Annotated in this window: 44 protein-coding genes; 31 read left to right on the plus strand and 13 right to left on the minus strand. The window is 64.9% G+C overall.

Translation table 11 applies throughout. The features are described 5' to 3' along the window. Nucleotides 1-717 precede the first annotated feature (717 nt). On the minus strand, nt 718-1848 hold the full coding sequence (tgt, locus tag XM53_RS13045; protein ID WP_057793990.1) for a tRNA guanosine(34) transglycosylase Tgt: 1131 nt from the start codon (nt 1846-1848) through the stop codon (nt 718-720). A gap of 148 nt (nt 1849-1996) precedes the next feature. Between tgt and XM53_RS13050 the strand changes: the two genes are divergently transcribed. From XM53_RS13050 to tpiA, 9 genes are all read left to right on the plus strand, one after another. Next, entirely contained in the window at nt 1997-3673 is a 1677-nt protein-coding gene (locus tag XM53_RS13050; RefSeq protein ID WP_236544490.1) for a mechanosensitive ion channel family protein, read from the plus strand. A gap of 87 nt (nt 3674-3760) precedes the next feature. Next, nucleotides 3761-4651, plus strand: a complete 891-nt coding sequence (locus tag XM53_RS13055) for an SPFH domain-containing protein (RefSeq protein ID WP_057793994.1) — start codon at nt 3761-3763, stop codon at nt 4649-4651. Next, the gene (locus tag XM53_RS13060; RefSeq protein ID WP_057793996.1) at nt 4648-4920 is read left to right on the plus strand and encodes an NfeD family protein; all 273 of its coding nucleotides are present in this window, start codon (nt 4648-4650) and stop codon (nt 4918-4920) included. Before XM53_RS13055 ends, XM53_RS13060 begins: the two co-directional genes overlap by 4 nt. Nucleotides 4921-5053: 133 nt before the next feature. After that, a complete protein-coding gene (rimK, locus tag XM53_RS13065) occupies nt 5054-6460 on the plus strand; it encodes a 30S ribosomal protein S6--L-glutamate ligase (protein ID WP_057793998.1) in 1407 nt (468 codons plus the stop codon). Nucleotides 6461-6671: 211 nt separating this feature from the next. Next, on the plus strand, nt 6672-7034 hold the full coding sequence (locus tag XM53_RS13070) for an SUF system Fe-S cluster assembly protein (protein WP_057794000.1): 363 nt from the start codon (nt 6672-6674) through the stop codon (nt 7032-7034). Between the two features lie 44 nt (nt 7035-7078). Then, nucleotides 7079-7693 carry a MarR family transcriptional regulator gene (locus XM53_RS13075; protein ID WP_236544491.1) on the plus strand — a complete coding sequence of 205 codons (615 nt, stop codon included), beginning with the start codon at nt 7079-7081 and terminating at the stop codon, nt 7691-7693. Further along, nucleotides 7690-8409: a DUF3307 domain-containing protein gene (locus XM53_RS13080; RefSeq protein WP_057794003.1), complete on the plus strand. Its 720-nt coding sequence runs from the start codon at nt 7690-7692 to the stop codon at nt 8407-8409. The genes XM53_RS13075 and XM53_RS13080 overlap by 4 nt, the downstream gene beginning before the upstream one ends. A gap of 32 nt (nt 8410-8441) precedes the next feature. Then, the gene (locus tag XM53_RS13085; protein ID WP_057794005.1) at nt 8442-8792 is read left to right on the plus strand and encodes a HesB/IscA family protein; all 351 of its coding nucleotides are present in this window, start codon (nt 8442-8444) and stop codon (nt 8790-8792) included. A 59-nt stretch (nt 8793-8851) separates the two neighbouring features. Further along, nucleotides 8852-9604, plus strand: a complete 753-nt coding sequence (gene tpiA, locus XM53_RS13090; protein WP_057794007.1) for a triose-phosphate isomerase — start codon at nt 8852-8854, stop codon at nt 9602-9604. A 4-nt stretch (nt 9605-9608) separates the two neighbouring features. Here the strand turns inward: tpiA and XM53_RS13095 are convergent, their stop codons facing one another. Next, nucleotides 9609-10070 carry an Lrp/AsnC family transcriptional regulator gene (locus tag XM53_RS13095; RefSeq protein WP_057794009.1) on the minus strand — a complete coding sequence of 154 codons (462 nt, stop codon included), beginning with the start codon at nt 10068-10070 and terminating at the stop codon, nt 9609-9611. A gap of 146 nt (nt 10071-10216) precedes the next feature. On the opposite strand from XM53_RS13095, the gene cysG reads away from it, so the two are divergent. The 6 genes from cysG to XM53_RS13125 all read left to right on the plus strand — a co-directional run bounded on the left by cysG (nt 10217) and on the right by XM53_RS13125 (nt 15658). Continuing rightward, on the plus strand, nt 10217-11611 hold the full coding sequence (gene cysG / locus XM53_RS13100; RefSeq protein ID WP_057794010.1) for a siroheme synthase CysG: 1395 nt from the start codon (nt 10217-10219) through the stop codon (nt 11609-11611). Next, on the plus strand, nt 11611-11913 hold the full coding sequence (locus XM53_RS13105) for a DUF2849 domain-containing protein (RefSeq protein WP_057794013.1): 303 nt from the start codon (nt 11611-11613) through the stop codon (nt 11911-11913). The genes cysG and XM53_RS13105 overlap by 1 nt, the downstream gene beginning before the upstream one ends. Then, the gene (locus XM53_RS13110) at nt 11913-13580 is read left to right on the plus strand and encodes a nitrite/sulfite reductase (RefSeq protein ID WP_057794015.1); all 1668 of its coding nucleotides are present in this window, start codon (nt 11913-11915) and stop codon (nt 13578-13580) included. Before XM53_RS13105 ends, XM53_RS13110 begins: the two co-directional genes overlap by 1 nt. Continuing rightward, on the plus strand, nt 13567-14313 hold the full coding sequence (locus tag XM53_RS13115; RefSeq protein ID WP_057794017.1) for a phosphoadenylyl-sulfate reductase: 747 nt from the start codon (nt 13567-13569) through the stop codon (nt 14311-14313). The genes XM53_RS13110 and XM53_RS13115 overlap by 14 nt, the downstream gene beginning before the upstream one ends. Then, nucleotides 14310-14741 (plus strand): DUF934 domain-containing protein, encoded by a 432-nt coding sequence (locus XM53_RS13120; RefSeq protein ID WP_057794019.1) that lies wholly within the window; start codon nt 14310-14312, stop codon nt 14739-14741. The genes XM53_RS13115 and XM53_RS13120 overlap by 4 nt, the downstream gene beginning before the upstream one ends. A 71-nt stretch (nt 14742-14812) precedes the next feature. After that, entirely contained in the window at nt 14813-15658 is an 846-nt protein-coding gene (locus XM53_RS13125; RefSeq protein ID WP_057794021.1) for a ferredoxin--NADP reductase, read from the plus strand. A gap of 75 nt (nt 15659-15733) precedes the next feature. Here XM53_RS13125 and XM53_RS13130 read toward each other — a convergent pair whose 3' ends face one another. Beyond that, nucleotides 15734-16636, minus strand: a complete 903-nt coding sequence (locus tag XM53_RS13130) for a translation initiation factor 3 (RefSeq protein WP_144435530.1) — start codon at nt 16634-16636, stop codon at nt 15734-15736. A gap of 176 nt (nt 16637-16812) precedes the next feature. Here XM53_RS13130 and infC point away from each other — a divergent pair, with 176 nt between their 5' ends. The 5 genes from infC (at nt 16813) to XM53_RS13155 (ending at nt 21609) form a co-directional block, all read left to right on the plus strand. Beyond that, entirely contained in the window at nt 16813-17385 is a 573-nt protein-coding gene (gene infC / locus XM53_RS13135) for a translation initiation factor IF-3 (protein ID WP_328586674.1), read from the plus strand. A 189-nt stretch (nt 17386-17574) separates the two neighbouring features. Further along, nucleotides 17575-19281, plus strand: a complete 1707-nt coding sequence (locus tag XM53_RS13140) for a peptide ABC transporter substrate-binding protein (protein ID WP_057794025.1) — start codon at nt 17575-17577, stop codon at nt 19279-19281. 42 nt (nt 19282-19323) lie between these two features. Continuing rightward, nucleotides 19324-20331 (plus strand): ABC transporter permease, encoded by a 1008-nt coding sequence (locus tag XM53_RS13145; protein WP_057794027.1) that lies wholly within the window; start codon nt 19324-19326, stop codon nt 20329-20331. After that, nucleotides 20324-21232 carry an ABC transporter permease gene (locus XM53_RS13150; RefSeq protein WP_236544492.1) on the plus strand — a complete coding sequence of 303 codons (909 nt, stop codon included), beginning with the start codon at nt 20324-20326 and terminating at the stop codon, nt 21230-21232. The genes XM53_RS13145 and XM53_RS13150 overlap by 8 nt, the downstream gene beginning before the upstream one ends. 62 nt (nt 21233-21294) lie before the next feature. Further along, nucleotides 21295-21609, plus strand: a complete 315-nt coding sequence (locus XM53_RS13155; protein ID WP_057794031.1) for a TraR/DksA family transcriptional regulator — start codon at nt 21295-21297, stop codon at nt 21607-21609. A 4-nt stretch (nt 21610-21613) separates the two neighbouring features. Here the strand turns inward: XM53_RS13155 and XM53_RS13160 are convergent, their stop codons facing one another. The 3 genes from XM53_RS13160 to XM53_RS13170 form a co-directional block, all read right to left on the minus strand. Continuing rightward, complete coding sequence (locus XM53_RS13160) at nt 21614-22774, minus strand: M20 aminoacylase family protein (protein ID WP_057794033.1); 1161 nt, start codon at nt 22772-22774, stop codon at nt 21614-21616. Nucleotides 22775-22785: 11 nt separating this feature from the next. Beyond that, on the minus strand, nt 22786-24597 hold the full coding sequence (locus XM53_RS13165) for an ABC transporter ATP-binding protein (RefSeq protein WP_057794035.1): 1812 nt from the start codon (nt 24595-24597) through the stop codon (nt 22786-22788). Nucleotides 24598-24833: 236 nt separating this feature from the next. Then, complete coding sequence (locus tag XM53_RS13170) at nt 24834-27308, minus strand: penicillin acylase family protein (protein WP_057794036.1); 2475 nt, start codon at nt 27306-27308, stop codon at nt 24834-24836. 91 nt (nt 27309-27399) lie between these two features. Here XM53_RS13170 and XM53_RS13175 point away from each other — a divergent pair, with 91 nt between their 5' ends. Together XM53_RS13175 and XM53_RS13180 are read left to right on the plus strand one after the other, a co-directional pair. Next, on the plus strand, nt 27400-28287 hold the full coding sequence (locus tag XM53_RS13175; RefSeq protein WP_144435531.1) for an NAD(P)-dependent oxidoreductase: 888 nt from the start codon (nt 27400-27402) through the stop codon (nt 28285-28287). A gap of 177 nt (nt 28288-28464) precedes the next feature. Further along, on the plus strand, nt 28465-29148 hold the full coding sequence (locus XM53_RS13180; RefSeq protein WP_236544493.1) for a Crp/Fnr family transcriptional regulator: 684 nt from the start codon (nt 28465-28467) through the stop codon (nt 29146-29148). A gap of 25 nt (nt 29149-29173) precedes the next feature. Here the strand turns inward: XM53_RS13180 and XM53_RS13185 are convergent, their stop codons facing one another. Next, a complete protein-coding gene (locus tag XM53_RS13185) occupies nt 29174-30004 on the minus strand; it encodes a methyltransferase domain-containing protein (RefSeq protein ID WP_057794040.1) in 831 nt (276 codons plus the stop codon). Between the two features lie 121 nt (nt 30005-30125). Here XM53_RS13185 and XM53_RS13190 point away from each other — a divergent pair, with 121 nt between their 5' ends. The 7 genes from XM53_RS13190 (at nt 30126) to XM53_RS13220 (ending at nt 35566) form a co-directional block, all read left to right on the plus strand. After that, a complete protein-coding gene (locus tag XM53_RS13190) occupies nt 30126-31226 on the plus strand; it encodes a hypothetical protein (RefSeq protein WP_057794042.1) in 1101 nt (366 codons plus the stop codon). 210 nt (nt 31227-31436) lie between these two features. Then, nucleotides 31437-31649, plus strand: coding sequence for a YgaP family membrane protein (locus XM53_RS13195; protein ID WP_057794083.1), 213 nt, complete (start codon nt 31437-31439; stop codon nt 31647-31649). 3 nt (nt 31650-31652) lie between these two features. Next, on the plus strand, nt 31653-32084 hold the full coding sequence (locus tag XM53_RS13200) for a YeeE/YedE family protein (RefSeq protein ID WP_057794085.1): 432 nt from the start codon (nt 31653-31655) through the stop codon (nt 32082-32084). Nucleotides 32085-32087: 3 nt separating this feature from the next. After that, a complete protein-coding gene (locus tag XM53_RS13205) occupies nt 32088-32525 on the plus strand; it encodes a DUF6691 family protein (protein ID WP_057794044.1) in 438 nt (145 codons plus the stop codon). Between the two features lie 13 nt (nt 32526-32538). After that, complete coding sequence (locus XM53_RS13210) at nt 32539-33423, plus strand: MBL fold metallo-hydrolase (RefSeq protein ID WP_082631002.1); 885 nt, start codon at nt 32539-32541, stop codon at nt 33421-33423. A 35-nt stretch (nt 33424-33458) separates the two neighbouring features. Beyond that, on the plus strand, nt 33459-34364 hold the full coding sequence (locus XM53_RS13215; protein ID WP_057794046.1) for an MBL fold metallo-hydrolase: 906 nt from the start codon (nt 33459-33461) through the stop codon (nt 34362-34364). Between the two features lie 149 nt (nt 34365-34513). Further along, nucleotides 34514-35566, plus strand: coding sequence for a phosphatase PAP2 family protein (locus XM53_RS13220; protein WP_057794048.1), 1053 nt, complete (start codon nt 34514-34516; stop codon nt 35564-35566). 170 nt (nt 35567-35736) lie between these two features. Here the strand turns inward: XM53_RS13220 and XM53_RS13225 are convergent, their stop codons facing one another. From XM53_RS13225 to XM53_RS13235, 3 genes are read right to left on the minus strand one after another with little or no spacing between them, the layout of a single operon-like run. After that, on the minus strand, nt 35737-36402 hold the full coding sequence (locus XM53_RS13225; protein WP_057794049.1) for an alpha/beta hydrolase: 666 nt from the start codon (nt 36400-36402) through the stop codon (nt 35737-35739). Then, nucleotides 36399-37028 (minus strand): DNA-3-methyladenine glycosylase family protein, encoded by a 630-nt coding sequence (locus XM53_RS13230; protein ID WP_057794051.1) that lies wholly within the window; start codon nt 37026-37028, stop codon nt 36399-36401. The genes XM53_RS13225 and XM53_RS13230 overlap by 4 nt, the downstream gene beginning before the upstream one ends. Further along, the gene (locus tag XM53_RS13235) at nt 37025-37753 is read right to left on the minus strand and encodes a cobalt-precorrin-6A reductase (protein WP_057794053.1); all 729 of its coding nucleotides are present in this window, start codon (nt 37751-37753) and stop codon (nt 37025-37027) included. Before XM53_RS13235 ends, XM53_RS13230 begins: the two co-directional genes overlap by 4 nt. Before the next feature lie 236 nt (nt 37754-37989). Here XM53_RS13235 and XM53_RS13240 point away from each other — a divergent pair, with 236 nt between their 5' ends. Both XM53_RS13240 and XM53_RS13245 read left to right on the plus strand, forming a co-directional pair. Then, nucleotides 37990-39207 (plus strand): MFS transporter, encoded by a 1218-nt coding sequence (locus XM53_RS13240; RefSeq protein WP_057794055.1) that lies wholly within the window; start codon nt 37990-37992, stop codon nt 39205-39207. 1 nt (nt 39208) lies between these two features. Beyond that, a complete protein-coding gene (locus XM53_RS13245) occupies nt 39209-39742 on the plus strand; it encodes a hypothetical protein (RefSeq protein WP_057794057.1) in 534 nt (177 codons plus the stop codon). A gap of 87 nt (nt 39743-39829) precedes the next feature. Here XM53_RS13245 and XM53_RS13250 read toward each other — a convergent pair whose 3' ends face one another. The 3 genes from XM53_RS13250 to XM53_RS13260 form a co-directional block, all read right to left on the minus strand. After that, nucleotides 39830-40600, minus strand: a complete 771-nt coding sequence (locus tag XM53_RS13250; RefSeq protein WP_057794059.1) for a squalene/phytoene synthase family protein — start codon at nt 40598-40600, stop codon at nt 39830-39832. 5 nt (nt 40601-40605) lie between these two features. Then, nucleotides 40606-41325 (minus strand): class I SAM-dependent methyltransferase, encoded by a 720-nt coding sequence (locus XM53_RS13255; protein ID WP_236544494.1) that lies wholly within the window; start codon nt 41323-41325, stop codon nt 40606-40608. Between the two features lie 3 nt (nt 41326-41328). Further along, nucleotides 41329-41913 (minus strand): alpha-isopropylmalate synthase regulatory domain-containing protein (locus tag XM53_RS13260; RefSeq protein ID WP_328586675.1); only part of this gene is annotated, 585 nt, incomplete at its 5' end.

Below are 41913 nucleotides of genomic sequence, written 5' to 3' on the forward strand. Positions count from 1 at the left end.
ACTTGGCGGCAACCACCGGCCTTCTCCGTTTCGATAAGGTTAATCTGGGCGCTTTCGGCACAGTTTCAACCTCGGCCCCAGGAGGGGTCGCGGCAAGAATGCATTGCGCCACGGATGGGCACAAGCACCAAATATACCCGTTCTTAACGGAAGGACCACGAAGCTTGGCCTGCTTGCGTTCCAACCGGCTGGCCTTGCTGTCTTTGCGCCGTTCGAAAAAACAGCGCGCCAAATCGGGTCCAAAGGGCTGCGTCGACGTCTTTTCCCGGCGTGACGCCACTGTGGGCCGACGCCCCCGGCATCATGCCAAAAGCAGCGCGGCCAGAACCGCCACCGAGGCCCAGCTGAACGTGAATGCGGCATATGTCATCTCATTGCTCCCAGTCTGTCACAGTGTCGTGATGGCTCTGGGTCGCGTTCTACCGCCGATGGGTTCAAATATGGTGTACCGGCCCCATTCGCGGGACCGGTCCTTTTCGTGGAAAGAAGGATGCGCGTCGCGCTTTTCGCGTCACGCGAGCAGTATTGCCGCGAAAAGCGCGACGGACATCCAGCTAAAGGCAAAGGCAGCGTAAGTCATTGTAATATCGTTCACTTTCTAAAATAGTAGAATCATTATAAGCGAAAATCCGCCCATCACCTAGGAAATTCGGATGCCATTTGGGAAACAGTTTGGGGCTGAAAAACAGTGCTCTGGCTAAGCGTCGGTAAAGCCAGTCAAATCGCCGCGATATCGCCCTCTGCCCGCTGCGCATGAAACGCCGCCTCCCAGGCGTCGAACCGGCCGGCGGCAATCGCCGCGCGCATCCCCGCCATGATCTCCTGATAGTAATGCAGGTTGTGCCAGGTCAGCAGCATGGAACTGATGATCTCCTGGCTGCGGAATACGTGATGCAGATACGCGCGCGAATACTTCCGGCACGCCGGGCAGGTGCAGGCCGCGTCCAGCGGGCGCGGGTCGTCCTGGTGCCGCGCGTTCTTGATGTTCAGCACGCCGCGCCGGGTAAAGACCTGCCCCGTCCGCCCCGACCGCGACGGCAGCACGCAGTCCATCATGTCCACGCCGCGCTTCACCGCGCCCACGATGTCGTCGGGCTTGCCCACCCCCATCAGGTAACGCGGCTTGTCCTCGGGCAGATACCCCGTGGCATAGTCCAACACGCCGAACATCGCCGCCTGCCCCTCGCCCACGGCCAGCCCGCCGATGGCGTAGCCGTCAAAGCCGATCTCGACCAGCGCGCTGGCGCTTTCCTCGCGCAATTCCTGCGTCACGCCGCCCTGCATGATCCCGAACAGCGCGTGCCCCGGCCGGTCCCCGAACGCATCCTTCGACCGCGCGGCCCACCGCATCGACAGGCGCATCGCCCGCGCCACCTCGTCATCGCTCGCCGGCAGCGCGGGACATTCGTCGAAACACATCACAATATCACTGCCCAACAGGCGCTGGATCTCCATCGACCGTTCGGGTGTCAGCTCGTGTTTCGACCCGTCGATATGACTTTTGAACGTCACGCCCGCCTCGGTCAGCTTGCGCAACCCCGCCAGGCTCATCACCTGGAACCCGCCACTATCCGTCAAGATCGGCCGCTCCCAGTTCATGAACCGGTGCAAGCCGCCCAGGGCATCGATCCGCTCTGCCGTGGGGCGCAGCATCAGGTGATAGGTGTTGCCCAGAAGGATATCCGCCCCGGTCTCGTGCACGCTTTCAGGCATCATCGCCTTGACCGTGGCAGCGGTCCCCACCGGCATGAAGGCGGGCGTGCGCACGTCGCCGCGCGGCGTGCGGATCACCCCCGTCCGCGCCTGCCCGTCCGTTGCGCCCAGCTCGAAAGCGAAACCCTGCGTCATGTTACCGTCCTCTCATCCTGCGCCCTCCATAACGCCTCTGGCAAAAGCTTCAATCCATCGCGCGCGCCCGTCCCCCGCCTTGACCCCGGATAAGTTTTTGAACCAAAAGCCACCCGGTCGGTTAGACTGCAAATAAAAGACGGGACATGTGACCAGCCATATGACAGCCATCGCCGCCCCGCTGCGCGTTCTTTTCGGCGCGATGCTCTTTGCCATGTGCCTTGCCCTGCCGGGCGCAGCGCAGGAAGAGCCCTATTTCGAGGTCGACTTCCTCAACCCCGGCCTGCCGGACATGCCCGACAGGATCAATCGCGACACGCCCCGCGCCACGATGGAAAGCCTGCTCGCGCTTTTGGCCGAGGACCAGTATGGCGCGGCGGCCCACCTTCTTGACCTGACAGACTTTCCAGTCGAACAGCAGGCCAATCGCGGCGCCGAACTCGCGCGCGAACTCAAGATGGTCATCGACCGGCAGATCCTGATCCCGTGGTCCGACCTCTCGGATCGGCCCGATGGCTGGCTCGAAGGCCCGCAGGAAGATCCAGGAACCGGCCGGACCCGCCGGTCGATCCTGCTCAGCACGCTGGAGCTCGACCAGCGGCCCGTACCGTTGCGGATCAACCGCGTAAGGTCCACCAACGGCGAGGTTGCCTGGGTCATTTCCCGGCAAAGCGTGCGCGACATTCCCCGCCTCTACGACCGGTTCAAGCCGACCGAGCTTGAAATGGCGATGCCCCCGTGGGCGCGCGAGCGCGGTCCCTTCGGGATGTATGTCTGGGAATGGCTGGTGCTGCCCGTCATCACCGTCATCGCATTCCTGCTGGGCTATATCGCTTACCGCATCGTCGGCTGGCTGGGGCAATTCTCCAGCCGCCGCATCGTGCAGGCCTGCGTCCGCGCCTTCCGCCTGCCCGCCACGATCGTCGTCGTCTCCGCGGTCATCGGCTTTGCCACCAACCGCCTGCTGGTGGTCACCGGCCCGATCAGCGTCATTGTCGGGCCCCTGGTCCTTCTGGGCTATGTCACCGGCTTCGCCCTGGCCGCCGTGCGCGTCGCCGACGAGATCTTCGACCGCGTCAGCCTCAACAGCCCCGAGGAACTTGCGATCCCGGGCAACGCGCATTACCGCAATATGGCCACGATGCTGTCGGGCTTTCGCAAGTTCGTCATCATCCTCGCGATCATCGTCGGCGCCGTCACCCTGCTCAGCTCTGTCCAGGTGTTCAATTCGGTGGGCTACACCCTGCTGGCCGGGGCCGGTGCGATCACCATCGTGCTGGGTTTCGCCGCCCGCGAGGTGCTGGGCAACCTCTTGGCCGCCGTGCAGATCGCGCTCAACCGCTCGGCCCGGATCGGCGACCAGATCATCTTCGAGGACCGCTTCTGCACCGTCGAGCGCATCCATTTCACCTATGTCCAGCTGGCGATCTGGACCGGCAACCGCTTCATCGTGCCGGTCAGCCATTTCGTCAAACATCCGTTCGAGAACCTCTCCGCCGGCGACCGCGAAATGACCCGGCCCATCCGCCTGACCTTCGCCCAGACCGCCGATGTGTCGGCCCTGCGCACGGCGTTTTTCCAGATCATGGACGAAATCGACGACGGCACGCTGGGATCGAAGGACGACGCCGGCGTCTGGGTCGAGGATCAGGACGTCTTCGGCAAGAAGGTCCTCTTCGCCCTGCCCACGCCCGACCAGTCCACCTTCTGGGATCTCGAAACCGCCTGCCGTGAGCGCCTGCTGACCCGCGCCGCCGAGCTTGAACAGGAAACCGGCAAGCCCTTCCTGCCGCAAGGCCCGGCGCAGGATTATCCTGACAGCTGATCCCGCGCGCCCGGCACCGCCACCAAAGCCTTGCATTGGCGCGCGTCACGGCCCTATTAAGCCGGGACCTTTTCAACGGGGATCCCGATGACCGAAGACCAGATTATCGACCTGCTCTCGTCCAACCTGTCCTACATCCTGCTCGCGCTCTTGCTGTTCATCGTGATCTTCCAGGGCGTGAAGATCGTGCCGCAATCCGAACAGCACGTGGTCGAACGCTTTGGCCGCCTGCGCTCGGTGCTGGGGCCGGGGATCAACTTCATCGTGCCCTTCCTCGACAAGATCCGGCACCGCGTCTCGATCCTCGAACGCCAGCTGCCCAATGCCAGCCAGGACGCCATCACCCGCGACAACGTGCTGGTCGAGGTCGAAACCTCGGTCTTCTACCGCATCACCAACCCCGAAAAGACCGTCTACCGCATCCGCGATGTGGACGCCGCCATCGCCACCACTGTCGCCGGGATCGTCCGGGCCGAGATCGGCAAGATGGATCTCGACGACGTGCAGGCCAACCGCTCGCAACTGATCGACACGATCAAGCAACATGTCGAGGACGCCGTCGACAACTGGGGGATCGAGGTCACCCGGGCCGAGATCCTCGATGTCAACCTCGACCAGGCCACGCGCGAAGCCATGCTGCAACAGCTCAACGCCGAACGCGCCCGCCGCGCCCAGGTGACCGAGGCCGAGGGCAAGAAACGCGCCGTCGAATTGGCCGCCGACGCCGATCTCTACGCCGCCGAGAAAACCGCCGAGGCCCGCCGCATCCAGGCCGACGCCGAAGCCTATGCCACCGGCGTCGTGGCCCGCGCCATCGCCGATAACGGGCTGGAGGCCGCGCAATACCAAGTCGCCCTGAAACAGGTCGAGGCGCTCAACGCCCTGGGCCAGGGGCCGTCTTCGCAGACCGTGATCGTGCCCGCCCACGCGGTCGAGGCCTTCGCCAACGCCTTCACCATGTTGAAGGGCAAGCCATGATCGACCTGCTGTCGCACTGGTGGGTCTGGCTCTGCGCCGCGCTGGCCATCGCCATTCTCGAACTGCTGATGCCGGGCTATATCTTCCTAGGCATCGCCGCGGGCGCCGCAGTCATGGCGCTTCTGGTGGCCCTGCTCGGCCCTTTCATGCCGCCGACGCTCATCGCGCTCTTCGCGGCGATCTCGCTGGTTGCATGGCTGATACTGCGCCGCGTCTTCCGCGCCTCCGACGACCAGACCCGCTATTTCGACGAAGACATCAACAAGTAATCACGCCGTCCCCGGCAGACATGCCCCGCGCCACGCGGGCGCTGTCATCCTGCCGTGACCTTGTGCCGACATTGATTACGTGGTGAAACTTGCAGTTCCACCGTCGACCGATCCACTACGAAAAGGCCGCCACATGACAAATTCCGCCGACAGCCCCGAGATCCTGAACTTTGGCTGGGAAGAATGGATTTCCCTGCCCGGACTGGGGGTGCCGGCATTGCGAGCCAAGGTCGACACCGGGGCGCGCACCTCGGCGCTTCACGCCTTCGACATCGAAACCTTCGGCCCCTCCTCCAAACCCAAGGTCCGGTTCACGGTCCACCCGATCCCGGGCCGCGACGACCTCGTGATCCCCTGCTCGGCCCCCATCGTCGACCGGCGCGAGGTGGCGTCCTCGAACGGCGAGAAGGAACTGCGCTACGTCATCGAAAGCAAGCTCGAGGTCTCGGGCCAGTCCTGGCCCATCGAGATCACGCTCACGAACCGCTCCACCATGAACAGCCGGATGCTCCTGGGCCGCACCGCGCTCAAGGATCACATCTCGATCGTCGCCACCGACCGCTTCCTTCAGCCCGAGCTCAACTACGACGTCTACCACACCAAGAAGATGCGCGAGGCCCAGCCCAACCGCTCCTTGCGCATTGCGGTGCTGTCGCGCGAAGACAACTATTCGACCCGCCGCCTCGTCGAAGAGGGCGAAAAGCGCGGCCATTCCGTCGAGGTCATCAACACCACCCGCTGTTACATGGCGATCAACACGCTGGCGCCCGAGGTGCATTACGACGGCAAGCGCCTGCCCCGCTACGATGCCGTGATCCCGCGCATCGGCGCCTCGATCACCTCGTACGGTGCCGCCGTCGTGCGCCAGTTCGAAACCATCGGCACCTATTGCGTGAACCCCTCCGCCGGGATCTCGTCCAGCCGCGACAAGCTCTACGCGCATCAGCTCATGGCCCGCGCCAAGGTGGGTATGCCCAACACCGCCTTCGCCGCCTCGCCGCAGGACACCGGCAACCTGATCGGTCTCGTCGGCACCGCGCCCCTGATCGTCAAACTGCTGGAATCGACCCAAGGCAAGGGCGTCGTGCTGGCCGAAACCAAGAAGGCGGCAGAGTCCGTGATCGACGCCTTCCGCGGCCTCAAGGCTAACTTCCTCGTACAGGATTTCGTCAAGGAGGCCGCGGGCGAGGATATCCGCTGCCTCGTGATCGGCGGCAAGGTCGTCGCCTCGATGAAACGCACCGGGGCGGAAGGCGATTTTCGCTCCAACCTGCACCGCGGCGGCTCGGCCAAGTCCGTGCGCATCACCAAGACCGAGCGCGAGACCGCCCTGCGCGCCGCCCGCGCCTTCGGGCTTGGGCTGGCGGGCGTGGATCTTCTGCGGGCCGAAGCCGGGCCCAAGGTGCTCGAGGTCAACTCCTCGCCCGGGATGGAAGGCATCGAGAAGTCCACCGGCAAGAACATCGTCGGGATGCTCTACGACGATATCGAGGCCCGCGTGCGCCCCGAACCCGTGCGGCGGCGGCGCACCAGCAAGTGACCCCTGGGAACGCAACGTCACGCGGCGCGCGTTAACCCTTTTGGGCCGCCCGATGCCGCGCCGCGGCGGTGTACGGGGGGTGCACGCGGGGTGTACGCATGTCACCCCCACCCGATCCGGCCAATATCGGGCGTTAATCCACCGCACCCCCTCTGGACGCGGCGCTCTCATATCCTTATATATTCAGTCGGATAACGGCACAGGACGTGACATGACCCAACAGCCAGAACCCCTCGAAGGCGCGCCGCTGATCGCGCCCTCCAGCACGGATCACCCGCTTTACGACCAGATCGTCGAAGCGTGCCGTTCGGTCTATGACCCTGAAATCCCTGTGAATATCTATGACCTCGGGCTGATCTACACGATCGACATCACCCCCCAGAACGAGGTCAGCGTCATCATGACCCTCACCGCCCCGGGCTGCCCCGTCGCCGGCGAAATGCCCGGCTGGGTCGCCGAGGCGATCGAGCCGTTAGCAGGTGTTAAACAGGTTGATGTTGATCTGACCTGGGAACCGCCCTGGGGCATGGACATGATGAGCGACGAGGCAAGGCTCGAACTTGGATTCATGTAAGGCAAGTAAAATCGCTTGCATTTCTCAAAAGCAAGCAATATTACTTGCATATGATCTGGACCGTCTTCACTGGCGATATCGTCGACTCCTCCGCCCTTTCGGCGGACCGTCTGGACGATGTCATGGCCTGTCTCGACCGGCTGTCAGATGACATCTCCGCCTGGGGCCAAGGCGCCACGGCAGCCTTCGGACGACGTGGCGGGGACGGATGGCAACTGGCGGTCAATCCGGCTGAATACACCCTTAGATCAACGCTTTACCTTCAATCCAGCCTGATGGCGTTGGAGCCGGCAGTGCAAACGCGCATCGCCGTAGCGACAGGCAAAGGCACCCTCTCCGACGCCAACCCCAACAGCGCCCACGGCCCCGCGTTCAGCGCCTCGGGCCGCCTGCTGGAAACGCTCACGGGCAACACGCTTCTCGCCCACGCCGCCGGTGGCCCGCTTGATGCCACCTACCGGCTTGCCGACCATATCGCGCAGGGCTGGACACAGGCCCAGGCCCGCGCCGTGGCCGAGATGCTGCCCCCCGGAACCGGGCCGCGCCGCGTCGCCGCCGACCGCCTTGGCATTTCCCGCCAGGCCATTGATCAGGCCCTGCACGCCGCCGGCTACCCGGCTCTGCACGATGCCCTGACACTGCTGGAGACGTCGGAATGATCGAGACCCTGACCGCCCTCCTCTTTGCTCATGTCCTGGCCGATTTCGTCCTGCAAACCGACTGGATCCACCGCCACAAGCGCCATTTCGGCGTCATGCTCCTACACGGGGCACTGGTACTGGTGGCCTCCATGGCCGCGCTTGGCCATGTGCAAGCGTTGCCGGTTCTGGCACTGGCCGCCCTGCACCTGGCCATCGACTGCGCCAAAACCTACGGTAAATTCAAAGGCCTGACGGCGTTTCTCACCGATCAGGCCCTGCACCTACTGGTGATTGTCGCCGTCGCGTTCTACGCCCCCACCCTCTGGGCCACCGGCGCCTGGGCCGACATGCCCACCCTGTTGCCGCTGATGGCGCTTCTCTCTGGCCTGATCGCGACCCTGGTCGCCGGACAATACGCCATCGGCCTGTTGATGCGCTCACATGGCGTCTTGATCCAGCAACGCGGCCTGCGCAACGGCGGCCGCCAGATCGGGCTGATCGAGCGTGGGCTGATCTTCTTTTTCGTCATGGCAAATCAACCGATTGGCGTCGGCTTTCTGATCACGGCCAAGTCCATCCTGCGTTTCGGCACGGCCGCGCGGGATCAAAAAACGGCGGAATACGTGATCATCGGCACGCTCGCCTCCTTTGCATGGGCTTTCCTGGTGTCCGAGGCCACCCGCGCCTGGATGGAATTGCTGCCCCCGCTTGAGATTGCCGGATGGCTTGCTTAGATTGAGGGCAACGCAGCGAGAAAGGCAGCACCATGTTCGGAATTCCAGGCAAGCAGGCGGTCACCATGACCCCCAAAGCGGCGTCGATGATTGCCCGCCTGATGGACAAGGACGGCCACCAGGGCCTGCGCATCGGCGTCAAGAAAGGCGGCTGCGCGGGCATGGAATACACCATGGACTACGTGACCGAGGTCGATCCCAACGACGAGGTGGTCGAGCAGGACGGCGCCCGCGTCATGATCGCGCCGATGGCGCAGATGTTCCTCTTCGGGACCGAGATCGACTACCAGACCTCGCTTCTGGAATCGGGCTTCGTGTTCAATAACCCCAACGTCACCGAGGCGTGCGGCTGCGGCGAGTCGATCAAGTTCGAAGGCATGTAGCCGTTGCCCCGCCCGGCGCAAGCCGCTACCACTCCGGTCAATTAACCCGGAGGTAAGGAATGGCGCGTAAGCTGGCGGCTGGTAACTGGAAGATGAACGGCACGCGCGGTGCCTTGCAGGAATTGTCCGCTCTCGCACAGGCGCATCCCGATCCGTCCGTGGACATCCTCATCTGTCCGCCCGCCACGCTGATACATCCGGCTGCGGCGCTTATGGCGGACTCGTCCGTTCAGATCGGCGGACAGGATTGTCACGCGCAGGTCAGTGGCGCCCATACCGGCGATATCTCTGCCGAAATGCTGGCCGACGCCGGCGCCAGCAGCGTCATCCTCGGACATTCCGAACGGCGCGAAGATCACGGCGAAAGCAGCGACGCCGTCAACGCCAAGATCCGCGCGGCCCACGCCGCCGGGCTGGTCGCAATCGTCTGCGTGGGCGAGTCGCTGTCTCAGCGCGACGCGGCCAACACGCTTGATATCATCGGCGGGCAGCTCGCCACATCCCTGCCAGATGCCTGCACCGCGGCCAATACGGTGATCGCCTACGAGCCGATCTGGGCCATCGGCACCGGCAAGGTGCCCACGACCGAACAGATCGACGAAGTTCACGATTTCATCCGCACCCACATGATCCGCCGCTTCGGCGAGGCCGAGGGCGGCGCAATGCCCCTGCTCTACGGCGGATCGGTGAAGCCCGACAACGCCGCCGAGATTTTCGCCACCGACAATGTCGACGGCGCCCTCGTCGGCGGCGCAAGCCTCAAGGCCGCGGATTTCTCGCCCATTATCAAGGCATTGGAGCAATCGACCTGATCGTCTAGACCGGCAACATCGTCGTCGACTTGATCTCTTCCATCGACAAGAGCGCGGTGACGTTGTGCACTTTCACCTCTGAAATCAGCGCCTGGTAGAAGGTGTCATAGGCCCGCGCGTTGCTGACCACGACCTTCAGGATATAGTCAATATCACCCGCCAGCCGGTGCGCCTCCATCACCTCCGGCCGGGTTCTCAGAGCATTCAGAAACCTGTCCTGCCACTCCTTATCGTGCTCTGACGTGCGGATCAGGACAAAGAAACAGGCCTCCAGACCCAGGGCCTCGGGATCCAGCAAAAAAGTCTGCTGGCGGATCACCCCGCCTTCCCGCATCTTGCGAATCCGGTTCCATACCGGCGTCTTCGAACTGCCCACGGATTTGGCGATATCGTCCAGCGACTGCCCCCCGTCCTTTTGCAGTTCCAAGAGGATTTTCCGATCCAGTTCGTCAAGGCGAACACTCATTCCACAATTTCCCTTTTCCCGGAACACGCCCTGTCCACTGAATGCATTTTGGAACGCATGTCCTTATTCGCACCGACCAGTGGCGCAATACCGGGAATATTTTCTATATCTAAGGGCAAGTCAATCGCAGCCGGAGGCCAGCCCCCGTGAAACATTTTCCCATCTTCGTCGCGCTCGAGGGCCGTCGCGTCGTACTGTCCGGCGGCGGTGACGCGGCCCTGGCCAAGCTGCGCCTGCTGCTGAAAACCGAAGCGCACCTGACGGTGTTCGCCCCGTCTCCCGCGCAAGAAATCGAAGACTGGCACGCCGCCGGCAAACTGCGCCTCGTGCGTCGCGCGATGGAGCCCGGCGACACGACCTGTGCCGTGCTCTTCTATGCCGCGGACGAGGACGACGCCGAGGATGCCCGCACCTCCGCCATCGCCCGCGCCGATGGCGCGCTCGTGAACATCGTCGACAACCTGCAAGACAGCGCCTTCATCACCCCCGCCATCGTCGATCGTGACCCCGTAACCGTCGCCATCGGCACCGAGGGGGCGGCCCCCGTTCTGGCCCGCGCGATCAAGGCTGACCTCGAAGCGCGCCTGCCGGCCACGCTGGGCACCCTCGCGCGCATCGGCAAGGCGTTCCGCAAGGCGGTCGAGGTGCTGCCCATGGGCCGCAAACGCCGCGACTTCTGGTCGGAGTACTATTTCGGCACCGGCCCGCGTGCGATGGATGAAGGCGGCGAAGAGGCCGTCAACAACGCCCTGCCCGCCCTTCTCGACACACATGTGAAGGCCGAAGAGCGCCAGGGTCACGTCGCGTTCGTCGGCGCCGGCCCCGGTGATCCGGAACTGCTGACCCTCAAGGCCCGCAAGGCGCTCGATGCCGCCGACGTGGTTATCCACGACCGCTTGGTGACGCCCGAAGTCCTTGAGCTTGCCCGCCGCGAAGCGACGCTTATCGACGCCGGCAAGACCGGCTTTGGCCCGTCGATGTCGCAGGAGGAGATCAACGCGCTAATCGTCGAGCACGCCGCCACCGGCGCGCAGGTGGTGCGCCTGAAAGGTGGCGATCCGACCGTCTTCGGCCGCCTCGACGAAGAAATCGACGCGGTCGATGCCGCCGGGATCGGCTGGCACATCGTGCCCGGGATCACCGCCGCCTCGGCCGGTGTGGCCGCCATCGGCCAAAGCCTGACCAAGCGCCAACGCAATGCAGCGGTGCGTTTCGTCACCGGCCATGACATGAAGGGCTATGCCGAGCAGGACTGGGCCGCCCTCGCCCAACCCGGCGAGGTGGCCGCGATCTACATGGGCAAGAAGTCCAGCCGATTTATCCAGGGCCGCCTGCTGATGCACGGCGCCGACCGCGCCACACCTGTTAGCATCGTCGAGAACGCCTCGCGCCCGGAACAGCGCATCGTCGCCACCACCGTGGCCCGCATGGCGCAGGATCTGGAAGCCGCCGATCTCGACGGCCCCGCCCTCACCTTCATCGGCCTGGCACCGCGTGCCGCCGAGGCAAGCCTTTCCCTCTCGACCCAGGAGTTCGCCTGATGCCCAGAGAATTCACGCCCAAGGTCGTCACGGCCAATGCACTGCTGGAAGGCGACGTCGTCTATCAAACCGCCGACGACCGCTGGTCGCGGCACCTGTCCGAGGCCGAGCTGATCACCGACGAAGCGCTCGCCAAGCTGCGGTTGGCACAGGCCGAAGGGCAGCCCGAGCTCGTTGTCGGGGCCTATCTGGCTGACGCGAAACCCTCCCAAAACGGCCCGCAGCCCACGCATTTCCGCGAGGAGTTCCGCCGAACCGGGCCGTCCAACTATCACCATGGCAAGCAAGCCGAGGTAAACTGATGTATTCCTATTCCGAATTCGACGCGGCATTTGTCGCCGAGCGCAACCGCCAGTTCCGCGCCCAGGTCGAGCGCCGCATCGACGGCAGCCTCACCGAGGACGAGTTCAAGCCGCTGCGCCTGATGAACGGCCTCTACCTGCAACTGCACGCCTACATGCTGCGCGTGGCCATCCCCTACGGCACGCTCAACGCGCGCCAGATGCGCCAGCTGGCCCATATCGCCGAGACGTGGGACAAGGGGTACGGCCATTTCACCACGCGCCAGAACATCCAGTTCAACTGGCCGGAACTGCGCGACGTGCCCGAGATTCTCGACGCCTTGGCCGAGGTCGAGATGCACGCCATCCAGACCTCGGGCAACACCATCCGCAACGTGACCGCCGACCATTTCGCCGGCGCCGCCGAGGACGAGATCGCCGATCCGCGCCCGGTGGCCGAACTCTTGCGGCAGTGGTCCACCGACCACCCCGAATTCCAGTTCCTGCCACGCAAGTTCAAGATCGCTGTCACAGGAAGCCCGAATGACCGCGCCGTGATCAAGGCGCACGATATCGGCATCCAGATCGTCGAGCGTGAGGGCGAGATCGGCTACCGTGTTCTCGTCGGCGGTGGCCTTGGCCGGACGCCGATGATCGGCAAGGTGCTGTCCGATTTCGTCAGCCAGGAAGACCTGCTGCCCTATATCGAGGCCACGGTCAGCGTCTGGAACCTGCTCGGCCGCCGCGACAACAAGTACAAGTCGCGCATCAAGATCACCGTGCACGAGCACGGCATCGACGACATCCGCGCCCGTGTGCAGGAACGGTTCGAGATTGTTCGCCCCGCGTTCAGCGGCATCGACGTCGCTCTCTTCGAAGACATCAAGACCGCCTTCGCGCCGCCGGCGTTTCGGAAGGACGGCACCGAGGTGTTCGAGACCACGTACAAGACCGACCCGATCTTCCGATCCTGGGCCGACACGAACCTCGTCGCCCACAAGGCGCCGGGATATTCAATCGTCCAGATCAGCCTCAAGTCCCATGGCGCCACGCCGGGCGACGCCACGGCGGACCAGATGCGGGTGATGGCCGACCTTGCCGAGTTCTACGGCCATGACGAGCTGCGCATCAGCCACGAGCAGAACGTGATCCTGCCGCATGTGCACAAGTCCGACCTGCCCGCGCTGCACGCCATTCTGAAAAAGCACGGGCTGGCGACGGCGAATATCGGCCTGATCTCGGATATCATCGCCTGCCCCGGCATGGATTACTGCGCGCTGGCCACGGCGCGCTCCATCCCGATCGCCCAGCAGATCGCGACCCGCTTCGACGAGTTGAAGCTGGAGCATGATATCGGCGAACTGAAGATCAAGATCTCGGGCTGCATCAACGCCTGCGGCCACCACCATGTGGGCCATATCGGCATCCTCGGGCTCGACCGTGCAGGCGTCGAAAATTACCAGATCACGCTGGGTGGCGACCACACCCAGAACGCGGCCCTGGGCGAACGCACGGGCCCCGGCTTCTCGGCGGACGAGATCATCCCGGCCGTCGAGCGGATCGTCGAGACCTATCTCGATCAGCGACAGGGCCGGGACGAGACGTTCCTGGAATTCTACCGCCGTGTCGGCATGGCGCCGTTCAAGACCGCCCTCTACGAACAGGAAAAGGCCTATGCTGCAGAGTAAGATCGACACCAGCCTGCCGACCCGCGTCTCGGGTCTGAACGAGTGGTATCGCCTGAACTCCGCGACCGCCGTGCTGCGCCACGCGCTGGCCAGCCCCGAGGCGGGCAAGCTGGCGCTCGTGTCCAGCTTCGGCGCGGAATCCGTGGTGCTTCTGCACATGATTTCGGTGCTGAAACGCGACACGCCGGTGATCTTTCTGGATACCGAGATGCTGTTTGCCGAAACGCTGGTCTACCAACAGGAACTGGCCGAGCGGCTGGGTCTGAAGGACCTGCGCATCATTCGTCCTGACCCCTCGGAGGTGGCCAAGCAAGACCCGAACGCGGACTTGCACCAATCCGACACCGACGCCTGCTGCACCATGCGCAAGACGGTGCCTCTGCAATACGCGCTGCAAGGGTTCGACGGCTGGATCACCGGGCGCAAACGCTATCACGGTGGTGACCGCGCGGCGCTTGATTTCTTCGAGACCGAAGAGTCCACGGGCCGGATGAAGGTCAACCCGCTGGCGCATTGGACCCGGGAAGACGTGCAGACCTACATGGAAGAAAACCGCCTGCCCCGGCATCCGCTGGTGGCGCAAGGCTATCCGTCCATCGGGTGCAAACCCTGCACCAGCCGCGTGGCCGCCGGCGAAGACGCCCGCGCGGGCCGCTGGCGCGGCACCGAAAAATCCGAGTGCGGCATTCATTTCGTCAACGGAAAACCCGTCAGAACAGGAGAAACGGCATGAGCGTTATCGTGACCGATCAAGGCTTTACAAGCGACGACTGGGGCGGCCCCATCGCCGCGCTGAACGACGCGCATCCTGGTTGTGCCATCGATCTTGCGTCCAGCAACGACCCCAATGAGCTGGCCGGGCGGCTTTCGGACATCCCGATGATCCGCGTCGACTTTCCCAGCTTTTCCGACGGGCGCGGCTTCACCATCGCGCGGCAACTCCGGCTGATGGGCTTCAAGGGGCGCCTGCGGGCGCGCGGCCATGTCATCGCCGACCAGTACGCGATGGCGCGCCGGGCCGGTTTCGACGAGGTCGAAATCTCGGACGACTTGGCCCAACGACAGCCCGAGGACCAATGGCTGTTCCGGGCGAATTGGCAGGCGCATGACTACCAGGCGCGCCTGCGCGGGGCCGAACGCGGCAGAATTCCCGCCGAATAACCCCTGTCATCTGACCTGAATCAAAGTATACGAGGAGACGCCCGGGCTAAGACCCCGGGCGATGATTGCTGATGAACGAGACCGTGACCGTGACCGAAGCGAAACCCGTCAAAGTCCCCACCCTGCCCGACGCCCAGACCGTGACGGCGGTCAAGCACTGGACCGACCGGCTGTTTTCCTTCCGCACCACCCGACCCGCCAGCCTGCGCTTCCGCTCGGGCGAGTTCGTGATGATCGGGCTGATGCAGAAAGACGAAAAGACCGGCAAGGAAAAGCCACTGCTGCGGGCGTATTCCATCGCTTCGCCCTCGTGGGATGACGAGCTGGAATTCTACTCGATCAAGGTGCAGGACGGCCCCCTGACCAGCCGGTTGCAGCACATCCAGCCGGGCGACGAGATCATCCTGCGGCCCAAGCCCGTGGGTACGCTGGTGCATGACGCCCTTTTGCCAGGCAAACGGCTATGGCTCTTTGCCACCGGCACCGGCTTTGCGCCTTTCGCCTCGCTGCTGCGCGACCCGCAGACCTATACCGATTACGACGAGGTGATCATCACCCATACCTGCCGCGAAGTGGGCGAGCTGACATATGGCAAGGAGCTGATCGACGGCATCCGCACAGACGAAATCTTGGAAGAGCTGATCGGCGAAGGCTTCCACGAAAAGCTGCGGTACTATCCCACGACCACGCGGGAAGAGAGCGCCAAGATGGGCCGGATCACCGACCTGATGCGCAAGGGCGAGGTGTTCGAGGACTTGGGCGTCGAGCCCCTTACGCCCGAGATCGACCGCGCGATGGTGTGTGGCAACCTGGCCTTCAATCTCGAGATCAAGGAAATGCTGGAGGAATACGGCCTGCGCGAGGGCGCCAACTCCGATCCGAAGGAATACGTGGTCGAGAAAGCGTTTCTCGACTAGACTTTTTTCCGCCCCCGAAAAAGAAACCCGCGCTGATTGCAGCGCGGGTTTTATCGTTTCAGACGGCTGGTGCGGTCAGAGGTTCAGCGCCTCGCGCACGGCATCCAATGCACTTTCCAGCATGTCGGGATTGTCCTCGGCCGCTTGCAGGCTGGACTTCAGTCCTGTCTTTTGCACCGTGCTGAGGTCGGAATTGTCGATGTACTCGGCAACCTCGTCGTAATCGAAGCCCTCGGTCGTCAACAATTCCGTGATGGGCGTGTCGGAGCCGTCCGCAGCCACGCCATCGGCTGAGCTGACCGCCTCGTCGGTCGCGGCGTCTTCGGCTGCGGCGTCGGCGGTATCGGCGGCATCTTCCGCGACCTCTTCGGTCGTGCTGGCCGCGTCCTCGGCCGCCTCTTCGGTTGCGGCGGCGGCGTCGCTGGCGGTGTCAGCGGCGTCCTCTGCCGCGTTTTCCGTCGCCTCGGCCGCGTCGCTTGCGGTGTCGGCGGCAGCATCGGCCGCGTCCGAGGCGGCTTGCGTGGTTTCCTCGGCCACCTCCTCGGCGGTTTCGGCGGTCGCGTCTGTTGCGTCCGCGGCAGCCTCGGCGGCTGCGTTTGCGGCGTCGCTGGCCGCGTCGGCGGCGTCGGACGCAGTGTCCTCGGCGAAATTGGCCGCATCGTCGGCGGCCTCTACGGCGTCCTGCGCCGCTTCATCGGCGGCGTTGCCGGCAGCATCCACCGCGTCTTCTGCTGCGGCGGCGGCCTCCTCGGCGGCCTCGGCGGTTGCGTCGCCCGCGGCCTCAACCGCTTCGCCGGTTTCCTCGACGGCGTTTTCGACCGCCTCACCGGCGGTTTCCGCCGCACTGTCCAGCTCCTCCGGCGAGGATACCGAGTCGGAGACCTCGTCCACGACCTCTTGCGGTGACTTGCCGGTGAAAAGCATGTACCCCCCGGCAAGGATGGCAAGGGCCACGATCAGCCACAAAATGTTTCTCATTTGTATTCCCCTCAACTGGCAGGTTTCTGAACACTTTCACAGCCTGCCTTACAGTTGCTTCGAGATGAAGCCTAAAATCGGCTCATGCAAGGGGAAATTACCGTCGAACAAGGCTCTGCCGGCTGATTTTGCCGCTTGAAACACCCCCTGCGCGCGGTTACCTTGCGGCCTCAAACTTGCTGAACGATCGAAGGACAAAAACCATAGCCCGCAGACCACACAACGCGCCCCCGACGCGCGACACCGGCCCCCGCATCAACGAAAAAATCCGCGTTCCGGAAATACGCCTGATCGGCGCGGATGGCGAAAACGTCGGCGTCGTGACGCCCGAACGTGCCATGGGCATGGCGGAAGAGGCCGGGCTGGACCTGGTGGAGATTTCGCCGAACGCCAATCCGCCGGTCTGCAAGATCATGGACTATGGCAAGTACAAGTACGAACAGCAAAAGCGGGAATCCGAGGCGCGCAAGAAGCAGAAAGTCATCGAGGTGAAGGAGGTGAAATTCCGGCCAAACACCGACACGCATGACTATGATGTCAAGATGCGCAACGTGTTTCGCTTTTTGGAAAACGGCGACAAGGTGAAGATCACCCTGCGCTTCCGTGGCCGGGAAATGGCGCACCAGGATTTGGGCCGCGAGCTGTTGCAGCGAGTGGCCGAGGACATCAAGGAAATCGGCAAGGTCGAGAACATGCCGAAGATGGAAGGCCGGCAGATGATCATGATCATCGCGCCGGGCGCCAAGTAATCCCGCGCGCCGCGCTGGATGTTTATCGCAGACCGCTGTGCAAGGTTATTTGATTTTGAATCTGACAGGCGGTCGGGTAGTGTCTTTCCCACGTTACGGGACACAATAGCGAGGTTGGCCACGCGTTCCGCGCCGGGCGCCTGAACCGTGGCCATCCGGGATATGGGTCCGTCGGGAAAGGGCTTGGGGATGCAGTTTGGACTTAAGGTGGCACTGGCCGTCGTGGCTTGCGTCATGGGACAGGCCGCCGTGGCGGAGCGTGCAAGCGACGGGCAGGTCAATCTGATCTTCTGGCAGGCGCCGTCGATCATGAACCCCTATCTTACTGGTGGTATCAAGGATATCGAGTCGGCCAGCCTGGTGCTGGAGCCGCTGGCGCGATACGACGAAACCGGCACGATGATCCCGTGGCTGGTCGCCGAAATCCCGACCGTGGAAAACGGCGGTGTGGCGGAAGATTTCAAGTCGATCACCTGGCGGCTCAGGGACAACCTGACCTGGTCCGATGGCACGCCGGTCACGGCGTCGGATGTGGCCTTCACGTGGTCCTACTGCACCGCGGATGGCGGCGGTTGCGCCCATGTCGACAAGTTCTCTGGCATTGCCGATATCGAGACGCCGAACGACCGCACCGTCGTGATCCGCTTCGACGAGGCCAAACCTTTTCCCTACGACGCCTTTGTCGGCGCGTCCTCGCCCATCTTGCAGGCCGACCAGTTCGCCGACTGCCTTGGCGACCGGGCCCCCACCTGTACCGAGGCGAATTTCTATCCCATCGGCACCGGGCCATTCGTGGTGGACGATTTCCGCACCGGCGACGCCGTCAGGATGTCCGCCAACCCCTATTACCGCGACCCGGCCAAGCCCGCCTTTGCCAGCCTGATGATCAAGGGGGGCGGCACGGCCGAGAACGCGGCCCGCGCCGTGCTGGAAACCGCGGATTACGATTATGCCTGGAATCTGCAATTGCCGCCCGAAGTGCTGGATGGAATGCAGGCGGCGGGCCGAGGCGAGGTGGTCGCGGCGTTCGGGACGCTGGTGGAACGCGTCGTGCTCAATCTGACCGATCCCTCCTCGGCCCTGGGGGACGAACGCTCGACCCTCGCGCATCCGCATCCCTTCCTGACCGACATATCGGTGCGACAGGCGCTGAGCATGGCGATCGACCGGGCGATCCTGGTCGAGATCGGCTATGGAGAGGCCGGGCGTGTCACCTGCAACATCCTGCCCGCGCCGGAAATCTATGCCTCCGACGCCAACGAGGCCTGCAAGATGCAGGATGTCGAAGGTGCGAAGGCTCTGCTGGACAGTGCCGGCTGGACGGACAGCGATGGTGACGGGGTGCGCGACAAGGACGGGGTCGCCTTGCGCCTGCTCTTCCAGACCTCGACCAATGCCGTGCGCCAGACCTTCCAGGCCGCGATCAAGAGCTGGTGGTCCGAACTGGGCGTCGAGACAGAGCTGCGCAATGTCGACGGCAACGTCTTTTTCGGTAGTGATCCGAACAGCCCGGACACCTATCAGAAGTTCTATGCCGACGTTCAGATGTACGCCCAGATGTTCGACGGCACGGATCCCGAGGCCTATATGGCCAGCTGGACCTGCGAACGTATTCCGACGCCGGACAACCAGTGGCAGGGAACGAACATGCCACGATACTGCAATGAGGCCTTCGATGAGCTGGTCTCGGAGATGCGCGAGACGGGCGGGCTTGAAGTCCGGGCAGAACTGGCCCGCGCCATGAACGACATGCTGATTCAGGATTACGTGATCCTTCCGCTGGTCCATCGCGGGCGCGTCTCGGCGCATGTGAATTCGCTGGGCGGGGTTGTTCTGAACGCCTGGGACAGCGAGTTGTGGAATGCGGCAGATTGGTACCGCATCGAGACCGATTGATCCGTCAATCGCTGTGAGCCGCGCCGGAAGGGACAGGGTTGGATGCTGACATTCGCGTTGCGCCGCCTGCTTGTGTCGGTTCCGATGCTGGTGGTGATCGCGCTGGTCATTTTCCTGCTGCTGGACCTGGCACCGGGCGACCCGATGGGAAATCTGCCCCAGACCATCTCGCCTGAGGTAAAGGCCCAGATGCGCGAGGCCCTGGGGCTTGGAGAGCCATTGCATGTGCGGTTCTGGGCCTGGATGACACAGATTTTCTGGGTCGAGCCGCAGGTGCTGATCGACCATGTCTTCGGTACCTCGTTCGCCCTGGAAAAGCCGCGGGTGCTGAGCTGGCAAAGCCGGGCGCCGGTTATGTTCGAGATCGCGCAGGCCCTGCCCCAGACGTTGTGGGTGGTTGGCACGGCCTATGTGGTTGGCATCCTGGTGGCGCTGCCGCTTGGCATCTTCGCGGCGTACCGCCAATACTCGGTCTTCGACAACGCCAGCACCTTCGTGACGATGGTGGGGTATTCCCTGCCGCCTTTCCTGACCGGGCCGCTGGTCATCTTCGTCTTCGCGGTGCAGCTTGATCTGTTTCCGTTCATCTACGAGACGACGCACCGCGTGACGGACTGGGAAAGTTTTACCTATCAGGTCAGGCAGATGGTCCTGCCCGTGCTGGTGCTGTCGGTGCAGACAACGGCCCAGATCAGCCGTTACATGCGGTCGGCGATGCTGGACAACCTGAGCCAAGATTACGTGCGCACGGCGCGGGCCAAAGGCATGAGCGAATGGGTCGTCGTGATGGTGCATGTGCTGCGCAACTCGATGATCCCGGTGGTGACGGTCATTGCGCTGGGGGCGCCGGCCGTCTTCGGCGGCGCGATCATCACTGAACAGGTGTTCGCGATCAACGGGATCGGGGCGCAGCTGATCGGAGCAATCAAGGCGAATGACCTGCCGCTGGTGCATACGCTCACTTTCCTGTTCGCCGTTCTGATCGTTTTGGCCAACCTGGTGGCCGATCTGCTGTATGGCCTGCTTGACCCGAGGATCCGGTATGGCTGAGCATCGACACGTCTCGCACGGCCTCTGGCGCGATATCGGTCGCCAGTTCATGCGCCACAAGGGGGCCGTTTTCGGCGCGGTGCTGTTTGCAACCATTGTGATTGCCGTGCTTGTCGGCCCGCTGCTCTGGAATCTGGCACCGGATGCCCCCGACTTTTCGGCGCGAAATGCCGGCCCCAGCGCGGCGCACCCGTTCGGCACCGATCAGCTGGGCCGTGACCTGCTGGCGCAAGTGCTGGCGGGCGGGCGTATCTCGCTTGCGGTGGGTCTGGCGGCGATGGTGCTGTCGGTGGGCCTGGGCACGCTTGTGGGCGTTCTGGCGGGTGTCTTTCGCCGGCTTGACGGACCTCTGATGCGGCTGACGGACCTTTTCCTGTCACTTCCTCTGCTGCCCCTCCTGCTGGTCATCGTGATGCTGTTTCGCGAAGCCCTGAGCGCCGCGGTGGGCACCAATACGGGTATCTTCCTGCTGATCGTCTCGGCCATCGGCGTCACCAGTTGGATGCCGGTTGCCCGGATCGTGCGGGCTGACGTGCTGAGCGTGCGAGAGCGGGATTTCGTGCTAGCCGCGCGCGCCTCGGGGACCAGGCAACTGCACCTGATCACGCGACACATCTTGCCGAATATCCTGTCGCCCATCGTCGTTTCGGCCACGCTGGGCATTGCCAACGCCATTATCACCGAAAGCGCGCTGAGTTTTCTCGGGCTGGGCTTTCCGTCCGATTTCCCGACCTGGGGTCGCCTGCTGAGCGACGGGGTGGTCTATCTGTCCGAGTTTCCGTGGCGGGTGTTCTGGCCCGGCCTGATGATCTCGCTCACGGTGCTGAGCGTGAATTTCATGGGTGACGGGCTGCGCGATGCGCTCGACCCAAAGCTGCGGGGACGGGCCGCGCCGATTTGATCCCGATCAAGGTATGCCCTGCCCGGCTTGCTACGCTGAGATCGCAGCAACAGGAGGCCGCCATGGATTTCACCCGCCAGAAGACCAGCCTGCTTGAACGCCGCGAGGCGCTGACCGCACATTTGAACGCGGTCGAACATGCCCTGGACGAGACGCCGCCCAAGGACTGGGAAGACCGCGCGTCAGAGCGGCAGGGCGACGAGGTTCTCGAAGTGCTCGGCCTGAAGGAAATGGCTGAACTGCGCCGCATCGACGCCGCGCTGGCGCGGATCGAGGCGGGCAGTTACGGCATTTGCCAGATGTGCGGCGAGAGCATTGCCGAGCCGCGGCTGGAGTTCCTGCCGGACACGCCCTTTTGCACGGCCTGCGCGTCCTAGGGGGTCAGGCCGGCATCCGCTGCTCGACGATCCCAGCCCACCAGCTGCACCCCGACGGAATGACGTCGTCGTTGAAATTGTATTCCGGGTGGTGCACCGGGGCGGACGCACCGTTGCCGACGAGGATATAGGCGCCGGGACGTTCCTCCAGCATGAAGGCAAAATCCTCGCCGCCCATCACTAATGGCGCCGTATCGCATTGACCTGAAACGGATTTTGCCACTTCGGCGGCAAAGTCAGTCTGTTCGTCGTGGTTGGCCATCACCGGGTAGTTGTATTCGTAATCGAGCGAAATCTCTGCTCCGAACGCCGCGCCGATATGGTCGCAGATGCCCTTCATCCGGGTCGCAGCCAGCTCGCGCGTCTCGTTGCTGAGCGTGCGCACGGTGCCCATCAGCGTGACGCGCGACGGGATGACGTTGAAGGTGTGCGACGAGGTTTCCATCGAGGTCACCGACACGACGATCTGCTGGATCGGGTCGGCGTTGCGGCTGACGATGGTTTGCAGGGCCGTGACAAGGTGGCCGGTGACGACCGTGGGGTCGATGGTTTCATGCGGCTTGGCGGCGTGACCGCCCTTGCCTTCGACCACGATGTCGAACTTGTCGGTGGCGGCGAAGAACGGGCCGGGGCGAATGGCGAACTGGCCCGGTTCGACCCCCGGCCAGTTGTGCATCCCATAGACCTCCTGGATGCCGAACCGTTCCATCAACCCGTCGTCGCACATCTCCTTGCCGCCGCCGCCGCCCTCTTCGGCGGGTTGGAAGATGATCACGGCGGTGCCGTTGAAATTGCGCGTCTCCGCCAGGTACTTGGCGGCGCCGAGCAGCATGGCGGTGTGGCCATCGTGCCCGCAGGCGTGCATCGCGCCGGGGGTCTTGGAGGCATAGTCGAGCCCCGTCGCCTCGTGAATGGGCAGCGCGTCCATGTCGGCGCGCAGGCCGATGGTGCGGCCTGAAGAGTTTTCGCGCCCCTTTATCACCGCGACAACGCCGGTGCGGCCCAGCCCGGTGACCACCTCGTCGCAGCCGAAGATTTGCAGTTTTTCGGCAACCAGCGCACTGGTACGGTGGGTTTCGAACAGAATTTCGGGATTTTCATGGATGTCCCGACGCCATTTGGTGATCTCATCCTGCATTTCTGCAAAGCGGTTCTTGATGGGCATGGGCGGTCCTTTCAGTATCCACAGTCCGAGGTCAGAACGACATGATCCGGCGAAACGCTGCGATAGAGCGACGGACCGGGGTCGTGATCCTTGGGGTGTATAGGGGACGGGATCGGTTTGAAACTCAAATCACTTATACGCCGCCGTTGGGCGGGATCGGCGACAGGCACCGCGCGCAAAAGATCGCGGGTGTAGGGATGCTGGGGATTTTCCAGCACAGCCGCGCGGGGGCCGCGTTCGACGATGCGCCCGGCGAACATGACCGCGACGTGATGACTGACCCGTTCGACCACGGCCATGTCATGGCTGATGAACAGGTACGAAAGCCCCAATTCGGCCTGCAATTCCATCAGCAAGTTCAGAACCTGCGCCTGGACGCTGACATCGAGCGCCGAGACAGCTTCGTCGGCGACAATTAATTTCGGGTTAAGCGCCAGCGCGCGGGCGATGGCGACGCGCTGGCGCTGGCCGCCCGACAGCTCGTGCGGGTAGCGGTCGAGATAGCTGCGCGGCAAGCCGACACGGTCGAACAGCGCGGTCACGCGGTCGGTGCGTTGCGCCTTGGTCTGGCTGGTGAAGTTGCGCAGGGGTTCGGCTACCTGCTCGGCGAGGCGCAGCACGGGGTTGAGGCTGCCGTATGGGTCCTGGAAAATCATCTGCATCTGCGCGCGGGCGCGGCGCAAGTCTGCGGATGGCAGCGCGGTGATGTCCTGGCCATCCAGTATGATGCGTCCGCTTTGAGGCTCCACCAGCCGCAGGAGCGAACGGCCTACCGTGGACTTGCCGCAGCCGGATTCGCCAACCAGGGCAAGGGTTTGACCGGCGTTTATGGTGAAGGACACATCCTCGACCGCGTGAACATGGCCGACCGTGCGGCGCAAGAGACCGCCGGTGACGGGAAAGCGGGTGGTGAGATGCTCGACACGCATGAGTTCGGCACCCTGCCCCGGGACGGGTCTGGGCGGTTCTTCGGCGTCGAGCGCAAACGGCTCTGGCCCGGGTTTCCCGCGCATGTCGCCCAAGCGGGGCACGGCGGCCAGAAGCCGTTGCGTATAAGGATGGGCCGGCGCGGAAAAGACTTGGGAAACAGGGCCTTCCTCGACCTTTTCGCCCTCTTTCAGAACCACGACGCGATCAGCCACCTGGGCCACGACGCCCATGTCGTGGGTGATGAACAGCACCGCAGTGCCGTGGTCGCGGCGCAGGCGGTCGATGAGAGCCAATATCTCGGCCTGGGTGGTGACGTCGAGCGCTGTGGTGGGCTCGTCGGCGATGAGCAGGCGCGGCTCGCAGGCGAGGGCCATGGCGATCATCACCCGCTGGCGCATACCGCCCGAGAGTTCGTGGGGGTATTGCGCAAGGCGGCGGGCGGGTTCGGACAGGCGGACTTCCTGCAGCAATTCCAAGGCCCTGGAGCGCGCGGCGGCGCGCGAAAGACGGCCGTGTTTGCGCAGGCCTTCGGTCAATTGGAAACCGATGGTGAAGACCGGGTTGAGGGCGGTGGAGGGTTCCTGAAAGATCATGCCGATGCGGGCGCCGCGCAGGCCGCGCATCTGATTTTGCGTGAGTTTTCCGAGATCGACCGGCCCCTGCCCTGCGTCGAAGAGGATGTGCCCGCCGGTGATCTGTCCGCCGTCGAAGCCCACAAGGCGCATCAGGGCCAGCGAGGTGACGGATTTGCCGGAGCCGGATTCTCCAACGATTGCAAGGGTTTCGCCGGGCGCGATTTCAAAGGAGACATCGCGCACGGCGGCGGTCTCGCCCGCGTCGGTGTGGAACGAGACGCGCAGGTTGTCGATCCGGGCCAGGGGCGTGTCGCGCATGAGACCGAGTTAACCCGGCGCGTTTGGCGAGGTCAAATGACAAAGGTTAAAGGCGACTCGGCGGCTGAAACCGCGTCGGTATCGCGTCGGTATTTGCATCGGTATCGCGTCGGTGGTTCCGTCCGGCGCCCCGAATGAACGGGCCGGACGATGGGGGTCAGAATTCGTTGACATTCCGGGGCCGGAAAATGCGCATTTTCCGGGGCATTTTCTGCGCAGAAAATGTCGCCCCCACCTCAGGGCGCGGCGGGGGTCAGGCGGGTGATTCCGACCGAGGCGGCGCGCGCCAGATCGGCGTCGAGCGACATCGGGATGTATTCGCCCCGGCGCCAGAGCTGGGCCATGTCATCGTAATGCCGGCTGAGGAAATGGCCCGATTGCCCGGTCGCGGTAATGAAGACGCTGCTGTCGGGATCGGCGAAATCGTAGACCCCGCGATAGCCCGCGCCGTGCACGTTGTGGAACGGGTCGGGCCCCTGCCCGCGCGTGCGGCCGCGCAGAAGCGTGTTGTCGCCGCCCGAGGTGGACTGGCGGATGTTGACGAAATACTTCAGCAGCGGCACCTCGCCCAGAACCTGGTGATCGTGGGTGGCCTGGTGCGCGTCGCCCCAGCGCAGGCTTTCCAGCGCGCTGCCGTAGCGTTCGTCGATCCAGATGAGCGCCGCGTCGAGCGAGATGCGGGCGAGGTCCGAGCAGGTTTCCTGCACCGTGGATTGACGGATATCGCACCACGCGGACGCGCCGTCGATGTCGCGGTAGACGCGCTCGATGAAGACCGGGTCGGGATGGGTGAACTCGTCGGCCAGCGGCCCGAGGTCGTCGACGATAAGCCGGTGCATCAACTCGCGCAGCCAGGCGGCATAGATGAGCGGTTCGGGCAGGTGCTCGTTCATCTCGCCGTTCCATTCCGACAGCAGCGTGAGCGCGCGCTGGCGCTGGCGTTCGGGGGTGCCCTCTGGCGCGGCCTCGCCGGTGAACCACAGGTCCTTGCCGATGAGCGGCAGAAGCGAGCGGGCGGTGAAGCTGACGGTGTCGAGCTGCGCCTCGATGAAGCTATCGCGGGTGTGGACCTCGCGGTTTTGCATCAGGCGACGCCAGCGGAAAACGCGCTGCGTGTCGCCCCACTTGTAGCTGACATGGTTCGGAAACGGGCGGTCCACCGTCTTGTTGTTGGTGTTGCCCAGCAGACCGCCGGCAGGCGCCGTGAACTCGGGGTTGGCGGAATAGGCCAGCGTGCCCTGCCAGCGGTTGGTGTCTTCCCACCCTCGCGAGGGGTAGCGGCCGCGGGTTTCATGATCGGCGTCGCGTCGGGGCATGGCGCCGATGGTCTTCATGGCGATGGTGGACTGATCGACCAGCGTGAGGTTCTGCGACGGCGCGATATAGCCTTCGCCCGCCGCGAGCGCCTCGTCCACCGAGGCGGCGCGCATCAGAGCCATGGCCGAGGACAGCGTCGTGTCGCTGTCGGAAAGCGCGGTCCAGCTGAGCGAGGCGACGTGTCCCGGGGGGGTGACGTCGGCGAGGTTGTAGTGCGAGCCGGGCAGCACGGGGCCATTTTCCGTCCAGCGCAGGGTGAGCGTGATGGGCGCGTTGTCCGCGATACGGATGATGGTGCTTTCGGTACGGAAGGGCTTGTAGCCGTCGGGCGTCAGGTATTCCTGCGGATTGTCGGGGTTGAGACGCTCGATGAAGAGGTCCTGATCGTCAAGATAAGAGGAGGTGACCCCCCAGCCCAGATCGGCGCTGCGCCCGGCCATGACGATGGGCACGCCGGGGATGGTGGCGCCGATGACGCCGCCCGTTTGCAGCTCCAACCGGGCGAGATACCAGATGGCGGGCGCGGTCAGGCCCAAATGCGGATCGTTGGCCAGAAGCGTGCCGCCCGAGGCCGAGCGTTTGGGCGCGGCGGCCCAGGCGTTGGAGGCGCCGGCAAAGGCACGTTTTTTGAAGGGCGACAGCGGGTGGTCGGGGAGGCCGGGGCCTGTGCTGTGCGCGAATTGCGTGCCTTCGGGGAAGAGGCTGGCGTAATCGGGCAGCGCGGCGATGCCGGTGCCGGGGGCGAGCGGCATGATGTCGGCCAGGCGGTCGGCATCGTCCAGTTCGAGGGCGGCGTGGGCGTAGAGCACTTCCTCTTCCAGGTGCGCCGACAGCTGCACCGCCATGAGCTTGACGATGGCGATGGAATCGGCGGGCGTCCACGGGGCCACGGGGTTGTTGAAGAGGAACATCTCGGGCGCGCCACGACCCAGGGCGGATTCGTTGATTTCCTTGAGCCGGGCGTTGACCCCGGCGGAATAGGCGCGCAGGGCGGCGAGCGTCTGGGTGTCCTGCGCCTCGACCGACCGCTGGGCCAGCGTGTAGAGGTCGAAGCGGCGCAGGATCTTGTCGATCTCGACGGTGCGGGGGCCGAACACTTCGGAGAGGCGCCCCTGCACGGTGCGGCGCATCATCACCATCTGCCACAGCCGGTCCTGCGCGTGGGCATAGCCCAGGCCATAAAACGTGTCGGGGTCGTTGGTGCCGAAGATATGCGGCACGTTGGCATTGTCGCGCACGATCTCGACCGGTTCCAGGATGCCGATCACGTCGAGGTCCTTGGAATAGTCGGGCAGAGACCGAGACAGCAGGAAATAGACGCCCAGCAGCGCGATCAGCCCAAGCAGGATCATTCCGCCCGCGATCCGCACCAGCCATTTGAACACTTGCGCCATGCCCCACCCACGTTAGGTTGCCATTCCGGTGGGGATAGTCACAAATCCCGGCATAGACAATGGGCCGCTTTTCACAATGCGGCGCGAAGGCATGAGGGAGATTGCGATGACGAAGCTGGCATTTCTGGGACTGGGCGTGATGGGGTATCCGATGGCCGGGCACCTGGCCTCGGCGGGCCATGACGTGTGCGTGTACAACCGGACGGCGGCCAAGGCCGAGGGATGGGTCAAGGAGCATGGCGGGACCAGCGCGCCCACCCCGCGCGAGGCCGCGGAGGGCGCGGAGTGCGTGATGGCCTGCGTGGGCAATGACGACGATCTGCGGTCGGTCTGCCTGGGCGAGGATGGCGCGTTTGCGGGCATGGAAAAGGGCGCTGTTTTCGTGGATCACACCACGGTGTCGGCACAGGTGACCGAAGAGCTGTATGCCGCCGCCAAGGAGGCCGGGATCGGCTATGTCGATGCGCCGATCTCGGGTGGTCAGGCGGGGGCCGAGAACGGGCAGTTGTCGATCATGTGCGGCGGCGACGAAGATGTCTATGCCAAGGCCGAGCCGGTGATGGAGACCTATGCGAAGCTGTGCCGCCGGATTGGCGAGAGCGGCGCAGGCCAGATGACCAAGATGTGCAACCAGATCGCCATTGCCGGGCTGGTGCAGGGCCTGTCCGAGGCGCTGCATTTCGCCGAGAAGGCGGGGCTGGACGGGCGCGCGGTGGTCGAGGTGATCAGCCAGGGCGCGGCCGGAAGCTGGCAAATGGCGAACCGCTACGAGACGATGCTGGACGACCAGTTCGAGCACGGTTTTGCGGTGGACTGGATGCGCAAGGACCTGGGGATCTGCCTGAAGACAGGGGACGAGAACGGCGCGTCGCTGCCGGTGACGGCGCTGGTGGACCAGTACTACAAGGATGTGCAGAAGATGGGCGGCGGGCGTTGGGACACGTCGAGCCTGATCAAGCGGCTGCGCAAGCTGGGATAAGCGCGAGGCGGGGCCGGGATGCGTGGCCCCGCCTCGGGCTGTCTGTCGGGTGTGCCGCCGCGCGCCGTCATGCGCAACTTGGTGGCGGTGCGGGTCGCGGGCCCGGCAGGGAGTGACACCGAGAATAGGCGGCGCATGGGGCGGCGTAAGTGACAAAGTCACGTAAGAGGCGAAAAGGTGAGCGCGGACGGGGCGACAGACATTGCGGACTGGACGGAGCGGTTCAAGGGGACACGCGCCCTGCCCCGTGCCGTGCGCGACCGGCTGATCCGGGCGGCGCGGACCCTGCGGCTGGAGAAAGGCACCCAGGTCTTCGGGCCGGACAACGTGCCGGACCGGCTGTTCTTTCTCTATGATGGGCGGATTCGCGTGTCGCAAACCTCGGAGGGCGGGCGCGAGATCGTGCTTTACCGGGTGGAGGCCGGGGACAGTTGCGTGCTGACCACCGCCTGCATGTTGGCCGAGGAAGCCTATAACGCCGAAGGGATCGCCGAGACGGACGTGGTGGCCGTTGTCCTGCCCAAGCCCGATTTCGACCGGCTGGTGGCCGAGGAAGAGCCGTTTCGCAAGTTCGTCTTCGATGCCTATTCGCGGCGCCTGATCGACATGCTGCGGGTGGTGGACGACGTGGCGTTCGGGCGGATCGACGTGCGGCTGGCCGAGCGCCTGCTGGCGCTGGCGGGCGACAGCAAGGAGATCGCGGCGACGCACCAGGACCTGGCGAGCGAATTGGGCACCGCGCGGGAGGTGATTTCGCGCGTGCTGGCGGATTTCCAGAAACGCGGGCTGGTGCAGCAGTCGCGGGGGCGCATCGCGCTGGTGGACAAACCGACGCTGCGGGCGCTGGCGGAGAGTACGTGAGGTCCGGCGGCGGGGGCCGCCCCGCCTAGCCCGGCTTGACGCAGATGATCTGGACCGGGTGGGTCCGGCGCTCTTCGATGTTGCGCGCAGCGTTCTGCACGATTTGCGGCGCCTGCGGGCCCAGCAGGATATGCACGCCGAAGACCGGCGTTTCGCCCTTGCGGGCCATCTCCATCGCGCGCTTGTAGCCCTCGACGTATTTCGCGCCCGTATCGGTGACCTCGATACCGGCGAACCCGGCCCGTTCCAGCGCCGCGACGGTGTCGGCGGGGCGCATCAGGTAGGCGCCGCTGCCATCCTCGGACCAGGGTACGGGGTGATGCGGGGCGCCGGTCTCGCCCAGCCCGTGCTCGGTCAGGGCGAAAAAGGCGCCGGGTTTCAGCACGCGGAACGCCTCGGCAAAAAAGGCGGCACGGTCGGGCACGTTCATGGTCACATGCTGCGTGTAGCCGCCGTCGAAGGTTGCGTCCTTGAAGGGGAGTTTCTGGCCGTCGCCATGCACGCAGCGCACGTCGTCCTGCATCCCCACCAGTTCGCTGAGCTTGTTGGCGGCCTCGACGAAGGGCGCGGTGATGTCGATACCGTCGACCTCGCAGCCGAAGCGCCGTGCGAGATAGCGGGCCGGGCCCCCGAGGCCGCAGCCGATATCGACAAGCCGGTCGCCCTGGGAGACCGGCAGGGCGTCAGCCAACTCGACGGTCGCCGGAAAGCCCCTGGCGTGAAAATGATCCACCGGGGCGAGCTGTTCGACAGTGACGGTGTCGGGATCGAGTCCCGCGCGCTTCATCGTGTCGAGGATGCGGGCGTAGACATCGCCCTTGGCCCAGTGATCGGAAATGGATGTGGCGTCGGTCATGCATGTCTCCTGTTCTTGGGCGCATCATAGCACGGTTTCGCCGATGTCATGCGTCCGGGTGCAGCGCGACGGAACCGGCGCGACGCTGCCGCGTTAGGCTGCGAAATGAAAGGTGTACGATATGACCAAGTTCTTCCTCGGCAGCGCATTGGCGCTTGCGCTTTCCTCGACATCGCTGACCGCCGCCCCGATCCACGGGGCAGGCATCGCCACGGGCGTTGGTACCGCGCCCGACGCACAGGTCTGGCTGGCGCAAGGCAACAGCGGCAAGGGCAATGGCAAGGCGAAGGGCCAGGGCGGCGGCAACGCGCAGAAAAAGGCCAAGGGCAATTCCGGCAAAGGCAATGCCAAGGCCGAGAAAGGTAATGGCAAGGCCAAGCAGGCCAAGACCAACCAGAAGGCCGCCAAGGAGAACCCCGGCAAGGGCAAGCCCGAAAAGGTCGGTAAAGGCAACGGCAACGGGGCCAAGCGCGCGGCCAAGGCCAAGGCAAACGACGGCAAGGTGAACAAGGGTAATGCCAACCAGACGCGCGAGGTCTTTACCACGGCAGAGCGCGAACAAGTTGTGGAGCGCATTTTCCAGGCCCCTGCCCCTGACGGCCGCGACATGACGCGGATCCTGACCGGTGCGGGCCTTGCTCTGTTGACGCCGGACATGGTGGTCTCCGATATCCCCGGCAATGAACTGGTGACTTACGCCAACTGCCCGCCGGGTCTGGCCAAGAAGAACCCGCCCTGCGTGCCGCCGGGCCTGGCGCAAAATGGCATCGGCTACGACGAGTGGGTGTCCTATGACCGGGACCGTTATGACCGTATCTGGATCGACCGCCGCGACGACTGGCTGGGCCGTGGGTACGACGTGGAGCCCGACCCCGGCTACCTGTTGCTGCAATCGGACGAAATTGCGCGGCTCTACGGGCTGGACCGCGCGCCGCGCGGGCAACGCTATGCGCTGATCGACGGGATGCCGGTCCTGCTGGATGACGACGACTACCGCTCGCTGATGCTGGTGAACCAGCTGTCGCAGGTGACCGACGTGACGGGCGGCGTGCCGGTGTCGCCAACGGCGGCGCTGACGCAGGCCGAACTGATCGACCTGTACCGTCTGCCGCAGCTTGGGAACGACCGGAACTACGCCGTGGTGAACGGCCAAGTGGTGCAGGTGAACAACGAGAATTACGAATTGCTGCAACTGCTGCGCGTCGCACGCGCCGTTCTTTGAGGCCACATGACGACATCCGCGATTGAAGCGGACAGCCGCCGGGAGACCGGCGGCTGTTTTCGTGCGTGATATGCAAATCTGTGCGACCGCCCGGTTCAACCCTGCAGGCTGCATCGCTTTTGGCCCGGCGCGTGCGGGATGGGTGACTATGTCACTGACGCGCGCCGTCCCGAGGCGTACAGATAGGGCATCATTTCCATGGAGGACACCATGACCGTCAATGTAGGCACTATCGACCGTATCCTGCGCGCCGCGTTGGGCGTGGTGCTGCTGTATCTTGCGTTTTTGAGCGGACTGCCTGCGTTCGAGGCGCCGGTCTGGAAATACCTTGCCGCGATTATCGGCGTCGTGATGCTGATCGTGGCAGCCGTGCGGGTCTGCCCGATCTATTCCATCCTCGGCGTCCGGACCTGCGCGCGGTAAATGATGGAGACGGCGTTTACACCATTCGCGTCGCTGGCCGGCGGCGCGCTGATCGGGCTGGCGGCGGTGCTGCTGATGCTGGGTCTGGGGCGCATTTTCGGCGCGACCGGCATCCTGTCGGGTTTTGTGTTCGCCGAAGGGCGCGAGGAGGTGTCGTGGCGTGCGGCGCTGATCCTGGGGATGGTGCTGGTGCCGGGGCTGATGTTTCTGGTCACCGGGCGCTGGCCCCGGATCGACGTGCCGGTCAGCCCGGCGATGATCGTGATCGGCGGGATCGTCGTGGGATTCGGCGCAAGTCTTGGCTCGGGCTGCACCTCGGGGCATGGCGTTTGCGGGTTGTCGAGGTTGTCGCGCCGGTCCATCGTGGCGGTGCCGGTCTTCATTGGCACGGCAGCGATTACGGTGTTCATCATCCGTCACATGATGGGAGGCTGAGCTATGAGACTTCTGTTCGCGGTGCTGACTGGCATGGTGTTCGGCGCGGGCATCACCCTGTCGGGGATGATCAACCCGGCGAAGGTGCTCAACTTCCTGGATATCGCTGGGACTTGGGACCCGAGCCTGATCTTCGTCATGGGCGGGGCCGTGGTGGTGACGTTTGTCGGCTATCGGGCGGTCTGGCGGCGGTCGGCGCCGCTCTTTTCCGCGCGGTTCCAGGTACCGACCTCGACCGTGATCGACGGCAGGCTGCTGGGCGGGTCGGCCCTGTTCGGGATCGGCTGGGGCATTGCGGGATTCTGCCCCGGTGCGGCCATTCCGGCGCTTGGCACGGGCCGCTGGGAGGTTATCCTGTTCCTGGGCGCGGTCGGCGTGGGGCTGGGTCTGGCGCGGCTGGCCAAGGGTTTGCCGCTGTGGCCAAGACGGGCGGAGACATAGAGGAGGAGTGACGATGACCGATTATCCCGTGAACATGAGTGTTCACCCGCATGTGCAGGGCTTTTTCGACGCGGCGACCAACACGATCAGCTATATCGTCAAGGACCCCGGCAGCGACGCCTGTGCCATCGTCGACAGCGTGATGGACATCGACTATGCCGCCGGGCGGATCACCTATGACCATGCCGACGAACTGATCCGGCAGATCGAGGATCAGGGCCTGCGGCTGGAGTGGATCATCGAGACGCATGTCCATGCCGACCACCTGTCCGCCGCGCCATATATCCAGGACAAGCTGGGCGGCAGGATCGGGATCGGATCGAAGATCATGGTGGTGCAGGACACGTTCGGCAAGGTGTTCAACGAAGGCACCGAGTTTCAGCGTGACGGCTCGCAGTTCGACGCGCTGTTCGAGGATGGCGACACCTATCGCGTGGGCGAGATGGACTGTTTCGCCATGTACACGCCGGGCCACACGCCGGCCTGCATGGTGCATGTGATGGGCGACGCGGCCTTCGTGGGCGATACGCTGTTCATGCCCGACGGCGGCTCGGCCCGGGCGGATTTTCCGGGCGGGGATGCGGGGCAGCTGTATGACAGCATTCAGAAGGTGCTGGCCCTGCCCGACGACATGCGGCTGTTCATGTGTCACGACTACGGCCCCAACGGCCGGGATATCGCGTGGGAGACAAGTGTGGGCGACGAGAAGGCGCACAACATCCACGTGGGCGGCGGCAAGACGCGGGACGAGTTCGTCAAGTTCCGCACCGAGCGGGACGCGACGCTGGCGATGCCCAAGCTGATCATCCCGTCGCTGCAGGTGAACATGCGCGCCGGAAAGGTGCCGACCGATGAACACGGGAACCCTGTGCTGAAAGTGCCGTTGAACGGGTTGTAGGCCAACGACACGTGCAGACCTTGAGGAGGGATCGCATGAGCGACGACATCCTGAGCAAAACCTCCGCGTCCAATGGCGCGGGCAGCCCCGACGTGATCGGGTTTTATGACGAGGATACAGGCAGTTGCCAGTATATCTGCATCTGCCCCGAGACCCGGAAGGCGGCGCTGATCGACGTGGTGCAGACGCTGGACCCGAAATCTTTCTCCACCGGGTTCGCGCCGGCGCAATGGGCGCTGGACACTATCGCGGAACGCGGGCTGGAACTGGAGTGGGTCCTCGATACGCATCCGCATGCGGATCACCTGATGGCGGGAGCCTGGCTGAAGGAGCAGACCGGCGCGCCCACGGGGATCGGCGAGAAGGTGCGCGATATCGCGGCGCTGTGGCGGGACTATTACAACGCGCCGCACGCCTTTCCGGTCGATCCGCATTTCGACCGGCTGTTCGCGGATGGCGACCAGTTCAATATCGGCAATCTGGACGTGAAGGTGATGCTGTCGCCGGGCCATACGCTGGGGTCCGTGACCTATGTGGTGGGCGACGCGATCTTTGCCCATGACACGCTGATGATGCCCGATGCGGGCACCGCGCGCGCGGATTTTCCCGGCGGGACGGCGGCGGAGCTTTATGACAGCATCATGCGGATCCTGGACCACCCGGAGGCGTTTCGCATCTTCATCGGGCACGATTACGGCACCGACAGCCGCGAAGAGCCTGCGTGGGAAAGCACGGTGGGTCAGCAGAAACGCGAGAACATCCACCTGAAGGATGGGGCAAGCAAGGCTGAGTACGTGGCCCGGCGCGAGACCCGGGATGCGACGCTGGCCCTGCCCGACCGGATGCTGGCGGCGTTGCAGGTCAACCTGCGCGGCGGGCGCCTGCCCGAGCCGGAGGAAGACGGAAAGAGCTATTTCAAGATCCCGGCGAACAGGTTCTAGCGGTCTGGGAGCGTGGGTTTTCACCCACCCTACGCGGATATCCGCAGGAATGCGCGCCCTGCCCTTTTTCATGCAATGACCGCAATCGCGCCTCAAAATGGGGCGTCTGCCGTGGCATCCGGGACGGGCTGGAGACCACGGGGTTTGGCATGGACCGCATCGTCAATCGCATCTTTTTGGCCGTAACCGCGGCCATTCTTGGCTGGACATGGGCCGCGCCGGCGGTCTCGTTGCGGCATTTCGCCGTGCCTTTGGTGCATTACACGGGGCTGGCCCTGAGCATGTGGGCGGCGGGGGCGTTGATCCTGGTCTGCCTGGGGCTGATCGGCCAAGCTGTGCGCGGCCCGGCGCCTGTGGACCGTCTGGGATTCGTGAAGGAGTGGCTGGCGCACCAGCGGCAGGGACGGTTCCTGAACGTGGTCGTGCCGCTGGTGGCGTTCATCGTGACGATGGCCAGTTTCACCGTGCACAAAACGGTTGTTCTGCCGGGATACGGGTTCACGTGGGACGCGGATTTCATCGCCTGGGACCGGGTGATGTTCCTGGGGCATGACCCGTGGGTGTTGAGCCACGCGGTGTTCGACAGCGCGGCGGCGACATGGTGGATCGACCAAGTCTATCACGCGTGGTTCTACCCGATGATCATTGCCTACGTCATCTGCGGGCTGATGGTGTCGGGGCCGCTGGTGCGGGCCTGTTATATCGGGACGTTTTTGATCAGCTGGTTCGTGATCGGTTGTGTGTTGGCAGGGCTATTTGCATCGGCGGGGCCGGTCTATGACGGGGTGCTGTTCGAGGTAGGCCAGTTCGAGCCGTTGAAGGCGCGGCTGTCCGGACAGGCGGCGGAGGTGCCGGGGATCGCGTCGCAGGTTTACCAGGCGGAGTTGCTGGCAGGGTACAAGGCCGGGGCGATAGGATTGGGCTATGGCATCTCTGCGATGCCGTCGATGCATGTGGCGCTGGCCGCGATGTGGGCGCTGTTGTTCTTTGGCGTCAGCCGGTGGCTTGGACTGCTGGGCGTGGGCTACACCCTGTTCATCTGGCTGGGGTCTGTGCACCTGGGGTGGCACTACGCGGTGGACGGGCTTGTGTCCTCGGCGCTCGTAGTGGGGATCTGGGGGGCCTTGCGGGTGGCGATCCTGGGGATGGCGTCGGGCAAGGCCGTGGAGGACGGCGGTTTGCAGGGGGTGCCGGGGGAGTAGCCGGCGCCGCGTGGGTTTTCACCCGCCCTACGCGGACGCGACGCGAGCGGAGAAAGAGATACACCGCGGTTGGCAGGGAACGCGGGCGTGGCGGGCGCGGCGAGTAACCGGGGCACGCGTGGGGTGTCACCCACCCGACGCGGTGTTTGGACCGTCTTGGGAAGCCGTCTTCAGAGGCTGAGCTTGTCGCGCATGAAGGCGAGCGCCACCGACAGGCCGTCGGGGGCGATGCCGTGGGCGGTGCCTTTCATGACGTGGGCGTAGACCTCTTTCCAGCCGGCCGATTGCAGCGCCTCGGCGGCCTCGGGCAGCGACTGTGGCGGCACCACGTCGTCGGCGTCGCCGTGGACCAGCAGAACCGGCGGGCGGCTGACCACCTCGTCGGCCAGAAGCTCGGGTTGCAGGAGGCGGCCCGCGAAGCCGACGATGCCGGCGATCTCGTCCTCGCGGCGCGGGGCCACGTGCAGGGCCATCATCGTACCTTGGGAGAAGCCGAAGAGCACGACCTGTTCGGGCAGCACGTCCTCGTCGACCATGAGCGCGTCGAGGAAGGCGTTGAGGTCTTCCGACGCCGCTTGCAGGCCGCGATGGGCCTCTTCCTCGCTTGATCCGTCGATCCAGGGGATCGGGAACCACTGATAGCCGGTTGGCATCATCGGAATCGTCTCGGGCGCGTCGGGGGCCACGAAGAGTGTATCCGGCAGGTGTTCGGCCAGAGGGTCGGCGAGGCCCAGAAGGTCGGCCCCGTTGGCGCCGTAGCCGTGCAGGAAGACGACGACGGAGCGGGTCGTGCCCGAGATGGGTTCCTTGCGGCCGGCCTGAAGTACGCGGGTCATCTGATGCCTTCCCTTTGTTTCGCCACACGGTAGTAGGCCCAGAGCTGTCGGGCTGCAACCGATCTCCACGGGCTCCAGGCCGTGGCCATGACGCGCAGGGCGCGGTCGCGAGGGCGTTCGGGCAGGTCGTAGAGGAGGCGCGCGGCCTCTTGCAGGGCAAGGTCGCCGGGGGCGAAGACGTCGGCGCGCCCGAGCGAGAACATGGCGTAGATCTCGGCCGTCCAGGTGCCGATGCCGGGGACCTGCGTAAGGGTGGCGATTACATCGTCAGTTGGGACGTCGCGGAGAGCTCTGAAATTGATCCCCGCGTCCGAGAGCGCGCGGGCATAGCGGATCTTCTGACGGCTGAGGCCCACGGCGCGCAGGTCGTCGTCGGAGGCCCATTTGATCTTGCGCGGGCCGGTGAGGGCTGCGGTTTTCATGCGGCCCCAGATGGCGGCGGCGGAGGCGGTGGAGACCTGCTGGCTGACGATGGCACTGAGCAGTTCCGCGAACCCGTCCGGCTTGCGGCGTAACGGAAGCGGGCCTGTCTGCGCGTAGGCATGGGCCATGCGGGGGCAGATGGCGGTGAGATGCGCGACGCCTTCGGCCACGTCGTCGTGGGTTTGGATGATGCGCTCGGTCACAGGGAATGGACCCAGGCAAGGGCGTCCTCGACGGTTGTCACGCGGGGCGCGTCGGGCTGGGGCGGACGATTGATGAGCGCCACGCGGATGCCGAGGCGGCGGGCGGCGTCGAGCTTGGTGCGGGGTGTCGTGCCACCCGCGTTCTTGGCAATCAGCCAGTCGATGCCGAGGGATTTGAAAAGGTCGTATTCCTGGCGTTCCGAGAACGGCGGATCGCCTTGCAGGAAGCGCCCGTTCGGGAAGGGAAAGGGCGTGTCGGGCACGTTGATCTGGCGGCTGATGACGGTGCAGGCGGCCAAGTTGGCGAAGCGGTGAAGCGTCTGGCGGCCGGTGGCGAGAAAGACGGTCGCGCCGGGGGCGATGTGGGCGGCGGCCTCTTCCTCGCGGTCGATCAGGGTCCAGTTGTCACCGGGCCCCGGTCTCCAGGGCGGGCGCAGGAGTTGGCAGTAGGGGATCGAGAGGTCGGCGCAGACCCTTGCGGTACGCTGCGAGATGCGATCGGCGAAGGGGTGCGTGGCGTCGAGGACTGCCGTGATGGCCTGATCGTTCAGGTAGGTGCGGAACGCGGCCTCGCCCCCGAAGCCGCCGGTGCGCGTGGTCAGGGCCAGGGGTGCCGGCGCGCGGGAGGCGCCGGCGAGCGAGGCGATGGCCGCGATGCCGCTTGCGTGCAGGTGGGCGGCGATGATCTTGGCCTCGCCTGTGCCGGCGAGCAAAAGGAGCGTCACGGGCCGGGCCTTTGGAGTGAGGGGAGCGGTCGTCTGGGCATGGTCGGGCGGACTATAGGCGGGCAAGCCCTTCGCGCCAATGGGCCAATTTCGCATTGCGCGTGCCGCGCAATACGACCGATGCGAGGGGCGCTGCCCCTCGCGCTCCCCGGGATATTTCAGGCCAGAGGAAAAGGCATGGCGTGGCGGTGATTTGGGGACTTGTGGCCCGGTGCCGGGGGGTCTAGCAAGGCCGCATGACCGAGACCGCCCTGCCCCATGACGACGACCGCCGTGCGAAGCGGAACGTGACCGTTCTGGTACTGGCGCAGGCGATCCTGGGCGCGCAGATGGCGATGATCTTCGTCGTCGGCGGGCTGGCCGGGCAGAGCCTGGCGAGCAACGTCTGTTTTGCCACGCTGCCGATCTCGCTGATCGTGCTGGGGTCGATGATTTCGGCCAATCCGCTGTCGATGGTGATGCAGCGGTTCGGGCGCAAGGCGGGCTTTCTGATCGGGGCCATGGGGGGCGCGGCGGGCGCGGCGATCGCGGGCTATGGCCTTTATCTGGCGTCCTTTCCGATTTACCTGGCGGGCAGTTTCCTGACGGGGATCTACATGTCGGCGCAGGGCTTTTATCGCTTTGCCGCCGCGGACACGGCGAGCGACGATTTCCGGCCCAAGGCGATTTCCTATGTCCTGGCGGGCGGGCTGGCGAGCGCCATCATCGGGCCGCAACTGGTGAAGGTGACGAGCCAGGCGATGGTGGTGCCGTTCCTGGGCACTTACCTGGCGGTGATCGCGATCAATCTGGCCGGCGCGTTGCTGTTCTTTTTCCTGGACATCCCAAAGCCGCCGCCGAGCCCGGACAGCCCCAGGGGGCGCACGCGGTGGGAGCTGTTGACCACGCCGCGCATCGCGGTGGCGGTGATCTGCGCGATGGTCAGCTATGCGCTGATGAACCTGGTGATGACCTCGACCCCGCTGGCGGTGGTGGGCTGCGGGTTCGACGAGGGCAACGCGGCGGACATCGTGACGGGCCACGTGCTGGCCATGTTCGCGCCGTCCTTTTTCACCGGGCACCTGATCGCGCGGTTCGGGGTGGAGCGGATCGTCGGGGCGGGCCTGGTGATCCTGGCCGCGGCGGGCGTGGTGGCGTTGCAGGGGGTGGAGCTGGAGAATTTCTTTGTCGCCCTGATCCTGTTGGGGTTGGGATGGAATTTCGGCTTTATCGGGGCGACGACCATGCTGGCAGGCGCGCATGACGCGCATGAACGGGGCCGGATGCAGGGGATGAACGATCTTCTGGTCTTTGGCGGCGTCACCGTCGCCTCGCTGGCGTCGGGCGGGTTGATGAACTGCTCGGGCAGCACGGCGGAGGCCGGATGGACAGCGGTGAACCTCGCGATGGTGCCGCTGTTGACGCTGGCGGGCGGGGCGCTGATCTGGCTGGTGATGCGGCCGAAAGAGGCCTGAGATGGGCTGGTTCCGGCGCGCGCCCCTGGTCAGCGACGACATGGCGGGATGGATCGAGGAGAGCTTTGACTGGGTCGAGGCGGAGATCGCCCTGGAACGGCTGCCGGATTTGCCTGACGAGCTGTCGCATGAATATGGCGTCACGTCGCGGGTGGCAGGCGAATACTGGCAAGACGACACGCACCCGATGATCACCTACGATCCCAAACTGATGCGCCGCCCCGTCAGTTTCATCAACACGATGGCGCATGAGCTGATGCACGCGCGGCTGGCGCCGGTGGTGGATGCCCTGCCCGGCGGCGCGGGGGCGCATGAGCTGGCCACGGACCTGCATTGCATCATCGCGGGGTTCGGGCTGTTTCAGCTGAATGCGGCGGACCAGGATGGCTGGGCCGGGTACATGTCGCAAAACGCGCGGGCCTGGGCGCTGGCGGAGTTTGTGGCGCGCAAGGGGATCGCGCCCCATGAGGCGCTGGAGCGGTTGGGAAGCCGTCCGCGCAAGCTGGTGCAGCGCGCGGTGATAGAGATGGGCTAGCCCCCTCTTTTTCTTGCCGAAAATACTCTCGGGGGTCTGGGGGTGAAACCCCCAACGCACCAAAAGAGCGCGCCGCAGGCGCTCCGTTTACCAGCGTCCGGTCAGGGCCCGGTGCATCAGCCCGAGGCGGGAGCGGAAGGGCGGCAGGGTCAGGCGGTCTTCCGAGACGGCGGCGGGGTCGCGGCGGGCCTTTTTCAGGATCGCGTCGGTCTGCCAGAGGGCCAGCATGGCCGGACGTACTTCCGGCGCAAGTCGCGTGCGGCGGGTCTCTGCCAAGTCTGTCAGCGCGTCGTCGGCCAGGGCGCGGATCGCGGCGTGCGTGCCTTCGACCAGCGGGATGCTTCCCTGGCGTTCCAGTTCCGGCACGGCGCGCAGCCAGTTGGCGACGCCTTGGGCGTAGCCTGCCTTGAGGATCGGTGCCTCGGGCACGTCGCCAAGGGCGCGTGCGGCGGCGAGCAGCAGCAGGCCGGAGGTATCGGTGAGGTGGGTGCGGAACGCGTCCATGTCCTCGAACGGGTCGCGGTAGATGTCCCAGCGGCGGGCCTCGACCAGCGCGTCGAGACGTTCAGCCATGTCTGGGTCGAGCACCGTGGCAAGTGGCGTGGCGACCTCGTGGCGGCGCACCTCGGCGCCTGTGCGGATCTCCTCCAGCACGTCGCGCCACCATTGCAGGCGCATCTCGGCGATCATGGATTCCTGCGTGACCCACGGGGCGCGCGAGACCTCGACATTGAAGGCGTAAAGCGGGAAAAGCTTTTCGCGCGCGGGCACCGGGGCGGCCATGGTGGCGGCGAAACGCTGTGGGTCGCCGCGCTCAACGAGGCCCGCGCAGGCCATGATGTCAGGGTCGAGCGCCATGGCCGTCAGGTAGGCCCGAAGCCGGGGCGCGCAAGGATGAGCGCATAGGCGATGTCGCCGGGGGCCTGCCGCCAGAGGGTGATTTCGCGCAGCGCAGCGTCGAGGACTTGGCTCAATGCCGTGTCGGCACCGGGGCGCAGGGTGGCGATGCGACCGCCGAGTTCGGCGTAATACTCCGCCCAGGCCATGCCGGTGATGAGGCGGTGGTTCAGCACGGTGTAGCCTGCCGCCTCGACCCGCGCGGTGATGCCGTCGAGGTCGGAGATTGCCGGGTAGTCGGCCCAGAAATCGCGGGCGGCCTGCGGTGCCTCGGGGCTGAGGACGGGTTCGGAGAAGGCCACGGCGCCGTCGGTCGTCAGGGCGCGCCTCCAGAGCGTCAGCCCTTCGGTGACACCGAGGAAGTAGAGCGCGCCGGCGCACCAGATGAGATCGTAAAAGCCGCTTATCTGCGCCATGTCGCCGGTCGAGACGGTGACGTTGGTGAAGCGGGCGGTGGCCGCGCGGGCCTCTTCGACAAGGTGGGGCAGCTGGTCGATGCCTTCGATCCGCGCCCGGGGCAGCGCCTCGGCGAGTGTCACGAGGTCGGCGCCGGGGCCGCAGGCGGCGTCGAGCACATTGGGAGCGTCGGGCAGGTCAAGCTGGCTGAGAGCCCAGCGGACATCCTCGGATGTGCCGGGGCCTTGGCGCGTCATCTCGCGGTGGAGCGTCAGGAAGGCGTCGTCCACCGCTCAGGCCTCGCCGCCGTCGCGCAGGAGTTTCCAGTTTATGGCGTCAAGCAGCGCCTCGAACGAGGCGTCGATGATGTTGGGCGACACGCCCACGGTGGACCAGCGCCGCCCCTGCCCGTCCTCGCTGTCGATGATGACGCGGGTGACGGCCTCGGTGCCGCCCTGGGTGATGCGCACCTTGAAGTCAACCAGCCGCATGTCGGCGATGGCGTCCTGGTAGCGACCCAAATCCTTGGCCAGGGCCTGGGACAGCGCGTTGACCGGGCCACGATCTGTGCCGGTCTCGTCCATCGACTCGCTGACGGACAGTTTCTTTTCCCCGTCGACCTTGACCACCACCACGGCCTCGGACAGGGACACCATCCTGTCGTACTTGTTCTTGCGCCGCTCGACCGTGACCTTGTAGCGCTTGACCTCGAAGAACTCGGGCAGAAGGCCCAGTTCGCGGCGGGCGACCAGTTCGAAACTGGCCTGCGCCATGTCATAGGTGTAGCCGCGGTTTTCGCGGGTCTTGACCTCTTCGAGGATGCGCGGGAGGGCGGGGTTGTCCTTGGCGATCTCCAGCCCCGCCTCGGACAGGCGGGT

Source organism: Roseovarius atlanticus (genome assembly GCF_001441615.1).
Taxonomy (GTDB): Bacteria; Pseudomonadota; Alphaproteobacteria; order Rhodobacterales; family Rhodobacteraceae; genus Roseovarius; species Roseovarius atlanticus.

What these genes read in the sequence shown, in the direction of transcription:
- XM53_RS13185 (WP_057794040.1), bottom strand. Translation starts at nt 30,004, where the DNA reads ATGACCGACGCCACATCCATTTCCGATCACTGGGCCAAGGGCGATGTC.
- XM53_RS13060 (WP_057793996.1), top strand. Translation starts at nt 4,648, where the DNA reads ATGATCGACCTGCTGTCGCACTGGTGGGTCTGGCTCTGCGCCGCGCTG.
- XM53_RS13155 (WP_057794031.1), top strand. Translation starts at nt 21,295, where the DNA reads ATGGATTTCACCCGCCAGAAGACCAGCCTGCTTGAACGCCGCGAGGCG.
- XM53_RS13190 (WP_057794042.1), top strand. Translation starts at nt 30,126, where the DNA reads ATGACCAAGTTCTTCCTCGGCAGCGCATTGGCGCTTGCGCTTTCCTCG.
- XM53_RS13200 (WP_057794085.1), top strand. Translation starts at nt 31,653, where the DNA reads ATGGAGACGGCGTTTACACCATTCGCGTCGCTGGCCGGCGGCGCGCTG.
- XM53_RS13080 (WP_057794003.1), top strand. Translation starts at nt 7,690, where the DNA reads ATGATCGAGACCCTGACCGCCCTCCTCTTTGCTCATGTCCTGGCCGAT.
- XM53_RS13160 (WP_057794033.1), bottom strand. Translation starts at nt 22,774, where the DNA reads ATGCCCATCAAGAACCGCTTTGCAGAAATGCAGGATGAGATCACCAAA.
- XM53_RS13225 (WP_057794049.1), bottom strand. Translation starts at nt 36,402, where the DNA reads ATGACCCGCGTACTTCAGGCCGGCCGCAAGGAACCCATCTCGGGCACG.
- XM53_RS13165 (WP_057794035.1), bottom strand. Translation starts at nt 24,597, where the DNA reads ATGCGCGACACGCCCCTGGCCCGGATCGACAACCTGCGCGTCTCGTTC.
- XM53_RS13125 (WP_057794021.1), top strand. Translation starts at nt 14,813, where the DNA reads ATGAACGAGACCGTGACCGTGACCGAAGCGAAACCCGTCAAAGTCCCC.
- tpiA (WP_057794007.1), top strand. Translation starts at nt 8,852, where the DNA reads ATGGCGCGTAAGCTGGCGGCTGGTAACTGGAAGATGAACGGCACGCGC.
- XM53_RS13175 (WP_144435531.1), top strand. Translation starts at nt 27,400, where the DNA reads ATGAGGGAGATTGCGATGACGAAGCTGGCATTTCTGGGACTGGGCGTG.
- tgt (WP_057793990.1), bottom strand. Translation starts at nt 1,848, where the DNA reads ATGACGCAGGGTTTCGCTTTCGAGCTGGGCGCAACGGACGGGCAGGCG.
- XM53_RS13210 (WP_082631002.1), top strand. Translation starts at nt 32,539, where the DNA reads ATGACCGATTATCCCGTGAACATGAGTGTTCACCCGCATGTGCAGGGC.
- XM53_RS13215 (WP_057794046.1), top strand. Translation starts at nt 33,459, where the DNA reads ATGAGCGACGACATCCTGAGCAAAACCTCCGCGTCCAATGGCGCGGGC.
- XM53_RS13110 (WP_057794015.1), top strand. Translation starts at nt 11,913, where the DNA reads ATGTATTCCTATTCCGAATTCGACGCGGCATTTGTCGCCGAGCGCAAC.
- XM53_RS13220 (WP_057794048.1), top strand. Translation starts at nt 34,514, where the DNA reads ATGGACCGCATCGTCAATCGCATCTTTTTGGCCGTAACCGCGGCCATT.
- XM53_RS13250 (WP_057794059.1), bottom strand. Translation starts at nt 40,600, where the DNA reads ATGGCGCTCGACCCTGACATCATGGCCTGCGCGGGCCTCGTTGAGCGC.
- XM53_RS13170 (WP_057794036.1), bottom strand. Translation starts at nt 27,308, where the DNA reads ATGGCGCAAGTGTTCAAATGGCTGGTGCGGATCGCGGGCGGAATGATC.
- XM53_RS13055 (WP_057793994.1), top strand. Translation starts at nt 3,761, where the DNA reads ATGACCGAAGACCAGATTATCGACCTGCTCTCGTCCAACCTGTCCTAC.
- XM53_RS13205 (WP_057794044.1), top strand. Translation starts at nt 32,088, where the DNA reads ATGAGACTTCTGTTCGCGGTGCTGACTGGCATGGTGTTCGGCGCGGGC.
- XM53_RS13195 (WP_057794083.1), top strand. Translation starts at nt 31,437, where the DNA reads ATGACCGTCAATGTAGGCACTATCGACCGTATCCTGCGCGCCGCGTTG.
- XM53_RS13120 (WP_057794019.1), top strand. Translation starts at nt 14,310, where the DNA reads ATGAGCGTTATCGTGACCGATCAAGGCTTTACAAGCGACGACTGGGGC.
- XM53_RS13070 (WP_057794000.1), top strand. Translation starts at nt 6,672, where the DNA reads ATGACCCAACAGCCAGAACCCCTCGAAGGCGCGCCGCTGATCGCGCCC.
- XM53_RS13140 (WP_057794025.1), top strand. Translation starts at nt 17,575, where the DNA reads ATGCAGTTTGGACTTAAGGTGGCACTGGCCGTCGTGGCTTGCGTCATG.
- rimK (WP_057793998.1), top strand. Translation starts at nt 5,054, where the DNA reads ATGACAAATTCCGCCGACAGCCCCGAGATCCTGAACTTTGGCTGGGAA.
- XM53_RS13085 (WP_057794005.1), top strand. Translation starts at nt 8,442, where the DNA reads ATGTTCGGAATTCCAGGCAAGCAGGCGGTCACCATGACCCCCAAAGCG.
- XM53_RS13150 (WP_236544492.1), top strand. Translation starts at nt 20,324, where the DNA reads ATGGCTGAGCATCGACACGTCTCGCACGGCCTCTGGCGCGATATCGGT.
- XM53_RS13130 (WP_144435530.1), bottom strand. Translation starts at nt 16,636, where the DNA reads ATGAGAAACATTTTGTGGCTGATCGTGGCCCTTGCCATCCTTGCCGGG.
- XM53_RS13240 (WP_057794055.1), top strand. Translation starts at nt 37,990, where the DNA reads ATGACCGAGACCGCCCTGCCCCATGACGACGACCGCCGTGCGAAGCGG.
- XM53_RS13145 (WP_057794027.1), top strand. Translation starts at nt 19,324, where the DNA reads ATGCTGACATTCGCGTTGCGCCGCCTGCTTGTGTCGGTTCCGATGCTG.
- XM53_RS13115 (WP_057794017.1), top strand. Translation starts at nt 13,567, where the DNA reads ATGCTGCAGAGTAAGATCGACACCAGCCTGCCGACCCGCGTCTCGGGT.
- XM53_RS13245 (WP_057794057.1), top strand. Translation starts at nt 39,209, where the DNA reads ATGGGCTGGTTCCGGCGCGCGCCCCTGGTCAGCGACGACATGGCGGGA.
- XM53_RS13095 (WP_057794009.1), bottom strand. Translation starts at nt 10,070, where the DNA reads ATGAGTGTTCGCCTTGACGAACTGGATCGGAAAATCCTCTTGGAACTG.
- XM53_RS13105 (WP_057794013.1), top strand. Translation starts at nt 11,611, where the DNA reads ATGCCCAGAGAATTCACGCCCAAGGTCGTCACGGCCAATGCACTGCTG.